This window comes from Bradyrhizobium sp. WSM4874, from assembly GCF_055811835.1.
The window spans coordinates 57,066-113,365 of the sequence record NZ_JBVVPR010000003.1 but is presented as its reverse complement, the minus strand read 5'-3'; the positions used below and the strand labels follow the sequence as shown (position 1 = coordinate 113,365).

General features: G+C 65.3%; 38 protein-coding genes and 1 riboswitch (1 of these 39 only partly in view). Of the genes, 27 read left to right on the top strand and 11 right to left on the bottom strand.

Annotation, left to right across the window (positions count from 1 at the left end):
* The first annotated feature begins 145 nt into the window (after positions 1 to 145).
* The 11 genes from AC0L3P_RS04335 to AC0L3P_RS04285 all read left to right on the top strand — a co-directional run bounded on the left by AC0L3P_RS04335 (position 146) and on the right by AC0L3P_RS04285 (position 12,468).
* Positions 146 to 958, top strand: coding sequence for a CbbQ/NirQ/NorQ/GpvN family protein (locus tag AC0L3P_RS04335; RefSeq protein WP_354206625.1), 813 nt, complete (start codon positions 146 to 148; stop codon positions 956 to 958).
* Between the two features lie 10 nt (positions 959 to 968).
* On the top strand, positions 969 to 2,885 hold the full coding sequence (locus AC0L3P_RS04330) for a nitric oxide reductase activation protein NorD (RefSeq protein WP_354206623.1): 1,917 nt from the start codon (positions 969 to 971) through the stop codon (positions 2,883 to 2,885).
* 74 nt (positions 2,886 to 2,959) lie between these two features.
* Positions 2,960 to 3,625: an HAD family hydrolase gene (locus tag AC0L3P_RS04325; RefSeq protein WP_354206621.1), complete on the top strand. Its 666-nt coding sequence runs from the start codon at positions 2,960 to 2,962 to the stop codon at positions 3,623 to 3,625.
* 8 nt (positions 3,626 to 3,633) lie between these two features.
* Positions 3,634 to 4,584, top strand: a complete 951-nt coding sequence (locus tag AC0L3P_RS04320) for a sugar-binding transcriptional regulator (protein WP_275167643.1) — start codon at positions 3,634 to 3,636, stop codon at positions 4,582 to 4,584.
* Between the two features lie 309 nt (positions 4,585 to 4,893).
* Positions 4,894 to 6,207 (top strand): ABC transporter substrate-binding protein, encoded by a 1,314-nt coding sequence (locus tag AC0L3P_RS04315; RefSeq protein ID WP_275167642.1) that lies wholly within the window; start codon positions 4,894 to 4,896, stop codon positions 6,205 to 6,207.
* Between the two features lie 90 nt (positions 6,208 to 6,297).
* Entirely contained in the window at positions 6,298 to 7,170 is an 873-nt protein-coding gene (locus AC0L3P_RS04310; protein WP_354056006.1) for a carbohydrate ABC transporter permease, read from the top strand.
* Between the two features lie 3 nt (positions 7,171 to 7,173).
* A complete protein-coding gene (locus AC0L3P_RS04305) occupies positions 7,174 to 8,004 on the top strand; it encodes a carbohydrate ABC transporter permease (RefSeq protein ID WP_473301083.1) in 831 nt (276 codons plus the stop codon).
* Positions 8,005 to 8,020: 16 nt separating this feature from the next.
* Positions 8,021 to 9,028 carry an ABC transporter ATP-binding protein gene (locus tag AC0L3P_RS04300; RefSeq protein ID WP_473301082.1) on the top strand — a complete coding sequence of 336 codons (1,008 nt, stop codon included), beginning with the start codon at positions 8,021 to 8,023 and terminating at the stop codon, positions 9,026 to 9,028.
* Between the two features lie 40 nt (positions 9,029 to 9,068).
* Entirely contained in the window at positions 9,069 to 9,842 is a 774-nt protein-coding gene (locus tag AC0L3P_RS04295) for an SDR family NAD(P)-dependent oxidoreductase (protein WP_354056000.1), read from the top strand.
* A 38-nt stretch (positions 9,843 to 9,880) separates the two neighbouring features.
* The gene (locus tag AC0L3P_RS04290) at positions 9,881 to 11,527 is read left to right on the top strand and encodes an FGGY-family carbohydrate kinase (protein ID WP_473301081.1); all 1,647 of its coding nucleotides are present in this window, start codon (positions 9,881 to 9,883) and stop codon (positions 11,525 to 11,527) included.
* A gap of 5 nt (positions 11,528 to 11,532) precedes the next feature.
* Complete coding sequence (locus AC0L3P_RS04285) at positions 11,533 to 12,468, top strand: carbohydrate kinase family protein (RefSeq protein ID WP_473301080.1); 936 nt, start codon at positions 11,533 to 11,535, stop codon at positions 12,466 to 12,468.
* A gap of 6 nt (positions 12,469 to 12,474) precedes the next feature.
* Here the strand turns inward: AC0L3P_RS04285 and AC0L3P_RS04280 are convergent, their stop codons facing one another.
* A complete protein-coding gene (locus AC0L3P_RS04280) occupies positions 12,475 to 13,362 on the bottom strand; it encodes a LysR family transcriptional regulator (RefSeq protein ID WP_473301175.1) in 888 nt (295 codons plus the stop codon).
* Between the two features lie 120 nt (positions 13,363 to 13,482).
* On the opposite strand from AC0L3P_RS04280, the gene AC0L3P_RS04275 reads away from it, so the two are divergent.
* The 7 genes from AC0L3P_RS04275 to AC0L3P_RS04245 all read left to right on the top strand — a co-directional run bounded on the left by AC0L3P_RS04275 (position 13,483) and on the right by AC0L3P_RS04245 (position 21,912).
* Positions 13,483 to 14,904 (top strand): amidase, encoded by a 1,422-nt coding sequence (locus AC0L3P_RS04275; protein ID WP_473301078.1) that lies wholly within the window; start codon positions 13,483 to 13,485, stop codon positions 14,902 to 14,904.
* A gap of 272 nt (positions 14,905 to 15,176) precedes the next feature.
* Positions 15,177 to 16,127, top strand: coding sequence for an ABC transporter permease (locus AC0L3P_RS04270; protein WP_275167633.1), 951 nt, complete (start codon positions 15,177 to 15,179; stop codon positions 16,125 to 16,127).
* On the top strand, positions 16,124 to 17,017 hold the full coding sequence (locus AC0L3P_RS04265; RefSeq protein WP_473301077.1) for an ABC transporter permease: 894 nt from the start codon (positions 16,124 to 16,126) through the stop codon (positions 17,015 to 17,017). The genes AC0L3P_RS04270 and AC0L3P_RS04265 overlap by 4 nt, the downstream gene beginning before the upstream one ends.
* A gap of 2 nt (positions 17,018 to 17,019) precedes the next feature.
* Positions 17,020 to 18,033 carry an ABC transporter ATP-binding protein gene (locus tag AC0L3P_RS04260; RefSeq protein ID WP_354055986.1) on the top strand — a complete coding sequence of 338 codons (1,014 nt, stop codon included), beginning with the start codon at positions 17,020 to 17,022 and terminating at the stop codon, positions 18,031 to 18,033.
* The gene (locus tag AC0L3P_RS04255; protein ID WP_354055984.1) at positions 18,030 to 19,034 is read left to right on the top strand and encodes an ABC transporter ATP-binding protein; all 1,005 of its coding nucleotides are present in this window, start codon (positions 18,030 to 18,032) and stop codon (positions 19,032 to 19,034) included. Before AC0L3P_RS04260 ends, AC0L3P_RS04255 begins: the two co-directional genes overlap by 4 nt.
* Before the next feature lie 54 nt (positions 19,035 to 19,088).
* Complete coding sequence (locus tag AC0L3P_RS04250; RefSeq protein ID WP_473301076.1) at positions 19,089 to 20,585, top strand: ABC transporter substrate-binding protein; 1,497 nt, start codon at positions 19,089 to 19,091, stop codon at positions 20,583 to 20,585.
* A 352-nt stretch (positions 20,586 to 20,937) separates the two neighbouring features.
* Complete coding sequence (locus AC0L3P_RS04245; protein ID WP_275167628.1) at positions 20,938 to 21,912, top strand: magnesium transporter CorA family protein; 975 nt, start codon at positions 20,938 to 20,940, stop codon at positions 21,910 to 21,912.
* A 43-nt stretch (positions 21,913 to 21,955) separates the two neighbouring features.
* Here the strand turns inward: AC0L3P_RS04245 and AC0L3P_RS04240 are convergent, their stop codons facing one another.
* Both AC0L3P_RS04240 and AC0L3P_RS04235 read right to left on the bottom strand, forming a co-directional pair.
* Positions 21,956 to 22,582, bottom strand: coding sequence for an alpha/beta hydrolase (locus tag AC0L3P_RS04240; protein ID WP_275167627.1), 627 nt, complete (start codon positions 22,580 to 22,582; stop codon positions 21,956 to 21,958).
* Positions 22,579 to 23,517, bottom strand: a complete 939-nt coding sequence (locus AC0L3P_RS04235) for a ring-cleaving dioxygenase (protein WP_473301075.1) — start codon at positions 23,515 to 23,517, stop codon at positions 22,579 to 22,581. Before AC0L3P_RS04235 ends, AC0L3P_RS04240 begins: the two co-directional genes overlap by 4 nt.
* 129 nt (positions 23,518 to 23,646) lie before the next feature.
* On the opposite strand from AC0L3P_RS04235, the gene AC0L3P_RS04230 reads away from it, so the two are divergent.
* On the top strand, positions 23,647 to 24,558 hold the full coding sequence (locus AC0L3P_RS04230; RefSeq protein ID WP_473301074.1) for a LysR family transcriptional regulator: 912 nt from the start codon (positions 23,647 to 23,649) through the stop codon (positions 24,556 to 24,558).
* 51 nt (positions 24,559 to 24,609) lie between these two features.
* Here the strand turns inward: AC0L3P_RS04230 and AC0L3P_RS04225 are convergent, their stop codons facing one another.
* From AC0L3P_RS04225 to AC0L3P_RS04215, 3 genes are read right to left on the bottom strand one after another with little or no spacing between them, the layout of a single operon-like run.
* A complete protein-coding gene (locus tag AC0L3P_RS04225) occupies positions 24,610 to 25,521 on the bottom strand; it encodes an alpha/beta fold hydrolase (protein ID WP_473301073.1) in 912 nt (303 codons plus the stop codon).
* 45 nt (positions 25,522 to 25,566) lie between these two features.
* Entirely contained in the window at positions 25,567 to 28,242 is a 2,676-nt protein-coding gene (locus AC0L3P_RS04220) for a hybrid sensor histidine kinase/response regulator (RefSeq protein ID WP_473301072.1), read from the bottom strand.
* The gene (locus AC0L3P_RS04215; protein ID WP_473301071.1) at positions 28,239 to 29,270 is read right to left on the bottom strand and encodes an ABC transporter substrate-binding protein; all 1,032 of its coding nucleotides are present in this window, start codon (positions 29,268 to 29,270) and stop codon (positions 28,239 to 28,241) included. The genes AC0L3P_RS04220 and AC0L3P_RS04215 overlap by 4 nt, the downstream gene beginning before the upstream one ends.
* Positions 29,271 to 29,564: 294 nt before the next feature.
* On the opposite strand from AC0L3P_RS04215, the gene AC0L3P_RS04210 reads away from it, so the two are divergent.
* The 3 genes from AC0L3P_RS04210 to AC0L3P_RS04200 all read left to right on the top strand — a co-directional run bounded on the left by AC0L3P_RS04210 (position 29,565) and on the right by AC0L3P_RS04200 (position 48,436).
* Positions 29,565 to 30,335, top strand: a complete 771-nt coding sequence (locus tag AC0L3P_RS04210) for a hypothetical protein (RefSeq protein ID WP_473301070.1) — start codon at positions 29,565 to 29,567, stop codon at positions 30,333 to 30,335.
* A 69-nt stretch (positions 30,336 to 30,404) separates the two neighbouring features.
* Positions 30,405 to 46,730, top strand: a complete 16,326-nt coding sequence (locus tag AC0L3P_RS04205) for a leukotoxin LktA family filamentous adhesin (RefSeq protein WP_473301069.1) — start codon at positions 30,405 to 30,407, stop codon at positions 46,728 to 46,730.
* Positions 46,731 to 46,741: 11 nt separating this feature from the next.
* Complete coding sequence (locus tag AC0L3P_RS04200; RefSeq protein WP_354055964.1) at positions 46,742 to 48,436, top strand: ShlB/FhaC/HecB family hemolysin secretion/activation protein; 1,695 nt, start codon at positions 46,742 to 46,744, stop codon at positions 48,434 to 48,436.
* An 18-nt stretch (positions 48,437 to 48,454) separates the two neighbouring features.
* Here the strand turns inward: AC0L3P_RS04200 and bluB are convergent, their stop codons facing one another.
* Genes bluB through cobU form a run of 3 tightly spaced genes read right to left on the bottom strand, consistent with a single transcriptional unit; the run spans position 48,455 to position 50,374 of the window.
* Positions 48,455 to 49,087: a 5,6-dimethylbenzimidazole synthase gene (gene bluB / locus AC0L3P_RS04195; protein ID WP_473301068.1), complete on the bottom strand. Its 633-nt coding sequence runs from the start codon at positions 49,085 to 49,087 to the stop codon at positions 48,455 to 48,457.
* Between the two features lie 4 nt (positions 49,088 to 49,091).
* Entirely contained in the window at positions 49,092 to 49,874 is a 783-nt protein-coding gene (cobS, locus tag AC0L3P_RS04190; RefSeq protein WP_354055960.1) for an adenosylcobinamide-GDP ribazoletransferase, read from the bottom strand.
* A complete protein-coding gene (cobU, locus tag AC0L3P_RS04185) occupies positions 49,871 to 50,374 on the bottom strand; it encodes a bifunctional adenosylcobinamide kinase/adenosylcobinamide-phosphate guanylyltransferase (protein ID WP_354055958.1) in 504 nt (167 codons plus the stop codon). The genes cobS and cobU overlap by 4 nt, the downstream gene beginning before the upstream one ends.
* Positions 50,375 to 50,495: 121 nt before the next feature.
* Between cobU and cbiB the strand changes: the two genes are divergently transcribed.
* Together cbiB and cobD are read left to right on the top strand one after the other, a co-directional pair.
* Positions 50,496 to 51,437, top strand: a complete 942-nt coding sequence (gene cbiB / locus AC0L3P_RS04180) for an adenosylcobinamide-phosphate synthase CbiB (RefSeq protein WP_354055956.1) — start codon at positions 50,496 to 50,498, stop codon at positions 51,435 to 51,437.
* Positions 51,438 to 51,448: 11 nt separating this feature from the next.
* On the top strand, positions 51,449 to 52,411 hold the full coding sequence (gene cobD, locus AC0L3P_RS04175; protein WP_473301067.1) for a threonine-phosphate decarboxylase CobD: 963 nt from the start codon (positions 51,449 to 51,451) through the stop codon (positions 52,409 to 52,411).
* Here the strand turns inward: cobD and AC0L3P_RS04170 are convergent.
* On the bottom strand, positions 52,400 to 53,848 hold the full coding sequence (locus AC0L3P_RS04170) for a cobyric acid synthase (RefSeq protein ID WP_473301066.1): 1,449 nt from the start codon (positions 53,846 to 53,848) through the stop codon (positions 52,400 to 52,402). The genes cobD and AC0L3P_RS04170 overlap by 12 nt on opposite strands.
* Positions 53,849 to 53,858: 10 nt before the next feature.
* Positions 53,859 to 54,494 carry a cob(I)yrinic acid a,c-diamide adenosyltransferase gene (gene cobO / locus AC0L3P_RS04165; RefSeq protein ID WP_473301065.1) on the bottom strand — a complete coding sequence of 212 codons (636 nt, stop codon included), beginning with the start codon at positions 54,492 to 54,494 and terminating at the stop codon, positions 53,859 to 53,861.
* 40 nt (positions 54,495 to 54,534) lie between these two features.
* Positions 54,535 to 54,752: riboswitch (cobalamin riboswitch) on the top strand.
* Positions 54,753 to 54,847: 95 nt separating this feature from the next.
* Here cobO and AC0L3P_RS04160 point away from each other — a divergent pair.
* The 3 genes in view from AC0L3P_RS04160 to cobN are tightly spaced (each overlapping or abutting the next) and all read left to right on the top strand, a layout consistent with a single transcriptional unit that may run on beyond the window.
* Complete coding sequence (locus tag AC0L3P_RS04160) at positions 54,848 to 55,231, top strand: DUF1636 family protein (RefSeq protein ID WP_473301064.1); 384 nt, start codon at positions 54,848 to 54,850, stop codon at positions 55,229 to 55,231.
* Positions 55,228 to 56,292 carry a cobalamin biosynthesis protein CobW gene (gene cobW / locus AC0L3P_RS04155; protein WP_473301063.1) on the top strand — a complete coding sequence of 355 codons (1,065 nt, stop codon included), beginning with the start codon at positions 55,228 to 55,230 and terminating at the stop codon, positions 56,290 to 56,292. Before AC0L3P_RS04160 ends, cobW begins: the two co-directional genes overlap by 4 nt.
* A protein-coding gene (cobN, locus tag AC0L3P_RS04150) for a cobaltochelatase subunit CobN (protein ID WP_473301062.1) crosses the window boundary here: on the top strand, positions 56,292 to 56,300 show its 5' portion. The gene runs 3,240 nt beyond the window's last position; 9 of the gene's 3,249 nt are visible here — the first part of the coding sequence; its start codon is at positions 56,292 to 56,294; its stop codon lies beyond the right edge, outside the window. The genes cobW and cobN overlap by 1 nt, the downstream gene beginning before the upstream one ends.

Below are 56,300 nucleotides of genomic sequence, written 5' to 3'. Positions count from 1 at the left end.
GGGGGGTTTTTTTGGTGGGGGGGGGGGGGGGGCCGGGCGGCTAAACGCTGGCGCCATTCCCCCCCGCGCTGCCGCGGGCGTTTTACGGGTCCGGGGGGCGGGTTTAAAGCGGGGCCGCCGCTTCAGACATTTTCGGAGAGAGATCATGAAAGTAGCTCTTCACGCCTTGGCCGCGCCGGCACCCGCGCTACCAGCCTATGTCGCAAGCGGCAACGAATGCGCGCTGTTCGAGCATGCCTGTCGGCACCGGCTTCCGGTCCTGCTGAAAGGACCGACCGGTTGCGGCAAGACGCGTTTCGTCGCGCATATGGCGGCACGGCTGGGCTTGCCGCTCCACACCGTCGCCTGCCACGACGATCTCACCGCCGCCGATCTCACGGGGCGCCATCTGCTGAGAGGCGGCGACACCGTGTGGACCGACGGTCCGTTGACGCGCGCGGTCCGCGAGGGCGGCATCTGCTATCTCGACGAGGTGGTGGAAGCCCGCAAGGACGTCACCGTCGTGCTGCATCCGCTCACTGACGACCGCCGTATCCTGCCGCTGGAGCGAACCGGCGAGGAGCTCGTTGCTCCCGCGAGCTTCATGCTCGTTGTCTCCTACAATCCCGGTTACCAGACCCTGCTCAAGGCGCTGAAGCCGTCGACGCGGCAGCGCTTCGTCGCCATCGAGTTCGGCTTCCTGCCGGCCGAGCAGGAGATTGCGGTGGTGTCGGCCGAGAGTGGGCTGCCGCCGGATCGCGTACGGCCGCTGGTCGCGCTTGCCGGACGTCTGCGGGCGCTGAAGGGGCATGATCTGGAGGAGGGCGTCTCGACCCGGCTCGTGGTGTATTGCGCGACCTTGATTGCGGCGGGAGTCTCGATCGCCGATGCGGTGCTCGCCGGCATGATCGAGCCGCTGACCGACGATTCCGAGGTCAAGGCGGCGCTGCTGGACGTCGCGCGCGCCGTGATTGCCTGAGCCAGATCCCATGCTTGACTTCCTCGAACTGGAGGAGACGGTCGGCCGCGCCTGGCACCGGATGGTCGGCGGCACCGCGAGCTATCCGGTTCACGATGATCACGCGGTCGCGCTTGCGGAGGTGAGAGGCCGGCTCGCGGTGATGTTCCGTGCGCTTGGCGGTGAGACGGGCGTTCAGATCGCGAGCGCAGGCGCACGCAGGGCGGGCCATCGGCTCGGCTGGCGGCAACGCATCGGCCTTGGAGACGAACGTCTCGAACAGCCGGGCCGCGGCGCTACGACCATCTTCCTCCCCGACCGCATTGCGATATTTTCCGACCGCGATCTCAACGCATGCCTCTATCGCTGGCTTGCGGCGTGGTTCGCGGTCGCGCCGATCGAGACGATCACGGAGCATGATCCGCTGCGGCGGGACCTTCTGGTCTTGCGCCGGGCGAGCGAGACGGCGGTCTTCGTGCTCACGCAGTTTCCCGGGCTCGCTGCTGATTACGCGCGGCTCGCCGCCGCAACTGCCGAAGCCCGGCCGCGACGTCCGTTGCCGCGTCTTGAGCAGGAGATCGAGCGGATCGTGCTGGCCTTGCTCGGGACCGGAAAGGCGCCCGCAGGTCAGCTGTGGCCGGCGATGATGGGGACAGGTCCGCTGCCGGACAAGGCGCCGCCGGGCTATCGCTCGGTCCTGCCGTGTCCGCTCTGGGGCGATTGCTGGACGCGCGAACTCTCGCCGGTGCATGCGGGCGACGACGCGTGCGCACCGGGCGCGGGGGCCGCCGCCGAGGACAGTCGCAAGCGCTTTGCCGTGCGCGAGCGCGAGGACAACGCCAACCGCCGCGATCCCTTCGTGCTCAACCGCTTCGAAAAGATTCTCGCAATGGCCGAGATGGTCAATGTCGACCGTCCGGCTGACGACAGCGAGGACGAGGATGCGCAGAAGGCCGCCGACGATCTCGAGGAGATGACGCTGAGCCGGCGCAGCGGCAAGCCGGCGAGCCGGCTCAAATTCGATCTCGACCTGCCGCCGGAAGCCCTCGATGCGTCGCCGCTGAACGCAGACCTCACCTATCCCGAATGGGACTACCGCAGCAGCTCCTACCTGCCCGATCACTGCCGCGTGCTCGCGGGCGCCGCATCCGAGACCGGCGAGACCTGGTCGCCCGACGAGTCCATGCGCCGGCATATCCGTCAGGTGCGGCGGCGCTTCGAGATCTTGCGGCCGCGCCACGAATTGATGCGCGCCCAGGCCGACGGGCACGACCTCGACCTCGACGCGCTCGTGCGCGCCCGCTGCGATCTTCGCGCCGGCAGCGGCGGCGGTCTCGATCGCATCCATGTCGCGATGCGCCCGCAGGGGCACGATCTCGCCGTCACGTTGCTTGTCGACGTCTCGCTCTCGACGGACGCCTGGGTCGACGGCCATCGCGTGCTCGACGTCGAGAAGGAGGCGCTGCTGGTACTCGCGCATGGCCTGTCGGCCTGCGGCGACCATCACAGCATCCTGACCTTCACCTCGCGCCGGCGGTCCTGGGTGCGGCTCGAAACCGTCAAGGCCTTCGGCGAGCCGATGAGCGGGGCAGTGGAGCGTCGTATCGGAGCGCTGAGGCCCGGCTATTACACGCGGATCGGCGCGGCGGTGCGCCACGCCTCGGCCGCACTCGCCCGTCAGCCGCAGCGCAAGAAGCTGCTTCTCGTCCTCACCGACGGCAAGCCGAACGATGTCGATCATTACGAAGGCCGCTTTGCGGTCGAGGACACCCGCAAATCGGTGCAGGAGGCGCGCCGGCTCGGCATTGCCGCCTTCGGCGTGACGGTGGACGCAACCGCGCAATCCTATTTCCCGACGCTGTTCGGGCGTGGCGGCTACGCCATCGTCGGCAATATCCGCCGACTGCCTGCGGCGCTGCCGGCGATTTACCGGCAGGTGGCGCATTGAATCAGGAAAAGGTGCGGCGTCCCGTTCTCGGGTGAGCTATTGCCCATGGGGTGGGTATATGATCGAATGGCGGGATGGACCAGGGCCGGCTGAAACCCGATCTGATCATCTTCGACTGCGACGGCGTGCTGGTGGACAGTGAGCTGTTGAGCTGTCGGTGCCTGTCCGACGCGCTGGCCGAATGTGGCATCTCGCTGAGCCCGGAGCAGGCGCTCGAACTCTTTCTCGGACGCAGCACCAAAGCGGTCGAGCAGCATTATCGGGATCTCGGACAGGTCGTGCCGGACGGCTTTCTGCCGCGCTTGAAGTCGCATGTGTTGAGCACGTTCGCAGGCACGCTTCAGCCAATTTCCGGCGTCGCCGATGTGATCTCCGAATTACGCGTGCCGTTTTGCGTGGCTTCGTCCAGCGACATCGACCGTGTCGCGCTCTCCCTTGACGTCACCGGCCTCGCGCCACATTTCGGGGACCGGATCTACACCGCGCAGATGGTCAGGCACGGCAAGCCGGCGCCGGATCTCTTTCTCCATGCGGCCGAGCAGATGGGCGCGCAACCCGCGCGCACGCTGGTGATCGAGGACAGTGCGAGCGGCGTGCAGGCGGGGAAGGCGGCCGGCATGACGGTCTGGGGATTTGCCGGCGGCAGCCATTATCGCGGACGCGACGGGCAGGCTATATTGTCGGGCGCGGGGGCCGACCGGGTCTTCGCGCGCATGATCGATTTCTGGAAGGACGCCTGACGCCCCTCATGGCTGCTGAGAACGAAAAGTCCAGGCTCGATGACGCCGCGCGCGCCGGCTGGCTCTATTTCATTGCCGGTCACACCCAGGATGAGATCGCGAAGATGCTCCAGGTGTCGCGCGCGTCGGCGCAGCGGCTGGTGTCGCTGTGTCTCGCCGAACGGCTCATCACCTTCCGGCTCGAACATCCCATCGCCGCATGCATGGAATTGGCGGCGCGTCTGAAGGAGCGTTTCGAGCTTACCCATTGCGAGGTGGTGCCGGCGGATTCCGCCGCGCCGCAGGCCACAGCGGGCATTGCCGAACGCTGCGCCAATCTGCTCGATTCCACCCTGCGTTCAGAAACGCCCGTCATCGTCGCGCTCGGCACGGGACGGGCGGTGCGTGCCGCGGTCGAGCGCGTCACGCCGATCGACCGGCCCAACCACCAGATCGTCTCGCTGGTCGGCAATATCTCCGCCGACGGTTCGGCGAGCTTCTACGACACCGTCGGCCGGCTCGCCGACCGCACCGGTGCGCGGCACTATCCGATGCCGCTGCCGTTCCTGATGTCGTCCGAGGACGAGCGCAACAAGATGGTCCGGATCGAGCCGATCGCAAAGGTGAAGGCGGTCGCGGCCAAGGCGGATTTGCGCCTCGTCGGCATCGGCCAGATGGATCAGAAGGCGCAGGTCCATGTCGACGGCTTCGTCACCCGCGACGAACTGTTCGAGATGATGCGGCAAGGGGCGATTGGCGAGATCACCGGCTGGGCCTACGATTCCAAGGGCCGTCTGCTGAAGGCCGGAACCAACAGGCGCCTGACCAGCATCCCGCCGGAGGTCCCGGCGAAGACCACGACGATCGGCGCAGCGGTCGGTGCGGCCAAGGTGCCGGCGATCGCGGCGGCTTTGAATGGACGGTTGATCAACGGGCTGATCACGGACGAGGCGACCGCGAGGGCGATTCTGGAGCGCTGAGGCGGTTTGTCGTTTCTGCGCGGGTGCGAGGCAGGGATTTCGCCGGCCCCGCCGCAGTCATCGTCCGCGAAGGCGGACGATCCAGTACGCCGCAGCGCCGCTTGAGGCAAACCCACAGACGGCACGGAGTACTGGATGCCCCGCCTTCGCGGGGGCATGACGGGGAGGGCGATGCACCAGCTCCCCGCATCGCAGCACTCACAAGTTGCCGAAACGCCCGCGCGCCTGCTTGACAATGGCCCGCCCTCAGTCGAACATACGCCCAACGCGTGGGCATATGCTCAAAAGCGCGATCCTAGGGAGGTCATCGTGAAACACGTCCTCGGCGCCGTCTGCGGCGCGTCTTGCCTGTTGCTGGCCGTCCCCGCGATGGCCGAAACGACCCTGACGATCGCCACCGTGAACAACGGCGACATGATCCGCATGCAGGGGCTGACGGCCGAATTCACCAAGAAGAACCCCGATATATCGGTCAAATGGGTGACGCTTGAGGAGAATGTGCTGCGCCAGCGCGTCACCACCGACATCGCTACCAAGGGCGGCCAGTTCGACGTCCTCACCATCGGCACCTATGAGGTGCCGATCTGGGCCAAGAAGGGCTGGCTGGTGCCGCTCGCCAATCTCGGCGCCGACTACGACGTCGCCGACCTCCTGCCCAAGATCAAGGATGCGGTCTCCGTTGACGGCAAGCTCTACGCCGCGCCGTTCTACGGCGAGAGCTCCATGGTGATGTACCGCACCGACCTGTTCGACAAGGCCGGCCTCAAGATGCCGGAAAAGCCGACCTGGGATTTCGTCGTCGACGCCGCCAAGAAGCTCACCGACAAGAGCGCCGGCGTCTACGGCATCTGCCTGCGCGGCAAGGCCGGCTGGGGCGAGAACATGGCGTTCCTCTCCGCCATGGCCAACTCCTATGGCGCACGCTGGTTCGACGAGAAGTGGCAGCCGCAGTTCAACACGCCGGAATGGAAGGCGACGCTCACGACCTATGTCGACCTGATGAAGCAGGCCGGACCTCCGGGTGCGAGCTCGAACGGCTTCAACGAGAACCTCGCACTGTTCAATGCCGGCAAGTGCGCGATGTGGATCGATGCCACCGTCGCGGCGTCCTTCGTCACCAATCCGAAGGACTCCAAGGTCGCCGACAAGGTCGGCTTCGCGCTGGCGCCCAACACCGGGCTCGGCAAAAACGCCAACTGGCTGTGGGCCTGGAATCTCGCGATCCCCGCCGGCTCCAAGAAGACGGAGGCGGCCGAGAAGTTCATCGCATGGGCAACGAGCAAGGACTACACCAAGACCGTCGCCGCGAAGGAGGGTTGGGCCAACGTGCCGCCGGGCACCCGAACCTCGCTCTACCAGAACCCTGAATATCTGAAGGTCGCCCCGTTTGCGAAGCTGACGCTGGCCTCGATCGATGCCGCCGATCCGAACAAGCCGACGGTGAAGCCGGTGCCCTACGTCGGCGTGCAATATGCGGCGATCCCCGAATTCCAGGGCATCGGCACGCAGGTGGGCCAGCAGTTCTCGGCCGCGCTTGCGGGATCGATGACGGTCGATGCCGCGCTCACCGCGGCGCAATCTTCAACCGAGCGCGAGATGAAGCGCGCGGGTTACATCAAGTGAACGCGAGCTCCCCCTCCTGAGTTCGGACTTGCGGCCATCCACCGCTCCAGATGGATGGCCGCCTTCTTCCCGCAAGCGGACAAGTCAAGAATGGCAACCCGGCAGACGCAGCTTCTCGCACGGACGCTCCTGACGCCGGCCGTCGGACTGCTGTTCATCTGGATGATCGTCCCGCTCGCGCTGACGCTCTATTTCTCGACGCTGCATTACAGTCTGCTGGATCCCGGCTCGGAAGCGTTCGTTGGGCTGGAAAATTTCCGCTACTTCCTCACCGATCCCGCGTTCCTCGCGTCGCTCCAGAATACGCTGGTGCTGGTCGGCTCGGTGCTGGCCCTGACCGTCCTGCTCGGAATTCCGCTGGCGCTGTTGCTCGACCAGCCCGTGATCGGCCTCAACATCGTGCGGCTGATGGTGATCGCGCCGTTCTTCGTCATGCCGACAGTGAGCGCGCTGGTCTGGAAGAACCTGTTGATGCATCCGGTGTCCGGGCTGTTTGCCTGGATCGCGTCGGTGTTCGGGTTGACGCCGATCGACTGGTTCACCGACGCGCCGCTGCTCGCCGTGATCCTGATCGTGTCCTGGCAATGGCTGCCGTTTGCGACGTTGATTTTGCTCACTGCGATGCAGTCGCTCGATGAGGAGCAAAAGGAAGCCGCCGAAATGGACGGCGCCAGCGCGGTCTCGACCTTTATCTACATCACGCTGCCGCACCTCGCGCGCCCCATCACGGTGGTGATCCTGATCGAGACGATCTTTCTGCTCACCGTCTTCGCCGAAATCTACGTTACCACGGGCGGCGGCCCGGGACTGTCGACCACCAACATCGCCTTCCTGATCTATTCGCAGGCACTGATCCAGTACGATGTCGGCACCGCCTCGGCCGGCGGCCTCGTCGCTGTCGTGATCGCCAACATCGTAGCCTTCTTCCTGGTCCGCATCGTCGGCCGCAACCTGGAGGCATGAGACATGGCGCGGATGGCGACGAGGCAGCGGGTAGTGGTCTCGACGATCGGGGCGTGGTTCTTCGGCTTCCTGATCTTCTTCCCGATCCTCTGGATGGTGCTGGCGAGTTTCAAGACCGAACTTGAGGCCTTCGCGATTCCACCGTCCCTCCTGTTCTTCCACTGGACCACCGAGAACTACGCAACGGTGCAGGAGCGTAGTGACTATTTCCACCACGCGCTGAACTCGATCATCATCGCCGGCGGTTCGACGCTCATTGCGCTTTTGATCGCCATTCCCGCAGCCTGGTCGATGGCGTTCTCGCCGACCAAGCGCACCAAGGACATTCTGCTCTGGATGCTCTCGACCAAGATGATGCCGCCGGTCGGCGTGCTGGTGCCGATCTACTTGATCTACAAGTCCTTCGGCCTGCTCGATTCCCGCATCGGCCTCGTCTTCATCCTGTGCCTCGGCAATTTGCCGATCGTGATCTGGATGCTCTTCACCTATTTCAAGGAGATCCCGCGCGACATCCTGGAAGCCGCGCGCATGGACGGCGCCACCATCGGCCGCGAGCTGGTCTATGTGCTGACGCCGATGGCGATCCCGGGCCTAGCGTCGACCATGCTGCTGAACCTGATCCTGGCCTGGAACGAGGCGTTCTGGACGCTCAATCTGTCGACCTCGAACGCTGCGCCGCTCACGACGTTCATCGCATCCTATTCGAGCCCGGAAGGGCTGTTCTGGGCAAAGCTGTCGGCGGCTTCCACGTTGGCGATCGCGCCTATTCTCGTCCTCGGTTGGTTCAGCCAGAAGCAGCTCGTCCGCGGGCTCACCTTTGGCGCGGTAAAGTAGGAAGGGCTGCCGGATCATGGGTCAGATCACACTTCAGGACGTGCAGAAATCCTTCGGCCCCGTGCACATCATCAAGGGCGCGGACCTGGAGATTTCCGACGGGTCGTTCGTGGTGTTCGTGGGGCCATCGGGCTGCGGCAAGACCACGCTGTTGCGGCTGATCGCGGGGCTCGAGGACGTCTCCGGCGGCAAGATCCTGATCGACGGCAGGAACGTTATCGACACGCCGCCGGCCAAGCGCGGGCTCTCGATGGTGTTCCAGTCCTACGCGCTCTATCCGCATATGAGCGTGCGCGGCAACATCGGTTTCGGCCTGAAGATGGCGGGACTGGCCAAGGACGAGATCAACCGCAAGGTCGAGGCGGCCGCTGCGACGCTGAACCTCACGCCCTATCTCGACCGCAAGCCGCGCGAATTGTCCGGCGGCCAGCGCCAGCGCGTCGCGATCGGCCGTGCCATCGTCCGCGAGCCCAAGGCGTTTCTGTTCGACGAGCCACTCTCCAACCTCGACGCGGCGCTGCGCGTGCAGATGCGGATCGAGGTGACGCGGCTCCAGAAGCAGCTCGGCACCACCGCGATCTATGTCACCCACGACCAGGTGGAGGCTATGACCATGGCCGACAAGATCGTGGTGCTCAACGGCGGCAAGATCGAGCAATACGGCTCGCCGCTGGATCTCTACGAGAAGCCGGCCAACCTGTTCGTCGCCGGCTTCATCGGCTCGCCCAAGATGAATTTCGTGACCGGCGAGCACGCCTTGCAGAAGGGCGCGGCAACGATTGGCGTACGGCCGGAGCATCTCAAGATCGAACGCGACGGCTCCGGCGGTTGGCAGGGAACGATCGCAGTGGCCGAGCATCTCGGCAGCGACACCTTCCTCTATGTCGATGCCGGTCCGCTCGGCATGCTGACGGCGCGCTACATCGGTGAATTGAGCCTGCACGCCGGCGACCATGTATCGCTGGTGCCGGAGCCCGCGCGCATCCATCGCTTCGACGCAAGCGGCAACGCCATTAAGGCCTGACAAGAAACGGCAAGAAACGACAAGAATCGGAAACAGCAACATGTACCTGGAAAAATTCAAACTGAACGGCAAGACCGCGTTCATAACCGGCGGCGGGCAAGGCATCGGGCTCGCCTGCGCCGAAGCGCTGGCTGAAGCCGGCGCCAGGGTCGTCATCGGCGATCGCGACAGCAAGGTCGCCGACAGTGCGAAAGCCAGCCTGAAGGCGAAGGGCTTCGACGCCGAGACGGCGATCATGGACGTCACCGACACCAAGCGCGTGGCGGAGGTCGCGAACGACCTCGTCGCGCGCCACGGCAAGGTCGACATCCTCGTCAACAACGCCGGCATTGCGCGCAGCGAGACGCCGGCGGAGACCGTGACCGACGAGCACTGGCTCAACGTCATCGACGTCAATCTCAACGGCACATTCTGGTGCTGCCGCGAGTTCGGCAAGCACATGCTGAAAGCGAAGAGCGGCGCCATCGTCAATGTCGGCTCGATGTCCGGCTTCATCGTCAACAAGCCGCAGGAGCAGTGCTTCTACAATGCCTCCAAGGCCGGCGTGCACCATCTCACGAAATCGCTCGCCGCCGAATGGGGCGCGCGCGGCGTCCGCGTCAACGCGGTGGCGCCGACCTATATCGAGACGCCGCTCAACGCCTTCGTGAAGAGCAATCCGAGAATGTACGACGCCTGGATCGGTGGAACCCCGATGGCGCGGATGGGGCAGGTCGAGGAGATCGCCTCCGTGGTGTTGTTCCTCTCGTCCGAGGCCGCGAGCCTGATGACCGGCAGTATCGTGGTGGTGGATGGCGGCTACACTTGCTGGTAGGCTTGCGTCAAAACTGACGAGAGCTTCCGGGGGCGACAATGCCGCGAGCGTATATCGGCGTCGATGTAGGGACCACGAGCACGCGGGCCGGGGTGTTCGACGAAGCCGGCACCTTGCTGGCGATCGCACGGCATCCGATCAGGATGTGGCATGAGGCCGGTGACATCGTCGAGCAGTCGTCCCAGGATATCTGGGACGCTTGCACGGCGTCGGTGCGGGCCGCGATGGCGGAAGCTGCAATCGCGCCCGATAGCGTCGGCGGTATCGGTTTCGACGCCACTTGCTCTCTCGTGGTGCTCGACCGGCAAGGCGAGCCGCTCACCGTCAGCGCTTCCGGCGACCGGCAGCGCAACGTCATCGTCTGGATGGATCACCGCGCCACGGCCGAGGCGCGGCTGATCAACGAGACCGGTGACGCCGTGCTGCGTTATGTTGGCGGCTCGATCTCGCCCGAGATGGAGATGCCGAAACTGCTGTGGTTGAAGCGGCATCTGCGCGCGAGCTTCGACGCTGCAGGACACTTCTTCGATCTCGCGGATTATCTGACCTGGCGAGCCACCCGCTCGTTGCAGCGCTCGACCTGCACGGTCACCTGCAAATGGAACTACCTCGCGCATGACGGCGGTGGGTGGAGCGCGCCATTCTTCAAGCGCATCGGCCTGTCGGACTTCGTCAACGAGAAATACGCCCGCATCGGCACCGAGATCGTCGCGCCCGGCACGCGGCTCGGCGCCGGTCTTACCAGTGCGGCCGCTGCCGATCTTGGCTTGTCGCCGGGCACGCCGGTCGGAGCGTCCCTCATCGATGCCCATGCCGGCGGCATCGGCGCAATCGGCGGCCGCGATGAATCGGACGGCGCGACAGATGTTTCCGACCGCCTTGCCTACATCATGGGAACGTCGGCCTGCATCATGGCGACGACGAAACAACCGTGCTTTGTGCCGGGCGTGTGGGGTCCGTACTACTCCGGCATGGTGCCAAATTTCTGGCTCAACGAGGGCGGGCAGTCGGCTGCGGGCGCTGCGATCGACCATCTTCTCAAGTCGCATCCCGGCCACGCCGAAGCGAGCGCGGCCGCGCGCAACGAGGGCCTCGACCTTATCGAGTTTCTCGAGCGCCGCATCCTCGCACGCGCAGGCGGCGCCAGCCGTGTCGCGCTGCTGGCCCGCGACGTCCATGTGCTGCCCGAGTTCATTGGCAACCGCTCGCCCTACGCCGATCCTGACACGCGCGCGGTGATCGCGGGCCTCGATCTCGACACCGACATCGCCTCGATGGAACGGCTGTTCGTCGCCGGTCTGTGCGGGCTCGCCTATGGGCTTGCCGAGGTGATCGAGGCCTTTGCCGCGCATGGCGTCCACTCCAGCATCATGATCATGGGCGGCGGCGCCAGCCGCAGTCCGCTGGTGCGGCAGATCATGGCGGACACCACCGGCCTCACGGTCGCGCTGCCGCAGACGAAAGAACCTGTGCTGCTGGGCGCCGCGATGCTCGGCGCAGTCGCCGGCGGCGCCTATGCCTCGATCGGCGAAACCATGGCAAAGATGTCGGCGCTGGGACGGAAGAGCGAGCCGACCATGCCCGACATAGCCGCCTTTCACGCCCGCAAGCGCGAGGTCTACAAGTTGCTGCGCGAGGTCGATCGCGGCAGCCGTGCCGCGATGCGCGACGTCGCGAGAGGTTGAGACGGATGTTGATTTCCTGCGGCGATGCGCTGATCGATTTCGTCCCGACGCGAAACACCGACGGACGCGAAGCCGTCATGCCGGTGGTCGGGGGCTCCTGCCTGAACGTTGCAATCGGCATGGCGCGGCTCGGCGCGCCGACCGGCTTTGTCGGCGGCATCTCGACGGACATGTTCGGGCGCATGATCGCCGACCACGCCGCTGCATCCAATGTCGAGCTCGCCCTCGCCACAAACAGCGATCACCAGACCACGCTTGCCTTCGTTCGCATCGTCGCCGGCGAGTCGCATTATGCTTTCTACGATGCCGAGACCGCCACGCGGAACTGGACCTACCGGCGCGGCTCCATTGCGTTCGATACGGTTGAAGCCCTCCATGTCGGCTCGACCACACTCGTTAACGACCAAGGCGCGACCGAGACCAAGGCCCTGATCGCGGACGCACGGGCGTCCTCGACAATCTCCTTTGATCCGAACTGCCGGCCCAACCTCGTGAAGGACAAGCCGGCTTATCGCGCGCGCATGACGGAGTTTGCCGGCTGTGCCGATCTCATCAAGATGTCGGACGTCGATTTTGCCTATCTGTTCGGCGACGAGCCGTATCGCCAGCGAGCGAGCACGCTGCTCGCACGGGGCGCGAGCCTCGTCGTCATCTCCCGTGGCAACAACGGCGCGATCGCGTGGCATGCGGGGGCAGGGCAGATCGAGGTCGCCGCCCCCAAGGTCGTGGTCGCCGACACCATCGGCGCGGGTGACAGTTTTCAGGCGGCGTTGTTGTTCGCCCTGCACAAGCAGGGACGGCTCGCCCGACAGCAACTGAAGGATATCGGCGCGGACGAGCTTCGCCGTGCACTGTCCTTTGCCGCCAATTGCGCCGGGCTAACCTGCACCCGTCCGGGCGCCGATCCGCCCTGGAGTCACGAGATCAGTTGGAGCTCGTAGGCCGCCTCACAGCCGCGCGACCGCCTTCTCGGCGCATTTCAGGAAGGTTCGGATCAGCGGACTCTGGGCGTCCCGCCGCCAACAGACCGCGATATCGATGGAGTCGGTGGCGTCCCGCAGCGGCCGGAACACGACCCCGCGCGGCGCCCCGAGCTGCGCGCAGGCGGGCAGGATGGCGAGGCCTTCACCGGCGAGAACCAGGCTCATCGCCGAATGCACCGTCTCCACCCGGCTCGCAATCGGCATTACGATCTGGTGCCGCCGCAGCAGGGCCGCGACCGCGGAGGAGGAGGGGTCCCGCTCCGGCGGCGGCAGCGCGATCAGCGGACGGCCCTGGAGTCGTATCATTGGCACCGCGCTCAGGCGCGCAAGCGGCGAACGGTTTGGCACCGCCAGCATGAACGGCTGCGCGCCGATCCGGGTCACCTGGATCTCGGGATGGTGGATCGCCGGCATGCACAACGCGACCGTGACGCTGCGATCGAGCAGCCGGGCCTCGCGCGTCGAGGCACTGAGCTCGGCGAAATCGAGATCGACGCCGGGAATGGATCGCCGCAGTTCGGGGATGAGGCGCGGCAGCATCGCGTTCGCCAGCACGAACATGTAACCGACGGACAGCCGACCACGGCTGCCGGCCGCGACCGCGCGTGCGGCTTCGATGCCGTCCGCCGCCAGCGCCAGCGCCTCGCCGGCGCGCGCCAGCAGTGCCTGGCCCGCGTCGGTCAAATCCATGCCGCGCGTGCCGCGGCGGAACAGCGGTGCACCGACCTCGGCCTCCAGCTTGCGGATCTGGACCGAGAGCGGCGGCTGCGCCATCCGCAGCCGCTCGGCAGCCTTGCCGACACTGCGCGCCTCGGCGACGGCGACGAAATAGCGGAGCCGGCGAAGATCCATTGGCATACCGAAAACGTATGGGTTGGTGTTCAAAATCGTATTGGCGGCGAGTTAACAAAACTGTCATCCTGGCTGTCAATGCTATCGGCCACCGGCGGCCGGCTTCGGAGCGATGTGACGATGAACGGCGATCCTTGCCAGCTATCCGCAACCGTGCTGCGCGGCCTCATCGCGACAAAGCAGATATCGCCCGTCGAGCTCACCCGCGCGGTGCTCGCCCGTGCCGAGGCGCTCCAGCCCGAGCTGAACTGCTTCATCACGATCTGCGGCGACGAGGCGCTTGCGGCTGCGCGCGAGGCCGAGCGCAAGGTGATGGCCGGCGAGCCGCTCGGCCTGCTGCACGGCATTCCCGTCACCGTCAAGGACATCGTCAACACCAAGGGCGTCAAGACCACCTTCGGTGCCGTTCCCTACAAGGACAACGTGCCGGCCGAGGACGCCGTCGCGGTCGCGCGGCTCCGCGCGCAAGGCGCGATCCTGATCGGCAAGACCACGACGCCCGAATTCGGCAGCAAGTGCCTGACCGACTCGCCGCTGTTCGGCCGCACCCGCAATGCGTGGAGCGCCGAGCGCTCCTCCGGCGGCTCCAGCGGCGGCGCAGCGGTGGCGGTGGCGAGCGGCATCGCGCCGCTTGCGATCGCGACCGATGGCGGCGGCTCGACGCGGATTCCCGCCGCCTGCAACGGCGTGGTCGGGCTGAAGCAGAGCAACGGCGTCATCCCACACAGCCAGGCGCTGGACGCGTTCGGCAACCAGACCTATGTCACGCCGATGACTCGGACCGTCGCCGACACCGCGCTGATGATGCAGGCGATGGCCGGCGAGGATTCCTGCGATCCCTGGTCGATCGGCATTCCCGTGACCGACTTCGTCGGCACGGCCACTCCGCGCGGCGATCTGCGCGGGCAGAAAATCCTGTACTGCCTCTCGCCGCCCGGACGCCCCGTCTCTGCCGATGTCGAGGCCGGCTTCAAGGCGAGCCTCGATCGGCTCGCGGGCCTGGGTGCCGAGCTCGAGGAGTTTTCGGGCGAGGGGTTCGACATCGAGCCGATCTGGCGCGCCATCAATCACACGGTCTGGCGGACGCGCTTTGCAAAACTCGCAGCCGAGCATGGGGACGCGCTGAGCGAGGCCTTCCTCAAGCAGCTTGCGCTTGCCACCGACGTCAGCGGCGTCGCCTATCAAGAGGCGATGTTCGCGCGCACGGCGCTGTTCCGCCGGGTGCAATCCCTGCTTGCGCGCGGGCATCTGCTGGCGATGCCGACCATCACCCGCACCGCGCTGCACATCGATCAGGACCTGTTCGGCACCATCGAGATCGACGGCAAGCACTTTGACAGCGTCCGGCCGCACTGGTTCCCCTGGACCATGCCGTTCAACATGACCGGACACCCCGCGATCAGTCTGCCCTGCGGCTTCGGCCGCGATGGCCTGCCGATCGGATTGCAACTCGTGGGCCGCTTCCGCGCCGATGCGGACTTGCTGCGCGTGAGCGCGCTGTTCGAGGCGTCGCAAGGCCTTCTGTCCCGTTGGCCGAATTGATGGGCATGCAGCAAAGCACTTGCCTCCGGCCCTCGGACATGTTGATCGTGCCGCGGATGCCCCCTGAATCCGAACGCCCATGAGCGTATTTGTCCCCATGCGGCATGACGCCCGCATCCCCCTCGGTGTCGTCCTGGCGAAAGCCAGGACCCATACCGCGGAATTGATCGGTGACGGGCAGTGCCAGTACCGAAGGACGAGTCTTCGCCAAACTGCTGCTTGGGGTTATGGGTCCTGGCCTTCGCCAGGACGACGTCGGAGCTCGTGAACGCATGAGCGTATTTGTCCTCCGACGTGTGCTGACCTTGCTAGCGACGCTGGTCGGCGCATCCGTGATCATCTTCCTGGTACTGGATGCTCTTCCGGGTAACGCCGCGCAGATGCTGATGGGCGCTGACGCGTCGCCGGACGCGGTGCGTGCGCTCACCGTCAAGCTCGGGCTCGATCAGCCGCTGGCGGTTCGCTATTTGCAATGGATCAAGGGGCTGCTCGTCGGCGATCTCGGCAACTCCTATGTCTACGGCACCCCGGTTGCCGCCTTGATCGCGGAGCGGCTGGTGCTGACCATTCCGCTCGCGATGATGTCCATGTTGATCACGGTGACGCTGGCGCTGTCGGCCGGCATCTACACCGCCGCCAACCACAACAAGCTCGGCGACGTCGGCGTGATGTCGCTGACGCAGGTGGGCATCGCGCTGCCGAATTTCTGGTTCGCGATCCTGCTGGTGCTGTTGTTCTCGGTGCGGCTGCAATGGCTGTCCGCGGGCGGCTTTCCCGGTTGGGAGGACGGCATCTGGCCCGGCATCAAGTCGCTGCTGCTGCCGGCGATCTCGCTCGCGGTGGTGCAGGCCGCGATCCTCGCGCGCGTCACGCGTTCCGCGGTGCTGGAAGTGCTGCGTGAAGACTTCGTCCGCACGGCGCGCGCAAAAGGCCTCGGCAAGCGCGAGGTGCTGTGGAGCCACGTGCTGCGCAACGCCATGATCCCCGTGATGACCGTGATGGGCCTGCAATTCGCCAATCTGCTGGCCGGCACCATCGTGATCGAGAACGTGTTCTATCTGCCCGGCCTAGGCCGGCTAATCTTCCAGTCGATCGCCAACCGCGACCTCATCGTGGTGCGCAATTGCGTGATGCTGCTCGCGACCATGGTGGTCATCGTCAATTTCGTGGTCGACGTGCTCTATGCCTTCGTCGATCCCCGCATCAAGGTCCACGATCTGTGAGTGATCCGCTCGTCACCCTCGTCGATGCGCCGGCATTAGCGCGCCCTCTGCCGGCCCGGACCTTCTGGCGCCGCGCACTGCGTCATCGCAGCTTTGTGCTCGGCGGCGCGCTGAGCCTGCTGGTGCTCGCCTCTGCGCTGCTGTCGCTGGTGTGGACGCCCTGGTCGCCCTATGAGATCGACATCGCCTCAAAGCTCCGGCCGCCCTCGGCCGCGCACTGGCTCGGCACCGACGTCTTCGGCCGCGACATCGTCTCGCTGCTGCTCGCCGGCGCCCGCTCCACCATCATGGTCGGCATCATCGCGGTCAGCATCGGCCTCACCTTCGGCGTCTGTCTCGGCCTGATCGCGTCGGCCAGGCGCGGTTGGACCGAAGAGATCATCATGCGCTTCTCCGATTTCACCTTCGCCTTTCCGGCCGTGCTCTCCGCCATCATGCTCGCCGCAGTCGTGGGGCCGGGCATGGTGACCTCGATCGTCGCCATCGGCATCTTCCAGATCCCGACGCTGATCCGGCTGACGCGCGGCTCGGCCAACGCGATCTGGGCGCGCGAATTCGTGCTGGCCGCGCGCGCGGCGGGGAAGGGCAAGTCTCGCATCACCATCGAGCACGTGCTGCCCAACATCCTCTCGATCCTGATCGTGCAGGCGACCATCCAGTTCGCGCTTGCGATTCTAGCCGAAGCCGCCTTGTCCTATCTCGGTCTCGGCACGCAGCCGCCGCAGCCGTCCTGGGGGCGGATGCTGAACGACGCGCAGACACTGCTGTTCCAGTCGCCGATGCTTGCGGTCTATCCGGGTGCTGCGATTGCAATCGCGGTGCTCGGCCTCAATCTGCTCGGCGACGGACTACGCGATCTGCTCGACCCTCGACTTGCGCGGGAGCGATGAGGATGGGCGAGCGCTCGACCATGCCGCTGATCGAGGTCGACAATCTCGGCGTGCGCCTCAATACCAGCCGCGGGCCTGCACAGGCGGTGCGCGGCGTCAGCTTTGCCCTGAAGCGCGGCGAGACGCTCGGGCTCGTCGGCGAATCCGGCTGCGGCAAGTCGGTGACGGCGTTGTCGCTGATGGGACTGCTGCCGGACAGCGCGGTCGTCACCGGCAGCATCAAGCTGGACGGCGGCGAACTCGCTGGTTTGTCGGACGCGGAATATTGTCGGTTGCGCGGCAATCGCATCAGCATGATCTTCCAGGAGCCGATGACCGCGCTCAACCCGATGCACACGATCGGCCACCAGGTCGCCGAGCCGCTGCGGCGTCACAGGAAATACTCGGCATCGCAGGCGCGGCGAGAAGCGATCGCCTTGCTCGACCGCGTCGGGCTGCCTGATCCGGCGCGCCGCGTCGATGCCTATCCGCACCAGTTTTCCGGCGGCCAGCGTCAGCGCGTCACGATCGCGATGGCGCTCGCCTGCGAGCCCGACCTGCTGATCGCGGACGAGCCGACCACGGCGCTCGACGTCACCATTCAGGGCCAGATCCTAGACCTCATCGCCGATCTCGTCGAAGAGCGCGGCATGTCGATGATCCTGATCTCGCACGATCTCGGCGTCATCGCCGAGAACGTGCAACGCATGATGGTGATGTACGGCGGCACGATCATCGAGAGCGGGCCGACCGACGAAGTGTTCCGCCGGATGGGACATCCCTACACGCAGGGCCTGTTCCGCGCCCGGCCGAAGCTCGGCGCGCGCAAGGGGACGCGGCTGACGACGATATCGGGCACGGTCCCGGAGCTCGCCGATCTGCCTTTCGGTTGCACCTTCGCCGACCGGTGTCCGCTCGTGATCGAGCATTGCCGGGCCGCGCTTCCACCGATGGTGGACGTTGGACCCGGCCACTTGGTGCGCTGCATCCGGACCGACGTCTCCATGGCCGAACGCGTCGGAGCGCTGACCGTATGACCACGGCGCCTCTTCTCGACGTGAAGGATCTCGAGCAGCGCTACACGCTGCCGCGTGAAAGCGTGTTCCGCCCGCCGGGGCAGGTGCGCGCGCTCAATGGTGTCAGCGTGCGGGTCGACGCCGGCAAGAGCCTCGGCATCGTCGGCGAGTCCGGCTCGGGCAAATCGACTTTCGCGCGGGTGGTGATGGCGCTGGAGCGGCCGACATCGGGGCAGGTCGCGCTGCTCGGCCGCGACCTCAACCGCATCTCTGCGGACGAGCTGCGCCGCGCGCGCCGCGATTTCCAGATGGTGTTCCAGGATCCCTACGGATCGCTCGACCCGCGCCAGACCATCGCGCGCATCGTCGCTGAGCCGCTGACCGTGTTGGAGGGGATTGATCGCACGACGCTTCGTGCCCGCGTCTCCGCGGTGCTGCAGCAGGTGGGCCTGCGTAGTGCCGACATGGAGAAATATCCGCACGAGTTCTCTGGCGGCCAGCGCCAGCGCATCGCCATCGCACGCGCGCTGATCACCCAGCCGAAGCTGATCGTCGCCGACGAGCCGGTCTCCGCGCTCGACGTCTCCGTGCAGGCGCAGGTGCTCAACCTGATGCAAGACCTCCAGGAGCAGTTCGGCCTCAGCTACGTCCTGATCAGCCACGACCTCGCCGTCGTCGACTATCTCTGCGACGAGGTCGCGGTGATGTATCTCGGCCGCATCGTCGAGCAGGGCCGTCCCGAGGATTTGTTCGAGCGCTGCGCCCATCCCTACACGCGAGCGCTGCTGGATGCCGTGCCGCGGGTGCGCGCCGCCGGCGGCCGGCGCCGGCGCGGGGCCCAGGCAATCGCCTCGCAATCGGCGGCCGCGACCGGGTGTCCCTATGTCTCGCGGTGCGCGCTCGCCGACCAGCATTGCCGCGAGGTTCTGCCTGAGCTACGCAAGCTGGGCGAGACGCATCTGGCCGCCTGCCACAAGGCGGAAGCCGTGATGGCGTTGCCGCAATTGCCCGTGGAAGGTTAGCGTCCTAGGCGGGATTGGCGTAGGCTGGGATGAGAGAAGGCCGGGGAGTTAAGCATGTTCAGGAAACTATCGATCGTCGCATTCGCCGCCGCGCTTGCCGTGGCTCCGTTGCCGGTGCTGGCGCAGTCCAAGAAGGACAGCGTCGTCATGGCGATGGCGCTGGAGCCGCCGGGGCTCGATCCCACAAACGCCGCCGCCGCCGCGATCGCCGAGGTCACGCTCTACAACATCTATGAGACCCTGACCAAGATCAACGAGGACGGCACCACTTCGCCGCTGCTCGCCGAGAGCTGGACGGCCTCGCCCGATCTGAAGACCTATACGTTCAAGCTGCGCAAGGGCGTCAAATTCCACAATGGCGAGCCGTTCGACTCCGCCGCCGTGAAGTTCTCGTTCGAGCGCAATGCTGTCGCCACCAGCACCAACAAAGACAAGAGCCTGTTCCAGAGTTTCGAGAAGGTCGACGCGCCCGATGCCGACACGGTCGTGATCAGCCTGAAACATTCGGAGCCGAACTTACCGTTCCTGCTGGGGCAGGCCAGCGGCTCGATCGTCGAGCCGAAGAGCGCGCCGACGAACATCACGCAGCCGGTTGGGACCGGGCCCTATCAGCTGGGCGCCTGGGCCAAGGGCTCCTCGATGACCCTGACCAAATGGGCCGACTACCGCAACGCAGCCGCGATCAAGCTCTCGAAGGTGACGATCCGCTTCATCTCCGATCCGTCCGCGCAGACAGCGGCGCTGCTGTCGGGCGATGTCGACGCGTTTCCCCGCGTCTCGGCCCAGCGCACCATCGCTCAGTTCAAGGCCGATCCGCGCTTCAACGTTATGGTCGGCGGCTCCAGGGCGAAGACCATCGTCGGCATCAACCATCGCAAGAAGCCGCTCGACGATGTTCGCGTGCGCCGTGCGATCCTCGCTGCGATCGATCGCAAGGCGATGATCGACGGCGCGGTCGATGGTTTCGGCACGCCGATCGGCAGCTTCTACGTGCCGAGCGCGTTCGGTTATGTCGACACGACCGGCATCAACCCGTTCGACCCCGAGAAGGCAAAGAAACTGCTCGCCGAGGCCGGCATCACCACGCCGCTCGAACTCTCGCTGAAGCTGCCGCCGCCGTCCTATGCGCGGCAGGGCGGCGAGATTCTCGCAGCCCAACTCGCCAAGGTCGGCATCATCGCCAAGATCGAGAACGTCGAATGGGCGCAATGGCTGTCGCAGGTATTCGCCGGCAATGGTCCACACAATTTCGACCTCACCATCGTCAGCCATGTCGAGCCGTTCGATCTCGTCAAGATCACCGAGCCGGACTACTATCTTGGCTACAACAACGAAGCGTTCAACGCGCTCTACAAGCAGATCGTGTCGACGCCGGATGAAGCTGCCCGTGCCAAGCTTCTCGGCGACGCCCAGCGCATGCTGGCAACCGATGCGGTCTCGGGCTATTTGTACCAGCCGCAGCTGATCACCATCACCAACAAGAAGCTGAAGGGCGTCTGGAAGGACGTGCCCCAGTACGAGAACGACTTCTCGACGTGGGCGTGGGAGTAGGGTCGCGGAGGTCGATTGAGTGATTTCGGTGACGATCTCTCCCAACGGAAGAGATCGTCACGAGACCGGTCCAAACAAAAACCTGAAAAACAACCCCATGCACAGTAGCCGGGGATAGTCATTTCAATGACTTGCGCGTCACGCAATTGAATGGTTTGCGTTGCGCGATGCCGTTGACCCGTCGGGCAAAACACTGGCATGATGGCCTCATCGAAGGAGGCGCGCCCGCTTGGTTTGATTGCGCCGGCCCGATGCTCCCCGACTTTGAACGTTCGGAACCCTGATGCGTTAGTTCGGCGCAGGATGGCCGCAGGCCGTGCGATCCGGCGCGAGGGTATGCGGAGTTCGGTTCTTGCTTAAACTGTACAGGTGGCCATCCGACGACTGGCAAAAGATCGGCGCGGAAATGCCGTCCGAGATCATCTGGGCGGATCTTTTGGACGCGACCGCAGAAGAAAAGCAGTTCGTCGAACGATTGCTCGGGATCCGCGTTCCGTCCGAGGATTCGCTCAGCGAGATCGAAGCGTCGAGCCGCCTGATCGTCGACAACGGCACGCTCTATCTCAGCTCGCCGGCGGTCCGGCTCAACGAGGACGACGAGGCCGAGATCACGCCGGTGGGATTCGTCATCGGCCCGCGCGTGCTGGTGACGGTACGCTTCGCGCAGCTGCCGATCTTCGACGACATCGGCAAGCGTATCGGTTCCGATGACAGCCTGGAGAACGGCATGTGCGTGTTCACCAGTCTGGTCGAGGCCATGGTCGACCGTGGGGCCGATGTTCTTGAGCATCTCGGCGCGAAGGTCGACAGGCTCTCGCGGGGCGTCTTCAAAGGCGGGCTCGTCCGCACCCAGCGGCCGGTCCGCTCCAGCCGGCGGATGCGCGAGGCGCTGGAGAACATCGGAGAGTTGGCTGATCGGCTCGCCAAGGCGCGCGATGTCCTGCTTGGTGTCGGCCGCGTCGCCTCGTTTGCCGGCGATGTCGGGAGTGAATGGATCACGGCCGCGTCGAAGAAGCGCCTCGAGGCCGTCTCGAAGGATGTCGCTTCGCTCGGCGACTACGAGACGCGATTGTCGGACAAGATCCAGCTTTTGCTCGATGCCGTGCTCGGCTTCATCAACATCCAGCAGAACGAGCTGTTCAAGATCCTGACAATCGTTTCGGTCGTCGGCGTACCGCCCACGATCATGGTCGGCATCTGGGGCATGAACTTCAAGCACATGCCGGAGCTGGACTGGACGTTCGGCTATCCGCTGGCGTGGCTCGCCATCATTGCCAGCGGCGTGCTGCCGCTGATCTGGTTCAAGCGCCGCGGCTGGTTCGAGTAAAGCCGCGGCGCACCGCTCGAAGACGATGCGCCGCTTTTCGGGATCAGGCGACTTCGGCGGCGAATTTGCCGACCCAGTCGCGGGCGAGCGTCAAATCGGCTTGCGACAATTGATGGCCCGCCGGCAAAACCTTGTGTTCGACCCGGGCTCCGGCTTCCGACAACAGCGAGGCAAGCTTCCCCGAATTGCTCGCCGGAACGATCGGATCAGCCTGCCCTGACAGAAGCAGGACGGGCTTGCCGCCGAGCTCAACCTTCGGCGGATCCGACAGCGGCACCATGGCGCGGAGCAGGATCGCGCCTGCCAACACGTCCGGCTCCAGCAGCAACAGCGCGGCCGCGATGTTGGCGCCGTTGGAGAAGCCGACCGCGACCGGTGCGGCGAGGCCGTAGCGCTGCCGTGCCTCGCTGACGAAGTCGCCGAGCTCGCGCGCGCGCCGCCGCACATCGTCCTCGTCGAACACGCCCTCGGCAAGGCGGCGGAAGAAACGCGGCATGCCATGCTCGAGCACGCGGCCGCGCGGCGAGAGCAGGGCCGAGCCAGGCGAGATCATCTTGCCAAGCCCGAGCAGATCGTTCTCGTCGCCACCAGTGCCGTGCAGCAGCAGCACCGGAGGAGAGCCCGTGCTGGTCGCGGGCTCGAAACGATGGACGAATGAACTCTCGGTCATGACACGCTCTCTGCCAAATTCGGCAACACAGCCTCGATCTGCTTGCGCTGCGCTTCGAGGAAGCTCGGGAGCTTGAGGTCGCGTCCCAGCGTCGCCACGGGCTCGTCGACGGCGAAGCCGGGGATATCGGTCGCGATCTCGAACAGCACCCCCCCGGGCTCGCGGAAGTAGATCGAGCGGAAGTAGTTGCGGTCCCTTTGTTCGGTCGGGTGCAGGCCGTGATTGCTCACGAGCCTCTGCGCCATCCTGCCTTGCTCGGCGTCGTCGGCTGCGCGGAAGGCGATGTGATGCACGGAGCCGCCACCCTGGTGCCCGCGCAGGAAGCCCTTGGCCTCGTAGATGTCGACGACGCTGCCTTCGACATCGCCCGGTGCCTTGAAGCGGATCACCGAGCCTTCACGCGCCATCTCCTTGAAGCCGAACACGTCGGTGAGGACGGCAGCCGTCTTTGCCGCGCTGTCGAGCAGCAAGGTCACGCCGTGGAAGCCGCGGATCGCATGCTCGGCCGGCACGTCGCCGTTGCTCCAGCCGGGCTCGCTCTCGGCACCGGGAATGCCGACGAGCGCGAGCGCCATGCCATCAGGGTCTGTGAACGGCAGCACGGACTCGCCAAAGCGCTTCTCCAGCGCCTCGTAGGCGATGCCCTTCTCGACGAAGCGCTGCGTCCAATAGCCGAGCGAGCGCTGCGGCACGCGGAAGGCGGTCTGGTGGGTCTCGCCGACGCCGCGGCGCCCGGCCGGCACGCCGGCCCACGGAAAGAAGGTCAGGATGGTGCCGGGGCGGCCGGTCTCGTCGCCATAGTAGAAGTGATAGGTGCCGGGATCGTCGAAATTGACCGTCTTCTTGACGAAGCGCAGGCCGAGATCTCGGGTGTAGAAGCCGAAGTTCCTGATCGGGTCGCCGGCGATCGCGGTCACATGGTGCAGTCCAGACATTGTCGTCCTCCAACGCTAGGGGAGCGGTCTTGCTCTGGCCGGAAATATCGCTCCGCTTTGAATTGGAGACAATCCATGCAAATATGACGTCTATGTCTACGATTTGGAAACAATCCACGGGGCCGACGCTTGGATAAGGTCGCCAGCCTCCGGGCCTTCGTAAAAGTGGTCGAAAGCGGCAGTTTTGCCGAGGCGGGCCGGCAGTTGCGGCTGTCACGCTCGGCGATCAGCAAATACATCGCCGACCTCGAGGAGAGCCTCGGCGTGCAGCTCCTGAACCGCACCACGCGCCATGCGAGCCCGACCGAGAACGGCCAGCGCTATTTCGAGCGCGCGGTCGTGATCCTGTCGGAGATCGAGGCGGCCGACCAGGCCGTGACGCAGGCGCAATCGGCGCCTCGCGGCCTGTTGCGCGTCAACGCGCCGATGTCGTTCGGCACCCTGCGGCTCGGGCCGGTGCTTGCCGATTTCATGGCGCGATATCCGGAGCTGCAGCTCCAGCTCGTGCTCAGCGACGACCTGCTCGATCCCGTCCAGGACGGTTTTGACGTGACCTTGCGCATCGCGGAATTGGAATCGTCGAGTTTGATCGCGCGAAAAATCATGCCGGTGGCGCGCATGATCTGCGCTTCACCCGATTATCTCGCACGTCACGGCACACCAAAACACCCGCAGGATCTCCGCGGGCACACCTCGCTGACCTACGGCTTCCTGCTTACGGGCAATCAGTGGAAGCTCACCGGCACCGACGGCGATCACTGGATCCAGCCGGCCTGGTCGCTCTGCGTCAACAATGCCGAAGTGCTGCGTGATGTCGCGATCAAGAGCAGGGGGCTCGCGCTGCTCCCGGAGTTCATCGCCGCCGACGCCTTGAGGAAAGGCGAGCTGCGGACTGTGCTGGACGAGTATTCGGCGCCGCCGCTCGCGCTCTATGCGGTCTATCCGCCGACCCGGCATCTGTCGGTGAAGGTGCGGCTGTTCATCGATTTTCTGGTGGAGCGGTTCGGGCGGGAGGATGAAGCGTCGGGCCGATTAAAATGACCCGCGCGGAGGGACCGAGCGAGATATGTCGGCTCCGCGCGGCTCGCTGCTCTAGTTTTTGGTGTCGAGGAATTGGCGTATCGCCTTCACGGTCGCCGCCGGTTGCTCTTCCATCAGCCAATGACCGGCGTCCGGAATGACTAATTCGGTGACGTCAGTCGCGGCGTTTCGCATCACGACGGCCTCTGTCGCACCGAAGGATTTTTCGCCCCCGACAGCCAGCACGGGAATGGTCAACTTGGTCGCGATCGCCTTCTTGTTGTCCTCGGCGTCGGTTCGGATCGACCTGAACTGGGCGAACGCAGCACGCATGGCGCCCGGCCGCGCATAGAGCGCTGCGTAATGACGGCGTGTCGCTTCCGCGATCCTGGAAGGCGTGCCCGCGAAGTCATTCCAGAAGCGGTCGAGGTAGATGCGCTCGCGACCCTTGACCAGCCGCTCCATGTCCAGGCCTCCGAGATCAAAATGCCAAAGCTGCGGGCTGCGAACGACCTCGTCCCACGGCGGCACCCCGGGCACCGGGGCATCCATGACGATCAGCTTCTCGGTCAGGTCGCGATACCGGGCCGCGTAGGCATAGGCCACCATGGTTCCGATGTCGTGGCCGACGACGGCGGTCTTTTCGATGCCGAGCGCTGCGAGAACGGCCCGCATGTCGGCCGCCTGGGTCCATTTGTCGTAGCCATTGTCGGGCTTGCTCGAGAGGCCCATACCACGCAGATCGGGCACGACAACGGTGTGGTCGCGCACGAGGTCAGCGGCGAGCTTGACCCACATGTCGCCGGTATCACCGAAACCGTGGATCAGGATCACGGCAGGCCCCTGACCGCCGACGCGAACATGAATCTGCGTGCCGTTGGCCGCGATGGTTCTGGTCTTGAAGCCGGACGGGAACTGTTCGACCTCGGCGCGCGCGGCAGGGGCGAGCAGCGTGAGAACAATGGCGAGATATCTTGCGCGCACCGGCGCCTCCGATCATCTTGTATTTCAGTCAGTGACCGAAGGCTCTTAGGCCGGCCGAAGCAGATCGTCCAGCGCGCTCATCGAGGCCTTCCGAAGCGCGGCGAGCTCGCGGGCGGCGCTGTGGGATTCGGGCGGGGACATCGTGACTGCCGCCAGCTCGACCTCATGGCAGAATTCGAACAGGCGGACGAGGCCGAGTGCACTCGCGGCGCTCCCGAGTTGATGCGCGCAGCGTGCGAGCTGCGTGGGATCGCCAATCACTGCTGCCTTGGCGATGTCCTCGACCAGCTTTTTGCTCGTCTGTTCCAGTAGGCGGTGGAGTTTTGCGATCTGCGCCGCGCCCAGCAGCTCCTTCTGGTCATCGAGGAAATGCCGGTCGATCAATGCGCCTGCGGCGAGTTGCGCCGCGGCCGGCTGGTTCTGGGCATCATCCTCGATCGCCTCGCGCAGCGCATTGATCAGGATCGGCTTGCTGACGATCCTGGCAATGCCTGCGTCCGCGAGCCGTTCGCGGGCGCGGCGCGACATGTCGGCGGTCACCGCGATGATGCGCGGCATCGTCGGCAGACCGAGCTTGCGGATCCGCGATGCCGCCTCGACCCCGTCCATGTCGGGCATGTGCAGATCCATCAGGATGATATCGAACGCCTGATCGCGGGCGAGTGCGATAGCCGACGCGCCGTTCGTGGCGATGGTGGCGTGGTGGCCAAGCCTCTTCAACATCGCTTCGCCGACCTCGCAATTGACGGGGTCGTCGTCGACCAGCAGCACGCGAAGCTGCCGCGATGGCGGCTGGACCGCGCCTTGCGCGATGTCGCTCGCGGCAAGGCCAAGCGGTACCTCAAGCATGAACGAGCTGCCCGTACCCGGCGTGCTCGCCACCGTCAACTCGCCGCGCATCAGGCGGGTGAGGCGCCGCGCGATCGCCAGTCCAAGGCCGGTGCCGCCGAATCGCCGGGCGATGCTGTCGTCGGCCTGGACGAAATCCTCGAAAATCCGCTCGTGCATGTCGGGCGCGATGCCGATGCCGGTATCGCGAACGGTGATGCGCAGCAGGACATGATCGTCATGTCCCTCGGCGGCCGCGCTCAAGCCGATGCCCCCGCGCGGGGTGAACTTGATCGCGTTGCCGATCAGATTGAGCAGAATGCGATTGAGCCGCACCGGATCGCCGTGCACGGAGATATTGACCGTCGCATCGCAGGCGAGATCGAAGGTCAGGCCCTTGCCAACGGCCTGCGGACGCATCAGATCGGCGGCCGTTTCGATGAGCTGGTCGAGGCGGAAATCGCGGGTCTCCAGAGTCTCGGCGCTGGCCTCCAGGCGCGCATATTCGAGGATGCCGTCGACCAGCGCGATCAGCGTTTCGCCCGACGCGGCGGCGGTCGTGAGGTGGCGCCGCTGCGCTTCGCCGAGGCTGCCGTCGTCGAGCAGTTGCAGCACGCCCATGACGCCGTTCAGCGGCGTGCGCAGCTCGTGGCTGACGACCGCGAGAAAGCGCGATTTGGTCTCATTGGCCGCCACCGCCGCGCTGCGCGCGCGCTCGGCGGCATCGTGCTCGGCAAGGGCCTGGTCGCGGGTCCTTTCAAGCTCGGAGGTGCGTTCGATTACCTTGCGCTCGAGCGTCGCATAGGATTCGCGCAAATGAGCGGCCATCCGGTTGAACTGGTCGCCGAGCGCCTCCAGCTCGTCACCGGTCTTGATTGCGAGCCGCAGGCCGAGGTCGCCGCTGCCGATCCGCCGGGCGCCCTGCGTCAGGATCTGGATCGGCACGGTCATGCGCCGGCTTAGAAACAGAGAGACCAGCACCGCACATGCGAGCAGGATGACCAGGAGAAAAGTCGAGCGTCCGATCGACGCGTAGATCGGCGCATAGGCCTCGGTGAGCGGCAGCTCGACGAACACCAACCAGCCCAGCGAGGGGACCGTCGCATAGGTCGACAGCACGCGTTGACCGGAGAGATCCTCCTTGACCAGGCCGCCGGAGGGCGGCCCGACGCCATCGAGCGCGGCGCGGACGTCGGCATGGCCGGAGAGATCGCTGCGACGCAACGCCGGCCACAAATCGGGATGCGCGATCAACAACCCCATCCGATCGACCACATAGGCCTTGCCGGTGTTGCCCACCCTGATCCCGGCGACGAGGTCCCAGATGAAGCGAAGATTGACCTCGGCGACAATCACATCGGGCGTCAGGCCGGTTCCGCGCGTGGCGAGCGTCATGAACGGCTCGGTGTCGCCGAGGAAGTAGACCGGCCCGTAATAGGCGCGGCTTTCATTGGCGCCGCGGAAGGCCTGCGAGGTGGAGAGGTCGGCCTTGCTGCCGATCCTGTCCGCGACACGGCGCGACACGCGCACCTGCTCGCGACCCTGCGCGTCGAGCTCGGCGATTTCGGCGATCGCAGGCGAGAGGCGCAGGAGGCGGATGGCGTTCAGACGCTGGTCCTCGTTCGTGGACAGCTCCGGGGGCAGGCGCGAGAGCCATCTGATCTGGCTTTCGATCTGGCCAATGAACTGGCCGATCTGGATGGCGGCGCTTGCTGCCTGCTCGCGCTGGGTCGCCGCCAGTAGCTGTTTCTGCTCGCGATAGGAGAACCAGACGTCGAAGCTGGTGTTGATGGCTAGCGCGGCAAAAGCGAGCGCGACGATCGAGTAGAGGTATTTGCGGAACAGCCGGCCGGGAGGTGGCCGCAAATCTCCCTGGTCGATCGTCTCGTTCACTCGCGGATCTCGTCGGCGCGCGCGAGCAGCGTGAATGGTATCGTCAAATCCAGCGTGCGGGCGACCGTGCGGTTGATCAGGAGTTCGTATTTGCGCGGCGATTGCACCGGCAGATCGCCGGCCTTGGTGCCGCGCAGGATGAGATCGACATAGTCAGCCGAGCGCACTTCGAGCGTCGGCCCGTAGCTCATCAGCCCGCCCGCATCCATGAAATAATGGAAGGGGTAAATCGTGGGCACGCGATATTTGGCGGTCGCCGCGATGATCGCCTGCCGGTTGACCACCAGAAAGCTGTCGACGAGCGCGATCATCGCCGCCTTGGGCGGTTCGGTAAAGCGCCTGACGGCTTCGTCGATGTCCGTTGGCGCGCTGACCGGGGCGGGGACCACGGACACGCCGGACAGTGCTGCCTCTTGCTCGATGGAATCGAGGAAGAAGCGGCCGCCGCGAGGTGTGGTCGCCGGGTTGAACAGGATGCCGACACGCGCAAGATCCGGCACGGCCTCCCGGATGAGCTGAAGCCATTTGCCGCCCATCTCGGCGGTGCTGTTGGTGAAGCCGGTCACATTGCCGCCGGGATGGGCAAGGCTTTCGACGAAGCCGTTGCCGACGGGATCGTTGGCGGTCGCGAACACGATCGGGATGGTTTTGGTGGCTTCCAGGACTGCCGCGGTTTCGACCGTCGAGCCGGTCAGGATCACGTCCGGCTTGAGCGCCAGCAATTCCTGAACCGCGGTTTTCAGTCTATCCGGCGCGCCGAAGGTCGAACGGAGCTCGAAGCGGAAATTGACGCCTTCGACCCAACCTCGCTGCCTCAAGCCCGCGATGAGACCACCCAGGCGGGAGGTCGGGCTGTCGATCATGCTTCTTCTGGTCAATTCGTCGTCGAGCCGCAATGCGGTCAGCGATGCGACGACGCGCATGCGATCAGATGTTGCGCCAAGCGCCAGCCATCCCGCAGCGGTCGTGCCCGCAAGGCGAATGAACCCGCGGCGATCGACCGCGAGAGCGGAAGGCCGATCGGTCATGGATGTCTTTGCATGATGGTTTGCCCCAGCCCGATGCTTAGCGCGAACAGCCGGCATCCACAATTGATGAAAAAATGCGTTTGTGACTGCTCATTCGCAGCGTTTGGCAGCCCGATACCGTATTCCTACGCCGCCAAAGAGTCGCTGTTTCGAACCTTGCCTCCTCCGTGACGCCTTGTAACGCACTGCGGCGTTGCAACATTTTCCGTCTCGGTCGTGATGACGGTTCGGGGAGACCGATTTCGTAGCTGCCGATTTTTGAAGCGTTGTTTCAAATTTTTTCGAAGGTTTTCGATGCGCAAAATCTATCTCGTTCCGGCCCTCGTTGGCCTGCTCACCACCGTTGCAGCGGGGCCCCTTGCGGCCCAGGGCGCCGTGCCAAAGCAGAAAGCTGCGCCGGCACCGAGAGCCGCCGGTGCTGCCCCCGCAGCAGCCGGTACGCCGGTCGCCGCCGGCGCGACGTCGGCAGCCGCCGCCGAGACAGCGGCCCCGGACGACAAGTCCAAAGCGATCGACTCCAAGGCGATCGACGGCTTCCGCTCGGCCAAATTCGGGATGAACGAGGCCGACGTGCGCGCGGCGATAGCCAAGGATTTCAGCGCAAAGCCCGACGCCGTCAGGGCGCAGGACAATGCCTCCGAGCTGACGCACAGCCTGCTCTATTCGGCGCCCGAGCTGCTGCCGAACGGCGGCACCGCCGAGCTCTCCTACGTGTTCGGCTACAAGTCGAAGTCGCTGATCCAGATCGGCGCGGTCTGGTCGAAGGGCACCGACGCGGCGATCACGCCGGAGAAGCTGTTCTCCAACGCCAACATCCTGCGCGCCCATTTCCTCAGCGAGGGCTTCAAGCCCGACTCCATCGCGGTCAACATGCCCGTCAACGGCGGCATCGTGATGTTCCGCGGCAGCGACGCCAAGGATCGCTCGGTCATCCTGCTGCTCCAGGGCACGTTCGAGAACAAAGACAACAATCAGCGAGTGCTGACGCCGACCAGCCTGCTGCTGTTCTACGTGGCCGACGCCAAGAGCCCCGACATCTTCAAGCTGCCGCCCGGCCAGTTCTGATGCCGCGCTTCGACGACATTCTCCCACCCGGTTGTGGATCGGCCCCAGTGCCGATGAAGAGGATCTGAAATGCGCCGACCATCTGCAAGGCGAGAGAATGACGAGCTGACGCTGCGGGGGCTTGCGCGTTTCCGTTCGATGTCACTGCTCTGCGCGATGCAGATGGTCTTCCTGCCGGTGTTCAGCGTCCGTCTGCAGGCGCAGACGGCGAACGTGATCACGCCGGACGGCCGCACCGGGACCAGCCTTCAGACGTCCGGCAGCGTGACCAACGTCACGACGTCGACCGTCTCCGGCAACAGTGCCTTCAACTCGTTCTCGCGATTCAGCGTCGGGCAGGGCAACACCGTCAATTTGCAATTGCCGACCGGCACGCAAAATCTCGTCAACATCGTTCGCGACGCACCAGTGTACGTCAACGGCACGCTGAACTCCTACATGAATGGCGCGATCGGCGGTAACGTCTATTTCGCCGATCCCAAGGGCTTCGTGGTCGGCCGCAGCGGCACGGTCAATGTCGGCAGCCTCAACGTTTCGACGCCGACGCGCGAGTTCACCGACAGCCTGATCGGCGCGCAGGGGCAGATCAACGGTTCGGCCGTCGCCAATCTGATGGCGGGCTCGTTCCCGGTCTCGCCGGACGGCAACATCCGGATCTACGGCCGGGTCAATGCCATCGACGGCGTGCGCCTGACCGGGCAGAACGTTCTTGTCGGCGGTGCCAGCCAGCGAGACATCGCCAATCTCGATCACGCCGCGAAGTTCGCAGCCTCGGTGAATTCCAAGGGGCTGCGCAGCGCCGCCGCGATCTCCGTGCGCAACGGCTCCATCCACATTGGCGCCGTCAACAACGCCAGTGTCAACGGACGGCTGAGCGTGCGAAGCAAGACCACGACGCCGAGCAACATCACGGTCGTGGCCGGCAACCAGGCCGAACTCGGCAAGAATGCGCGGTTGAGCACGGCGAGCCGGACTGCGGATGCCGGCGGCGTCCTCGTCAAGGCCGGCAACGACGTGACCGTGAAGACCGGCGCGAAGATCAATGCCAGCTCGAAGACTGCCAATGCGGGCCTGGTCGAGCTGAGCGGAAACGGCGTCATCGACGTGGGCAGCGGCGTTACGATCAACCTTGCCGCCCCCAGCGGCCGGGCCGGCACGCTGCTGATCGACCCGACCGATGTGGTGATCGGCGACACCAGCCAGGGCGACGTCGGCGTAACCCTCGGCAACACGTCCGTCGCCAACGCCATCGCGGCGCTGAGCGCTGGTGGCACCTATGTGGTTCAGGCCGACAACTCGATCACGCTGGCCGCGCATGCGGTGATCGATGCCCGCAACCTCGACGCCACCAAGACTCATTCCGTCGGCAACGCCATCAATGTCGAGATCGACGCGCCGACCATCAGCATGGTCAACGGGGCGAAGATTCTCGCCCAGGCGATCAATGTTGGTGGAACGAACTACGCCAGCGGCAGTGTCACGCTGACCGCGACGGCGAGCGACACCAAGCTGTCGGGCCAGGCCACCGCCACCACGGGGATCACGATCGATGGCCAGATCACGGGCGGCGACATCTCGATCGGTGCGACCTCGACGGCGACATCGAGCTTCACGAGCTCGGTCCCCGGCCTCTTCACGCTGGTCGGCACCACGCTTGCGGCCTCGCTGCTCGGCCTGAACGGCGGCTATGTGGCCGCGAGCGCCACGGCGACGGTCAACATCAACGGCCACGCTAACATCAACGGCCTCGGCAACGTCGACATCAAGTCGCACGGCTCGGAAACGGCGCAGGATCCGGCGCTGGCGAGCACCTTGCTCGGTGGCTCGCCGATCGGCGCCGCCGCCGTCGTCGGCAAGCTCGACGGCAACGTCACCACCAACGTGGCCTCCGGCGCCACGATCAGCGCGGGCGGCAACCTCAACATCCACGCCACCAATGACGCCACGTTGAACGTGACTGCGGTCGCGGCGACGTCCAGCGCGCAATTCGTCGCGACCGTTGCCTATTCCACCGGCTCGGTCTCGACCACGGCCAATGTCGCGACCGGCGCGAACCTCTCCGTCGGCAACGTGATTGCATCCGGCAATTCGCTGACGGTGCGTGCGATCAACAACAATTCGTTCTCGACCAGTGCCACCGCGGTCGCGCTGAGCACACCGAACGCGAGCGGCAGCATCGGCGGGGCGCTCGCCATCAGCGACGTCACCACGTCGGCCACCGCAAAGCTCGGCGCGTCACTGGGCACCAGCACGTCGTCCCGGATGAACGGCTCCGTGATGGTCGAGGCGACGTCGAACACCACGAGCAACTCGACCATGGCTTCGACCATCGTCGGTACGCCGGCCGTGATCGGCGCGATCCAGGATTTCATGGTCTCCACGGCCAGCCCGGGTTCGATCATCGCCCAGCATATGATCCCGCTGATGCCGGTGAATTTCAATCTGAAGGCCGCCGCCGCGGTGTCGCTGGCCAACAGCACCGAAAACGCCACCGCGTCGATCGGCCAGAATCCGAATGGCGGCGCACCGAACCTCTATGTCAGTGGCAATGTCGCCGTCGTCAGCACCCTCGTCGACCGGGGCGTGCGCAGCAACGCCACAGCGTCTGCGATCGCCTCGGACCCGACGAGCGGCGAGGGAGTCGCAATCAGCGCCGCGGTCGCATGGGGCAATTTCAATCACAATTCGAACGCCTATGTCGGCGGCGGCACGGTGATCAATGCGGCCAACATCGCCGTCGACGCCAGCACGTGGATGCCGATCACCAATACCTGGCTGAAGTGGGACGGATTGACCGAGGTTCTCAGCCACCTCAACGGCAATCTCGGCGTCGGCGGCAACATCCTGACCAGCTATGCCAACGCCACCGCCGACGCGGGCGATATCGCCGCCGTGGCCGGCTCGGTGAACCATTTCGTCGTGAACAACGATACGACGGCGTGGGTGGCCAGCAGCGCCAGCCTGACCGCGACATGCACGGCGGCTTGCGGCAGCAGCTGGTCGGCGACGGTGAACAACGGCGACGTCCACACTTACGACGCCAGCATCCAGATCGCGGCGACGACGACGACGGCGTCGATCGACGCCGCCGGCAATGTCGGTACACTCGGCTTCCTTCCCGGCAACACGTCCGGCGGCTCCTCGGTGGGCGGCTCGCTCAATTTCGTCCAGTTCAACACCAGCACGATCGCCGGCGTTTCGGAGAGTGCATCGCTGCGGGCGGCGGACGATATCGCTGTCAACGCGATCACCTCGGACCAGTTCGTCGCGGTCGCGCCGTCGTCCGGAAAGGCCGGTGGCTCGCTGGCGCTGAACGGCATCACCTCGCTCGGCTTCCTCAACAACACGACGCACGCCTCGATCTCCAGCCAGGCCAGCGTCTTTTCTCCGACGCTCGGCGTCCTGGCGCAGCAGGATCTGTCGGTCGTGACGATCGCCGGTGCGGTCAATGTCGGCGGTGGTTCGGCGGTTGGATTGTCCGTTGCCTATCTGGGCGCGAATATGGATACCTCCGCCTATATCGGCGACAACCATTCCGACATCCGGCCGGGGCCGTTCAGCAGCAACGATCCGTTTGCCGGTAACGGCGGCGGAAGTGGCTTCGTCAACGCCGACAACCTCACGATCAGCGCCACCACCTCTGGCCGGATCACGTCTGCGGCCGTCGCGGCTTCGATTAGCGAGCCGTCATTGTCCAGCTTCGCCGACAAGGCGAACGCCGCCGGTGCCGCCGCGACCGGCGGGCCGGCCGGGATCGCGCTGGCTGCAAACAAGATCAGCTCGGGCTCGGGATCGAGCACGAGCGGTTTCACCATGGACCTTGCGGGCAGCTCGTCCGTGAGCGACGTCTCGCTCGGGACCAGCGCTTATATAAAGAATACGTCGGTCAACAAATTCACCACGGCGACCGCGGTGAACACGAATACGATCGTGCAGGCGCTCAACGACACGATCCTCAGCAACGGCTCCGGCTCCGCCGCGGCCAATATGTCCGGCGGGTGGTCTCAGGGAGCAGCGATCGGCGCCGCCATCGCGGCGGCGATATCCAACAATGCCACGCTCGCCTATATCTCCGGCACCACGATGCAGAACCAGATGTCTGTGACGGTGCAGGCGCTCAATGGCGGGTCGGAGACCGTCGTCGCACTCGGCGTGGCCGGCGGAACGTCGGCCAATGCGCTCGCTCTGTCGGGATCTGTCGGCATCGTCACCGACAGTGCCAATGCATATATCGAGAACTCGACGATCACGGGCGTCGCGACGGGGACCAATCGCGCGATCGAGGTGGATGCCTATCAGACCACGAACATCGCAATCGGCGGCGGTTCGCTCTATCTGTCGGGCGGCAAGGCCGGTGTCGGCATCGCGCTGACCTATGCGTCGATTGCCGATCCCTCGGGCGGCAACGCCACCGACGCGCATATCCGCAACACGTCGATCTCGAACTATGACAGCCTGCTGGTGCTGGCCGACAGCGCCAGCGTGATTGCGGCCGGTGCGGCCTCGGGCGGGGCAGGGAGCAACGCCAACGGACTTGCCGGGGCGATCGTCGTCGACGAGATTACGCCCACGACCACGGCCTATATCAGCAGCAGCGCGACGGTGAACATCAACGTCGGGCGCGTGACAGTGCTTGCTGACAGCGGCGCCGTGTCGGACCTCGATACGGCGCTCGGCAATCTCGTCAGGAAGTCGAACAACAATCATCTCGCGTCCGACACGTGCACTGCCGCCGCCGGCAATGGCACGCAGAACTGCATCGATTTCAGCGCGGCGGCGCTCAACGGTGGCACGGGTAACGGTCCGGGTGCCAGCATCATCTCCGTTGCGGGCACCATCCAGGCCGGCAAGAACAATGTCGGCGCCTCGATGGTGTACGATACCATCGCAACGACGCATTCGGCCTATATCGCCAACGTCCGGATGTCGGCCCTCGGCAGTGTCAGTGTGAATGCGGTCGACATCACGAAGATCCAATCGGTCACGATCGGGTTCGGCCTGGCGAGCGGCCAGTTTGCCGGCGTCGGCGGCATGACGATCAGCTCGATCGCCAATACCGTTTCGGCGGCGATCGGCAATAACCAGTCCGACACGACACAATCAACCGTCACGGCTTCCAACATCTCCGTCACCGCGAGCGACAATTCGAGCATCACCGGAGCCGCCGCAGTCGCTGGCGCCTCGACGCAAGGCAGCGCCGCGGGCCTGGCACTCGTCTACAGCAGCATTGGCAACAATGTCAGTGCCGGTGTCACCGGCTCCAAGCTGACCGCCTCGGGCAACGTCGCCGTCAACGCGAACTCGAACGCTGGCATCTCGACGGTTGCCGTCGGTATTGCGATTTCTTCGCAGATCGGCCTTGCGGGTTCGGTCGCCACCAATCTGATGGGAACCAACGTCACCGCCAGCATCACCGGCGGGGCCGACGTCACCGCGAACAACAACGTTGCCGTGATTGCCGGCAATAATGACAAAGCGGGCGTTTTCGCCGGCGCCGTGTCGATCAGCAAGGGCGCGGCCGGCGGTGCGGGCTCGATGGTCACGAACAAGATCACCGGCACCACCGCGGCCTATATCAGCGGGACGACGACGAAGGTGGATGCGCTCGGAACCAGCACGAGCGACGTGCTTTCGGTCAACAGCGGCACGCTCGCGCATGCGATCGATCTCGGCGGCTTCAGCGCGCCCACCGACACCACGCCCGATCTCAGCGAGACCCAGGAGAGCGTACGCGGCCTCGCCGTCGTCGCCAGTTCGCACCAGGCTGTCGTCACCAACGTCGCGACGCTGTCTGCAGGCTCGGGCATCTCCATCATGATCAATCCGATCACCAATGTGATGAGCGGATCCACCAAGGCCTATATCGACGGCGCGGCGATCGACACGCGGCTGGCAAGTTCGACGCTCGACCCGCAGATCGACGTGGCCGCCAGCAGCTTCTCCTATTCCGGCGCGTTCGGCGCCGGCGTGGTACCGCCAACCGGGAGCGGGGGCGGCGGTGCGACCATTCTCAGCACGACGATGTCGCGTGACACCGAGGCCTACATCACCAATGCGACCGTGGGCGGTGTGCAGTCGGCGAGCGCAACAGTGGGCGCCGTCACCGTGAAAGCCAATGCCGAGCAGGACGCGTCATCGATCGCGGTCGGTTTCGGCACCGGCTCGGTCGGGCTGAACGTCTTCGTCGCAACCACCGAGGCCTATGTCGACGGCGGCTCCCTCACGGCGTCCTCGCTCACGGTCAATGCCTACGACGCTACCGGTATCGCGTCGGCGAACGGCTCGGGCGCCTATGGCAGCCAGGCCGCGATCGGCGCGGCCTTCCTGGTTCAGGTCTCGGCGAACCGGACCGAGGCCTACGTCGGAGACGAGTTCCACTACCAGGGCAACGGCGCGGCGCACACGACCGCGGTCAATCTGAGCGGCGCGCTCGACGTCACGGCAACGACGAAAAACCGCTTCCAGGCCTATTCGATCGGCGGCGCGCTTTCGACCGGCACGGCGGCGATCGCCGGCATGGCCAACATCGAGATCGCCAACAACACCACCATCGCGGGCGTTTACGACACCACGCTGCAGTCCCCCACGGGCGGTGCTGCCGGAGCCGTCACCATCAACGCCACCGAGGACGTGGCGATCAAGGAGATCGCCGGCGCACTTTCGATTGCAGCCAGCGGGTCCGGCGTCGGTGTCGGCGCGGCGGCGAACGTCATCGTCTTCAAGAGCCAGACCATTGCGGAAAGCCGCAACAGCAACCTCAATTCGTCCGGTGCGATCAATGTCGGCGCGCTCAGCACCAAGGAAGTGCTGTCCTACGCCGTCACCGCCGGCATCGGCGGCAGCGTTGGCATCGGCGCGACCGTCGGCGTCATCATCATCGGCACCAACACCGCCGATCCGGATACGCAGGGCGAGCAGACCGGCCAGCTCAACCAGGGCAACAACGGCACCATCGCGTCGGTGAACGCCGGCACCAATTCCTCGCACGGCAGCGACGCGGTCGCGAGTGGCACATCGGGCAATCCAAGCAACGCCAACGCAACCTCGACCTACGACGTCAGCACCGTGCTGACCGGCGGCAATGACGGTGTCACCGCCCAGATCGCGGGTGGCAATGTCACCGGCACGCAGGTCAACGTCGGCGCCACCAGCGCCAACGCGACCAAGATGTTCCTGCTCGGCGCCGGCTTTGGCAAGAATATCGGGATCGGTGCCGGCATCGGCTACACCAGTGTCAACAGCAGCGTGCTCGCCAATCTGAGTGCAATCGTTGCGGCGCCTTCCGTGACCGTCGCCGCGCGGGTCAAGGACGCCGACACCGGACCTTATGCGGGCAAGACCGTTGACAGCGAGGCGATCGCCGGCGGTGCAGCGCTCTACTTCGGCGCGGATGCGGCCGTGGCAGTCGGCAACGTCGCCAACACCGTCACGGCGCAGCTCGGCGGCTCCGTGACCGGCATGGGCGGCACCGGCGTCGCGGTCATGGCGATGGACAGCTCGACCCAGAGCGTGACCGCGGGTGGCGGCACCGGCGGCCTTGCGGCCATCGGGGTGTCGATCGCGACCACGGGACGATCCAGTTCGGTCGCGGCAAAGGTGCTGCCGAACGCGACGGTGAACAGCTCAACCCTTGCGGTTGGCGCAGGCGAGGCCGGCGCAATGTCGGCCTCCGCGACCGCGGTCGCCGGCGGCATCGTCGCCGGTGACGGGGCAGTCGCGACCGCAAAGGAAAATTCGACTGTTCTGGCCGAGATCGGTTCCAGCGCCTCGATCACCACCTCCGCGGGCGGCGTCGGCACGCTGGTGTCGGCATCGCTCACCCCCAATCTTTCGAGCGAAGCGATCGGCGTCGCGGTCGGCGGCGGCGCCATCGGCGTGTCCGTCGCGGAATCCATGGTGACGGCCACCGTCACGGCCGATGTCGGCGACAACACCAGCTTCTCGGGCGGTGCGCTCGCCGTAACCGCGATGGCGCTGGTTCCGACGAACGGCACGACGACCTACGCCTGGTCGCTCGCGGGCGGCGGCGGTTCGCTGATCGGTGCACAAGGCAGCTACGCCAGGGCGTCCGAGAACGCGACGGTGAGTGCGTATGGCGGCACCGGGATTACGCTTCCCAACGCCGACGTGGTCATTACGGCCCAGAACGACAGCAGCCAATACGCCCAGGCCACCGGACTTTCGACCGGCTTCCTGGCAGTGGGTGCGACGGTCGCCCAGACGTCCTCGAGCGCGCACACCTACGCTTATCTGGGTGCCCCCGACGATATGGACGCGACCCATCTGAATCACACCGGCTACACCGGCATCCTCCAGATCACCGCAAACGGCAAGGACATCAACGTCTCCAACGCGACGGTCGGCGCGGGCGGCACTTATGCCGGCGCCGCCGCGGTCGCAACGACCAGCTCGACCGCCGTGACCAATGCGCGGTTCGACGGCGGCACGACGGATGACACGCTGTTCTTTGGCGGCCTCAACATCCAGGCCAAGCACACCACGAACTATGCCGCCAGCGGCGACGCCTACCAGGCGTCCACGGCCGGCGTCTCCGGTGGCAGCGCGCAGAACGACGTCAACGCGACCACGACCGTCGACATTGGACCTCATCTGATCATCAACTCGGCCGGCGGCGACATGGTCGTCATCGCCAACGACATCGTCAACCAGGCTGGTGGCGGCGCGCGGTCGGGCTCCGGTGGCGTGTTCGCTGGTGCAGCGGCACTGAGCAACACGCATGTCACCCAGACCGTCACCACCAACATCGGCGCCGGGACGGTGCTGAGCCTCAACGGCGATCCGCGGACATCGGCGGCGGTGATCAACATCGAGGCCTACAACACGCTGAATACCAACGACACGGCGAGCCTGGCCACAGCCGCCTTCTTCGCCGGCGGCGGCGCCGAATCCAACATGACGGCGAACGCCACGCTCGCGGTCCACATCAATGCCCGCGAACTCTTCAGCGCCGGCAAGATCTATATCGGCACGGCTGCGAAGATGGCGGCGGCCAACAATGCCAACGCCAGTCTCTACGGCGCGATCGCCGGCGTCGGCGCCAGCACCAACAGCTGGGTTCACGCCAACCAGGCCGTCACCGTCGGCAACAACGCCAAGGTCGAGGCCTGGGGCCAGATCAACATCTATGCCGGCATGTCGGGCGACACCATCATCTTCAGCAGCGTACAGGCAAGCGCGACGACGGTCGTCTACAACAACACCGCCATTCCGATCTCCACGCTCTACCGCGGCACGGCCAATGCCGATGACACGACGAGCCTGACGCTCGCCAATACCTCGAGCGTGCTCGGCGTCCAGAACATTTCCCTGGGAGCGACCCAGGGTCAGGTCACGGCCTCCGGCAACGGCAGCAACTACAATCCGTATCTGGACATCTTCAGCGCCAAGAACAGCGACAATCACAGCCACACCAGCGGAACCGGCGATGTCGCGCTCAATGGCCTGGTGGTCGCGGGCATCAACAACGATATCACCATTACGATCGACATCGGTGCGGGCGCGCCGACCGCGAGCACGACGAGTCCTTACTCGTCACTGCTGTCCGGCGGTTCGTCGACCCCCACGCTCGAATATGTCGCCGACGTCGATCACTTCAACACGATGATGAGCTGGAACCACCAGGTGGTCCAGTACACCATCGTCGGCGGCTTCAATCCCTATCAGAGCGTCGTCAACCAGCTCGCCGCGCTGACCGGCCTGACCGCGACGCAGATCCGCACACAGCTCGCGGCGGCGACGCCCGCGGCCCCCACCACGATGTCGCCATCCGGCACCGATCCGACCGGCGACTTCCAGCGCCAGATCAACGCGCTGATCCAGCAGGCGCCGTATACCTCCGACGCCGCCGGCAATGCCTTCGCATTCGGCGATATGCTGGTGTCCGCCGGCAACGTGTCGATCCTGGCGCAGAAGCTGACCGGAAACAGCGGCACGAATCCGATTGCGCCGGCGGTCATCGCGCGCAGCTCGCCGATGATCAAGATCGAGAACAGGGGTCTCGACTTCATGGACCTGGCCAACCTCACGGTCACCAATATCACCGGAGGAAACATCACCTATCGCCAGATCGACCATGTCGATCCGGATTCGCACTCCAATGTGACCTTCACCGCCACGCCGAGCGCGACGCCGATCATCGACATTTCGGCCACCTACAACCGCCTGGATCCCTCCAGCGGACTCGGCGTCGACCAGAACGGCAACCAGCTGACCCGCACGCCCGACATCTATTTCGATGGCGTCGTCAACAACGAGAACGGCCTGCTCAAGATCACCAACAATCTCGGCAGCATCGTCGCGTCGCAGTCGCTCAACGCCGCGACCGTCCAGATGGTGGCGCCCAACGGCTCGTTCGTCTTCCTCGGCGGCATCGGCAGCTTCTACACCTCCAACCACGATGTTCTCTCGCAATGGTCGGGTGTCGAGTTCAAGCCGGGTGACGACGACACGCTGACGGCGGTGATGGCGGCGGCGACCTATCTCGGCGCCTATGGCGATTACGCGAACAGCCCGCACATCGGCGCGGGCGGCGGCCACCCGTATTCGTACTATTGCTGCGTCGACGGCAATAACGGCGTTCAGCAGACGGCGAGCAACAGCACCATCTTCACCGCGCGCATGCTGGATCTATATTACGACGGCCTGTCGCTCTATTCGGCGATCTTCCTGCCGATGGGCCAGGGTGCGCCCGGCAACGGTAACCCGAACGTCGGCAGCGTGCCGAACGCTGCTACGCTCGCGATCATGGAGGGGCCGACGGCTCAGACCATCTCCACCGCGCCGTGGGAGCGAAATACCTATACCGGCCAAGGCGTCTACAGCAACTCGACCTACGACTACACCACGACCTCGACAGATGCACAGGGCAACACCACCACCACCAACCACACGGCTACGTATTACTCGCCATTCAATTGCGCGGGGTGCTCTGCCTACTTCCAAGTCGTCAATATCCAGCCGGACGTGATCACGCCGAAGACTGCGTCTTCGAACTCAGCCGCGAACTCGAGCACGGGGACCAACCCGCCGGCTAACGCGCCCTTCATCTTCGGCAAGGCGATCATCATCTCGGCGGGGGTCATCAACATCAACGGCACCATCCAGAGCGGCACGAGCAGCGATTACTCGGTCGACATCGGCGGCTCCACGTTGACCGCCATCAACGACCTCAAGAGCCGCAATGCGGGCGCGGACTTTGCCCAGGCCCAGGTCAACGCACGGAACGGCAGCTATTACGACATCACGGCGTCTGCGACGACGGAGGCCGCCGGCGACATCAAGATCGGGGTGAAGTACAACGCTCTCACCGACCAGATCCTCGTGAACGGCGTGGTGCAGGGCTCGGGCGGCTACGTCTATCTGAACGGCAGGATCATCTCGACCTCGACCCAGGACGGTGTCTCCCAAGGCACTATCGCGGTCAAAGGTGGCGCCGGCTCGATCACGGTCAACAACACAACCGGCCTGCAGCTCGTCACCAACACCATCAATACCGGCGTCAGCGCGCCGAGCGTGATCGAGATCGTCGATCAGCTCAAGCAGCAGACGACGTGGTACGTCTACAATCCGTCCGCTGCGGGCGGCCAGCAGGTGTCGACGTATCAGACGAGCGGCGTCAATGCGAGCCAGTACACAGACACGATGCTGACGAGCCTCAGCGGCACGGCAGGTATCCAGTACGCGACCAAGGCAAACATGTTCTACCAGTGGGTCGATACGGCTACGCTGGATCGTCCGACGAGCTCGACGCAGTTCGACTACGGATGGCACTATACGCCCAACTCGGCCACCGGGCAGAACTGGACCCGCACCATCAGCCTGGTTTCGGACGTGCAACAGGCCCAGGGCGGCGGCGGCAGCACTGGCCCACAGACATCGAACTTCCAGGAAGTCGTCACCGCGACCGGTTCCTATCACACCGGTGGCGGCAACACCCATCCCGAGAAGTGCTGCGGCACGGACAACCAATACAACTGGTACCAGAATATCTATGATCACCTGACCCTGACGCTGACCAATACGGTGAAGGCGTCGAACCCGATCAACATCTCGTTCAGCGGCGGCGGCAACAGCACGGTTCTGGTCACGTCCAACTCCGGCATCGTCGTCAACGGTCCGATCAACAACCTCTCGGGTACGACGACGGTCAGCGCCACGGGGGCCAATTCGGCTATCACCAGCGGCACGAACGCGAACAACCCGGTGATATCGGGACGGAGCGTCATTCTCTCGGCGGATGGCGGCATCGGCACGATCGGCGCGAACGGTGTTCCCGTCCAGGTGCAGGTCTATGGCGGCAGCCTGACGGCCAGTTCAATCGACCACGACATCGCGATCGCGGCCGTCGGCTCGCTTTCGATCAATCAGGTGAAGGTGAATTCGGCGGGCAGCACGCCGCAGGGCAGCGTCTTTATCTCGGCGACCGGCGACATCAACTCGGCCTCGCCCTACGACGTCGCCAACCCCGTCGTGATCGGCAAGAACGTTGAGATCAACTCCACAGCAGGCGCGATCGGCGCGACGAGCGCCGTCATCAACGGCGCGAGCACGCTGACCAATATCAATCCGCTGGTGATCCAGGCGACGGGCACCCCGCAGGCCGGCGGCACCGTCGACGGCGGGGTTCTCGACAGCGCATCGGCGACCGGCACCTACATTGTGCAGTCCAAGGGCGATCTGCGCCTCGGCACGGTCCAGTCGAGCGGCGGCCCGGTGTTCCTCGAGGCGGCCGGCTCGGACGGCAACCAGGCCAGCATCCTGAACGGAAGGGCGGCGGTTGGTCTCACCCAGGCGCAGAGCCAGCATCTCCAGGACGTCTGGACCAGCCTCGACCTGCTCAGCGGCAACGCCGCGACCAATGCCGTCAACAGCTACCAGTCGATGGTGACGTCGGCCTATAACGACTACTTCCAGCTCAAGAACATCGCCTTCGCGAACGGCAGCACCTACAACCCGACTTCGGTGGGATTGACCGTGCTGCGGGCGCAGGTGGCGGCCACGCTCGGCATCGATCCCGCGAACGTCTCGACGACGGACATGAAGGTCGAGGCCACGACGCGGTTCCTGAGGGACCAGTTCCTGCTCGGCAAGATCACGACCGATGAGCTCAAGACCTCACTGACGACATTGCTCGGCACCGCACCGGCAGATCCGCTGGGGACCGTGTTCGGCAGCTCGCTGTCGTCGACCCTGTTCACGAAGCTGTTCGACGGCGTCACGACAGCCAATCAGCGCCTGCCGAGCAATACGGCGCTGCAAACGGCACTGAACACTTACAATGCGAACTACGCCTATACGCTCGCGTCGACCGAGCGGGTCTACGGCATCATCACCGCGGGCGCGCAGTGGACGCAGAGCCAGCTCGCCTACACCGTCTCGTCGTCGGCCGTCGGCGCGGCACCGCCGCCGATCGACGAGAACGTCGTGGCCAATGTCAGCGCCAACCAGATCATGCTCTATGCGCCGCACGGCTCGGTCGGCAATTCGGCAGCGCCTCAGACGTTCACATTCACCAGCGTCGATTCCTCGTCGCTGACGCCGGCGCAGAGGGGATTGCTCGCGACGGCCGGTCCGGGTCAGCTCACCGTCGGCGCGGTCACGGATCCGACCACCCACGTCGTGACGTATACGGTCAGCCTGTCGCAGCAGAACCTCGTCGTTGTCGACAACCCGATCGCGATCTCGGCCAAGGCGCTGACCAACATCTATCTCGGCAGCAAGAACAGCCTCACGCTCGGCGGCATCACCGCGGATTACGGCCCGATCGCGGCCGCGCAGGCCAACGGCATCGAGGTGACCGGCCGCGGCGACGTCAAGCTCGACGCCGTGACCAGCATCACCGCCGCCGCCGGCGTGACCGGTACGCCCGTGATCTCCGGCGATATCGGCAATCTGACTCTGATCGCCGAGCACGGCAATGTCGGCGCCCCCGGGGCTGCCGGAAGCAATCCCGCGACCAACGCAAACGCGATCCAGATCGCCTTCGCCGACCCGGCCAATGACCAGCTCGACCAGGTCTCGTCGGCGCAGGGCATCTATGTGAAGCAGACCACTGGCGATCTCATCCTCGGCAACATTGCCGCCGGCAATGCAATCCAGCTCGCGGCGACGGGCAGCATCTATGCCGAGTCCGGCTTCACGGATCGTAGCGCGATCCATATTCTGGGCACCGACCTCGATCTGCGCGCCGGCGGCAGCGTCGGCTTCAACGGCTCGACCTTCCAGCCGATGCAGGTGAATATCTCCGGCGCCGTGACCGGCTCGGCGGTCGGCGATCTCAGCATCCTCGCGGTCACCGGCGATCTCATGGTCGGCACCAACGGCGCCTATGGGACGCTGACATCCGGCGGCGCACTGACGCTGAACGTTGCGCGCGGCGCGCTCACCATCAATGCCGACCTCGCCAGCGGCGGCTTGATGCAGCTCCTCGCCAACCGTGGCATGACCTTCGCGGCCGGCACCGGCACGGCCCCCGTGACGGCGACCAGCAGCGCCGGCGGGGTGACGCTGGTGGCCGCGACACTGTCGATGGAAGCTTACTCCGCCATCAACGCGGCCGGCGTGATCTCCGTGACCACCACCGGCGACGCGGCCATCGGCCGGCTGAATTCATCGCTGTCCTATGCGGCGGCCTCGAATGCAGCTTCGATCATCGTCACCGCCGGCGGCGTCGCCTCGCTCGGAGCGATCATCGACAACGGCGACGGCCAGACCAAATTCGTCGCGTCCGGCTCCGGCGCCGAAGTTTCGCTGAGCGCATCCAACGGCATCGGCAACGCGACGAGCCGGTTCATCCTCAGCGCCGCGCGGTTGTCGGCAAGCACGAGTGCCGGCGACATCTATCTGAAGTCTCTGACCGACACCGAGGCGAGCCTGCTCTCGGCGGTCAAGGGCAGCGTGGACATCCTCGGCAACGGGGGCCTGACGCTCGACCAGGTGCTGGCGGGTACTGATGCAGGCGCAAGCGGCTCCTTCAGCGCCGTCGCGAACAATGGCAGCATCGTCATCGGCACCGCCGACAGCAGCGGGTCGCAGACGGTCCACGCCACCCAGAACGTGACGTTCAAGTCGCTCGGGGCCACCGGCTACAGCGGCGACGTCGGCAACATCAATGTCACCGCCGACAACGGCTTCATCCTGGCGCAGACGGTGATGTCGGGCGGCGTGCCGACGCTCGGCTCGGTCTCCGCCAACGGCTCGGCAAGGCTGATCGCGGCAGGCAGCAACACAGGTCATAACCTCACGGCCACGACCGGCACCGCGGCCTTGAGCGGCACTGTGGTTCATTGGGATAATCTCACGGCCGGCGGCACGCTCGGCATCACCGCGACTGCCGGAGGGATCACCGTTGGCACCGCGATCAGCGGCGGCACACAGACCCTGCATGCCGTCAACGACATCGTCTTCAGCCAGCTCACCACGACAGGCATCCCGGGCGATGCCGGCGACCTCAACGTCAAGTCCGACACCGGCTCGCTCCGCGGCGGATCGATCTCGGCCAGCGGCGATACGCATTTCGATGTGGCCGGATCGGTCTCGCTCGACCGGGTCAGCGGCAATGTGATCAAGCTGACTTCATCGGGCGACCTGACCATCGATTGGGTCAGCGTAGTCAAGGAGCTCGACCTCGCCGCCGATACCATCAACGTCAAGGGCGAGCAGGTTCGCTCGAGCCCGTCGGTTCCGCTGATCATGAACATCACCGGCTACAACGGCGGCACCGCAACCTCGGCCAACGTCTCGATCGATCCGGACAGCATCGTCATCAACCAGTTCAGGGTGGTGGACGCCAACTTCTGGACCGATGCGCATGCGGTCGCGATCCTGAACGGCTATGTGCCGGGCCAGTTGATGCTGACCACGGCAACCCAGCAGGTGCTGCTCAACAACCGTACGCCGGCCCCGTCCAACTGGCCGTCGCTCCAGCTCTACCAGCCGGGTGGCGTGTTCACGATGAGCCAGGTCGGGAATGCCAATGTCAGCAACGCCTATGTGGTGTTCTACACCGGCAACGTCTCCGCGACGGTCACCAATTATGGGCCGACCCACACCTGCTGCAACGACTTCACCGGCGCGAGCATGGTGCGCAACATCTCCGTCGACGGCGAGGGCACCGAGAGCATCGAGACCTGGCTCGCGAAGAAGGACGGGGGGACGTTCTACCTGCTCGGTCTCTCCGGCAAGGCGCGGCTCGATGCACTGCTGATGCCGCGGCCGGTCGAGACCATCGGTTCTGGTCCCGCCGTCAACGTCGAGGGGCTGAGCGACATGCGCAAGCTGCGCCCGCAGGGCCAGCGCGTGGGACGCGCCGGCTGGAAGGACGCGGCGATCGAGGCGGCGAAGCCGGCCATCGGCCGTCTCGCACAGGCATGGTAACGGGACCAGGGATGCGGATTCTGGGGGCGGCGATAGGAGTTGGGCTCGCAGCGTCGTGCATCGCCTCCGCGCGGGCGCAGATTCCGTCGATCAATCCCGGCGTGATCCAGAACGACGTCGACCGGCAACGAAGGCAGCTCGAACAGCAGAGCGCGCCGCCGAAGCTCAACGGCCCGGCGGTGATTGGCGGCGAGCGGGAGAAGTCCCAGCTCCTGAAGCCGGGCGGTCCCAAGTTCCGCCTGCGCAACGTCGAGTTCGACGCCTCCAAGTTCATCACGCCGGCCGAGCTCGCCGAGATCGCGAAGAAGTACATCGGCAAGAACGTCGACATCGCCTCGCTGCTGCAGCTCGTCGCCGACATCAACGCCATCTATACCGAGCGCGGCATCGTCACGGGCATCGCGACGCTGCCCGAGCAGGATGCCAAGGGCGGCATCGTCCGCGTCAAGCTGACCGAAGGCCGGCTCCAGAAGACGACCATCGAGGGCAACAAGCAGACCCGCACCGAATACATCCTTCAGCGCGTGAAGGAGCCCGAAGGCGAGGTCCTCGACGTTCCAAAACTCAATCGCGACGTGATCTGGTTCAATCGAACCAACGACGTGCAGATCAAGGCGCTGCTGCAGCCCGGAACGAGCTTCGGCCTGACCGATCTCCAGTTCGCCGTGATCGAGCCGCCGGTCGACACCCTGCAGCTCTTCACCGACAACCAGGGCGCGGAAAACACCGGGCGTTGGGAGGGTGGGGCCTTCTACAAGCGCCACGGCCTGTTCGGTGTCGACGACCGCCTGACCTTCTACGGCGTCCGTTCCGACGGTAATCTCAACGGCAACGTCGCCTACAGCATTCCGGTCAATCCTTGGGGCGGCCGCGCCGGCGTCAGCTATACCGAAGGCAAGATCAAGATCATCCAGGGGCCGTTCGTCGCGCTCGACGTCACCGGACGCTCGAGCCAGGCCGCGGTCAATTTCAGCCAGCCGATCTGGGTCACGCAGAACTGGCTAGTGCTGCTCAACGCCGCGGAGACCGAGGGCAAGACGGTCAGCCGCTTCGCCACGGTCGCCGTGACCCATGATCATTACGACAAGGCCACGGCGGGCCTCTCGGTGACCAATTCCGGCAACACCTATTCGATCACGGTTTCGCCGGCGGTGAACTACATCACATGGCAAGACCACGTGCTCGGCAATAATCGCACGTTCAACACCTATACCGGCTCGATGTTCGCGACCAGCGCGGCGGGACCTGCAAATTTCAGTACCAATGTGCTGGCGAGCTGGCAGTACACGCAGGAAAAGCTGCTACCGGGCGACCAGATCTTCTCGATCGGCGGTCCCACTACCGTGCGCGGTTATCCCTCCAACTCGGCGTCCGGTGACAGCGGCTACTACTTCAACGCCGAGCTGCACTACAATTGGTCGCAATGGCTCAGGGGTTTCGACACCTACATCTTCACCGACTGGGGCGCGGTGTATTCGACGTTCCCCGGGATCACCGAGCTGGGCTCGGTGGGCGTCGGCTTCTCCTGGACTTATGCCTCGTTCATGACGTTCGAGGCGAATTACGCGACGCCGCTGAAGATGGCGGTCTCGACCCAGCACCACTACGAGGCCTACGGCCGGGTCATTTTCCGGCCGTTGTTGATGTTCCAGAAGCAGGAAACTCCTGCGCCTGTGGCGGCGGTTGCCGGCAGGAGTAGGTCGTAGGACGTAGGGGGGACGCGCTTAACGCCGCAGCGTGAACTCATCCGGGCCGCGGCGCTGCTCCCACTTCGCCTGTTCCAGCTCGGGCCGGTCGCATTCGATTTCCGGATAGCCGATGCAGAGATAGGCGATGAATTTCCAGGTGTCCGGCACGTCGAGAATGGCGTGAATGCGATCCGGATGGAGGATCGATACCCAGCCAAGCCCGATGCCCTCGGCGCGCGCGGCCAGCCACATCGCGGTGATCGCCGCGACCACGGAATATTCCGTCGTCTCTGGCATCGTCGCGCGGCCGAGGCCGTGACCGACATCGCTGGCCTTGTCGGCGAAAACGGCGAGGTGGCCGGGGGCCTGTTCGAGACCCGACAGTTTCAGAGTGGCATAGCGCGCCGCGCGCTCATCGGCATAGGCATTCAGTGCGTCGGCGTTGCACGCTTTGAAGTCGTCGATCACGGCGCGACGCCGCGCGGCGTCATCGACGATGACGAAGCGCCAGGGCTGGCTGAGGCCGACCGAGGGTGAGAGACAGGCTGTCTCGATCAGGCGATCGATGGCGCCGTCCGGCAACGGGTCGGTGCGAAAGCGGCGCACGTCACGGCGCCACACGAACAGCTCGCGCAAGTGTTGGCGGAAGGTCTCGTCGAACTCGACCACGACGTCAGTGTCCGATCTGGAAGGCTGCGGCAACCAGCAGGATCAGGATCTCGCCGGTCTGCTCGAACGCGCCGAGAATGTCGCCGGTCTGCCCGCCGATCTGGCGGATGGCAAGTCGCGCCAGCATCAGGCCGGCAAGCGAGAGCAGGATCAGGCCCACCAGCGCCTTGCCCGGTCCAAGCGCCAGCGCGAGCGCGAGGATCCCAACGGCGAAGGCGATCGCAATGCTGCGGCCCGGCGGTGATCCCGCACTCGCCGACAAGCCGTCAGGTCGCGCAGGTGGAACCTGCGACATGAAGGCCGGCAAGCCCGCGCGGGCAGCAGTATGCGCAGCGCACAGCGCGAGCGCGACGGCCCACGGATTGGCGATCGCCGCGAGCGCGCTCCAGCGCAGGCCGAACGACAGGATCAGCGCGCAGACGCCATAAGTGCCGATCCGGCTGTCGCGCATGATCTCGAGCTTGCGCTCGCGCGTGCGGCCGCCACCGAGCCCGTCGGCAGTATCGGCAAGGCCGTCCTCGTGCAGCGCGCCGGTCATGAGGGCGGTCGCGGCCAGCGCGAGCAGGGCGGCAAGATTCGGTGCCAGACCGAACCGGCTGGCGAGCTTGTAGACCAAGGCGCCGGCAAGGCCGACCGCCAGCCCTGCAACGGGAAGCGCCCATGCCGCGCGCGCGATGGCCCCGTCGCCAGCTGGCTTCGACGAGGCGACGGGAAGTATCGTCACGAACGATACCGCCATCCTGAGATCGGCGATGACATTCCGCAAGAATTCGTCGCGCGGCATCATTTCAGCTTCATCGGCAGGCCGGCGACGACGAACTCGGCCTCGTCGGCAACGGCCGCGATGGCCTGGTTCATGAATCCGGCCGCGTCGCGGAAGCTCCGCGCCAGCGCATTGTCGGGGACGATGCCGAGGCCGACTTCGTTGGTGACGAAGACGACGGGGCTCTTCTGGGCGCGCAGGAAGACGGCGAGCTTCATGACTTCGTGATCCCAGTTGCGCTGCGCATGCATCATGTTGGAGAGCCACAGGGTCAGGCAGTCCACCAGTCTAGGCCCGCCGCCATCGGTTTCCATCAGCGCCTGCAGAAGATCGAGCGGTACCTCTCGCTCGATCCAATCGGTTGAGCGTCGTCTGCGATGCTTTTCGATGCGTGCTTCCATTTCCGCGTCGAGCGCCTCGGCCGTCGCGATGTAGACGGGACGGCCCGGAAAGCTGCGTGCGCGTTTTTCCGCATGGGCGCTCTTGCCCGATCGCGCTCCGCCCGTGATCAAGATGACGGCCATAAAGGTCTCCTGTGGGCCTGACTAATCACCAAACGCGGCCAAAGACAAAGCCGAAATCAGGCAGTCGGGGGCTTGCGTTCGGCCTTCGCTTTGCGCAACAGGGGCAAGACAGGAGGCGGGTGTGGGTTTTGCGGGTGCGATGGCGGTTGCGATGGTGGTGGATGCCCTGTTGGGCTGGCCGTCGTGGTTGTTCGCGCGGATCGGCCATCCCGTCACCTGGTTGGGCGGGCTGATCTCTGCCATCGACACCGCCTGGAATCGACCGTCCGATCCGCAGGCATTTCGCCGCGCCGCTGGTCTCGCCGGAGCACTCGTCGTGATCGCGCTCTCCGTCGCGCTCGGCTGGGCGCTGCAGTCCCTGCTTCCCTTGGGCTGGACTCAGATCGTACTGGTCGGCGTCCTGGGCTGGCCGCTGGTCGCCTTGCGTTCGCTGCACGACCACGTTGCTGCCGTCGCAAATCCCATGCGGGCCGGTGACATCGCGGCCGCACGCGACGCGGTCTCGCGCATCGTCGGCCGCGATCCCCTGGCGCTCGAGGAGGCCGGGATCGCTCGCGCGGCGATCGAGAGCCTCGCCGAGAATGCATCCGACGGCATCGTCGCACCGGTGTTCTGGGGCGCGCTGTTCGGTCTTCCGGGGATCCTCGGCTACAAGGCGATCAACACGCTGGACTCCATGATCGGCCATCGCTCCGAACGCCACGAAGCCTTCGGCTGGGCTGCGGCGCGAATCGACGATGTCGCCAATTTCATTCCGGCGCGGCTGACCGGATTTCTGTTCGTGCTGCTGGCGCCACGGCGATCGGAGGCGCTGTCTTGCATGATGCGGGATGCACGCCGACATCGATCGCCCAATGCCGGCTGGCCGGAAGCCGCCATGGCGGGTGCGCTTGGTGTGCGGCTCAGCGGTCCGCGAATCTATCACGGCAGCACCACCAACGAGCCATGGTTGAATGAAGGTGCGCGCGATCCGCTTGCTGCCGACATCGATCGGGGATTGACGGTCTACCGCCGCGCTATGCTGCTGCTCGCCGGTGTCCTTGCGATCCTGGCCTTCGCGTGAAAGAACAGCGCATGCGCGAGCACGGTGGAAATCTCGATCTGGCCCAGCAGCGTTTCGGCGGCCCCGCGGAGCACTGGATCGATCTGTCGACCGGGATCAACCGCCTGCCTTATCCCGTGGGCGAGGTGAGCTCGCGCGCATGGAGCGCGTTGCCGTCGCACGGCGACATCGAGGCGCTGCATCAGGCGGCGCGGCAGGCTTATCGCACGAGCGCGGCGGTTGTCGCGCTTGGCGGCGCACAGGCCGCGATTCAACTGCTGCCGCAACTCGCGCCAACCGGCCACGCGCGCATCCTCGCGCCGACCTACAATGAATATGCCGGGGTCCTCTCGGCCGCGGGCTGGGAGGTCCAGGAGGTCGGGGAGCTCGACGCGCTGGCGGGCGCCGACCTCGCCATTGTCGTCAATCCCAACAATCCTGACGGCCGATGCCACACACCAAGGGATTTGCTGGCGCTTCTGCCTCGCGTCGGCCGTCTCGTCATCGACGAGAGTTTTGCCGATGTGGCCCCGCAGCTATCGCTTGCATCCGAGGACCGGCCGGGGCTGCTGATTCTGCGCTCCTTCGGAAAGTTTTACGGCCTTGCCGGCCTGCGGCTCGGTTTCGCGCTCGGCAATTCGTCCGACATCGCCAGGATCGCCTCGATGTCGGGGCCTTGGCCGGTCTCGGGAGCGGCGATCGCGATCGGTTGCCGTGCTTTGGGTGACGATGCTTGGGCTGAGGCCGCCTCCGCGCGGCTCGCGCGAGACTGTGGTCGCCTCGACGGCATGGTGCAGTCGCAAGGCTGGACGCTCGTTGGCGGGACGCCGCTGTTTCGTCTCTACGCGACGCCTGACGCGCTTGCCGCGCAGGAGAAGCTGGCGCGTCGCCATATCTGGTCGCGCGTGTTCGGGCGGGAGCCGACATGGCTGCGCCTCGGGCTTCCGGGCGGCGAATCCGAATGGACGCGCCTGGCCGAGGCGCTAGCGCGCTAGCGCGAGCAGGCCTTCGACGTCGAGATGAGCTTCCATGTGATCGGCGAGCGCATCGAGCGCGCTCTCGACCCTGGCGTGATAGGGCTCGTCGCCGGCGGCAATGTCGAGCTTTGCCAAGAACGCCTTGCGGAAATCATCCGACGTGAAGAGGCCGTGCAGATAGCTGCCTTGCACGCGCCCGTCGCGCGAGATTGCGCCTTCCGGTTCGCCGTTCAGCCTTGCGAATGGCCGCGCGCGATCCGGCCCATCGGTGCGGCCGATGTGGATTTCATAGGCCTCGATCGGCTGTTCTGTTGCGGCATGCACGGCCGCGACACGCGTCAGCGTCTTCTGCGGGCTCATCACCGTCTCGACATCCAGAAGCCCGAGACCCGCTGTGTCGCCCGCGGGGCCCTCGATCCCCTCGGGATCCGTGACGCTGCGTCCGAGCATCTGATACCCGCCGCAGAGGCCGAGCACATGGCCGCCTCTGCGGTGATGCGCCAGGAGATCGATGTCCCAGCCTTGCGCGCGCAGAAAGGCAAGATCGCCGCGGGTGGATTTCGAGCCGGGGATGATGACGAGGCGCACGTCGCCGGGAATGGCTTCGCCCGGCCGCACCATCACGAGATCGATGCCGGGCTCGAGCTTGAGTGGATCGAGATCGTCGAAATTGGCGATCCGCGACAGCGCGAGACAGGCGATCTTGCATTGGCCGGGCTTGCGCGCATCGCTCAGGCCCAGCGCATCCTCAGCCGGCAGCTCGCCGGCGCGCCCGAACCAGGGCAGCACGCCAAAGCCGCGCCATTCGGTCTTTTCTTCGATCAGTCTGTAGCCGTCGTCGAACAGCGTGGGATCGCCACGGAACTTGTTGATGACAAATCCCTGGATCATCGCGGCATCATCGGGGTCGATCACCGTCTTGATGCCGACGAGTTGCGCGATGACCCCGCCGCGGTCGATGTCGCCGACCAGCACGACCGGCACATCGGCTTTGCGCGCAAACCCCATATTGGCGATGTCGGCCTTGCGCAGGTTCACCTCGGCCGGGCTGCCGGCGCCTTCCACCAGCACGAGATCGGCACGCGCCTTCAGCCGTTCGAAGCTCTCCAGCACCGCAGCCATCAATGACGGCTTCATCGCCGCATATTCACGCGCACGCGCGGTCGCAATGCGCTTTCCGTGCACGATCACCTGCGCGCCGACATCCGTCTCCGGCTTCAGCAGCACCGGGTTCATGTCGGTATGCGGCTCGACGCGCGCGGCGAGCGCCTGGAGCGCCTGGGCGCGGCCGATCTCGCCGCCGTCGACGGTGACGGCCGCGTTGTTCGACATATTCTGCGGCTTGAACGGGAGCACGCGCGAGCCGCGACGCACAAAGGCGCGCGCGAGGCCGGCGACGATGAGCGATTTGCCCACGTCCGAGCCGGCCCCCTGGATCATCAATGCGCGCGCCATCGCGAGTTTCTTAGAACTCGACGCCGGCTTGCGCCTTGATGCCGGAGCGGAAGGGATGCTTGACCAGCGTCATCTCGGTGACGAGATCAGCGACCTCGATCAGCTCGTCCTTGGCGTTGCGGCCGGTGAGCACGACATGCGTCATCGGCGGCTTCGAGGTCGCCAGGAATTCGACGACCTCCGCGATGTCGAGATAGTCGTAGCGCAGCGCGATGTTGATCTCGTCGAGCACGACCATGCGGAGATTCTGGTCGAGGATCAGCTCCTTGGCCTTCTGCCAGCCGGCGCGCGCGGCGGCGATATCGCGGGCGCGGTCCTGCGTCTCCCAGGTAAAGCCTTCGCCCATGGCGTGGAACTGGCAGAGGTCGCCGAAATGGCCGGTCAGCATGCGGCGCTCGCCGGTATCCCAAGCACCCTTGATGAACTGCACGACGGCGCAGGGGAAGCCATGGGCGACGCAGCGGACGATCATGCCGAAAGCCGAGGAGGACTTGCCCTTGCCGGCGCCGGTGTGGACGATGATGAGGCCCTTTTCGCCGCTCTTGGTCGCCATGATCTTGTCGCGGGCGACCTTCTTCTTCGCCATTTTCGAGGCGTGGCGGGCGTCGGTTTCGTCGGCCGTCTGGGTATCCGGTTCTGACGTCATCGGACGGGGTCCTTCGGCTTGACAAGAGGCGGTCGGGGGCAAATGGTGGCCCGGCGTTGGTTCCTGTCCTACGACAGGCGAAGAGGGAATGCGATAGGGTCCGAATCGGCAAGATTTGGTTCCAAAATGCAGCCGCCCCCGCGACCGTGACCGGAGAGATGCCCGAAGCCACTGATCCCCTTGGGATCGGGAAGGCGGGGATCGAAGGGGAAACCCTGCTCCGCAAGCCGGGAGACCTGCCAGCGCGGACGATTTTGGACCGGCGGACGGGGTGTTCCGCGACGGGGAAACGGGCCTTCGCAAGAACGGTTCGTGGGCCTCTTCGCTTCCCGCTGTTTATTCTGGAAGAAGCGATGACCGTCACACTTCATGTCTGCATCACCTGCCGCGCCGGCGAGACGCTTGGCGAGGGCGAGACGACGCCCGGCAAGCGCCTGCATGGTGCGATCCTCGAGGCCGGCGTGCCCGACGGCGTCAGCGTGGTTCCCGTCGAATGCCTGTCTGCATGCAACCAGGGTTGCTCGGTCGCGCTCAGCGCGCCCGGCCGCTGGTCCTATGTCTATGGCCGTCTGTCGGATGCGAATGCGAGCGACGTGGTCGCGGGCGCCGCGGCCTATGCAGCCGCGTCCGACGGCCTCGTGCCCTGGCGCAGCCGCCCGGAGATCTTCCGCAAGCAGTCGCTTGCCCGCATTCCCCCCATTCTCCCCTTGGCCGTCGTGCCGGAGGCCGCCGAATGAATTCGCTCGCAAAAGTCCCGGTCACGGTCGTCACCGGCTTTCTCGGCTCAGGCAAGACCACGCTGATCCAGCATCTGCTTGCCAATGCCAACGGCAAGAAGCTCGCGGTGCTCGTCAACGAGTTCGGCAGCGAGGGCGTCGATGGCGAGATTCTGAAATCCTGCGCCGATGCGAATTGCCCAGAAGAGAACATCATCGAGCTCGCCAATGGCTGCATCTGCTGCACCGTCGCCGACGATTTCATTCCGACCATGGAGAAGCTGCTGTCGCGGCCGGTGCGGCCCGATCATATCCTGATCGAGACCTCGGGCCTGGCGCTGCCCAAGCCGCTGCTGAAGGCGTTCGACTGGCCGGAGATCCGTTCGCGCATCACGGTCGATGGCGTGATCGCGCTGGCCGACGCCGAAGCTGTCGCTGCCGGCCGTTTCGCGCCGGATCCTGACGACGTCGAAGCGCAGCGTGCGGCCGATGAAAATCTCGATCACGAGACCCCGCTATCGGAAGTGTTCGAGGACCAGATTGCCTGCGCGGATATCGTGCTGCTGACGAAGGCGGATCTTGCGGGCGCGGCAGGCCTCGAAGCGGCCAAGGCGGCGATCACCGCCGAGATGTCGCGCCGCGTGCCGATGCTGGCGATCACCGACGGTGCGATCGACGCGCGCCTCATCCTCGGCCTCGGTGCTGCCGCCGAGAACGATCTCGCCGCGCGTCCATCGCATCATGACGGCGAGGAGGATCACGAGCACGACGATTTTGCCTCCGTCGTGATTGATCTTCCTGAGGTCACCGATATCGACACGCTGGTTGCATCCGTCCAGCGTCTGGCGCGGGAGCAGAATGTGCTGCGCGTCAAGGGTTACATCGCGGTGGAAGGCAAGCCGATGCGCCTCTTGCTGCAAGCGGTCGGCGAGCGCGTGCGCCACCAGTTCGACAAGCCCTGGGGCGCAGGTGCGAGGCAATCAAAGCTCGTCGTGATCGGCGAGCATGGCGATATCGACAAGGCCGCGATCAGGGCAGGACTTGGTATTTCAGGACTTGGTCTTTCAGGAACTGGAATCTGATGCACGTC

Coding starts and splice junctions, on each gene's coding strand:
- AC0L3P_RS04320 (WP_275167643.1), top strand. CDS start 3,634: ATGGCTGCTGAGAACGAAAAGTCCAGGCTCGATGACGCCGCGCGCGCC.
- AC0L3P_RS04330 (WP_354206623.1), top strand. CDS start 969: ATGCTTGACTTCCTCGAACTGGAGGAGACGGTCGGCCGCGCCTGGCAC.
- cobU (WP_354055958.1), bottom strand. CDS start 50,374: ATGGCCGTCATCTTGATCACGGGCGGAGCGCGATCGGGCAAGAGCGCC.
- AC0L3P_RS04240 (WP_275167627.1), bottom strand. CDS start 22,582: ATGACCGAGAGTTCATTCGTCCATCGTTTCGAGCCCGCGACCAGCACG.
- AC0L3P_RS04325 (WP_354206621.1), top strand. CDS start 2,960: ATGGACCAGGGCCGGCTGAAACCCGATCTGATCATCTTCGACTGCGAC.
- AC0L3P_RS04160 (WP_473301064.1), top strand. CDS start 54,848: ATGACCGTCACACTTCATGTCTGCATCACCTGCCGCGCCGGCGAGACG.
- AC0L3P_RS04285 (WP_473301080.1), top strand. CDS start 11,533: ATGTTGATTTCCTGCGGCGATGCGCTGATCGATTTCGTCCCGACGCGA.
- cobD (WP_473301067.1), top strand. CDS start 51,449: ATGCGCGAGCACGGTGGAAATCTCGATCTGGCCCAGCAGCGTTTCGGC.
- AC0L3P_RS04290 (WP_473301081.1), top strand. CDS start 9,881: ATGCCGCGAGCGTATATCGGCGTCGATGTAGGGACCACGAGCACGCGG.
- AC0L3P_RS04235 (WP_473301075.1), bottom strand. CDS start 23,517: ATGTCTGGACTGCACCATGTGACCGCGATCGCCGGCGACCCGATCAGG.
- AC0L3P_RS04250 (WP_473301076.1), top strand. CDS start 19,089: ATGTTCAGGAAACTATCGATCGTCGCATTCGCCGCCGCGCTTGCCGTG.
- AC0L3P_RS04270 (WP_275167633.1), top strand. CDS start 15,177: ATGAGCGTATTTGTCCTCCGACGTGTGCTGACCTTGCTAGCGACGCTG.
- AC0L3P_RS04215 (WP_473301071.1), bottom strand. CDS start 29,270: ATGACCGATCGGCCTTCCGCTCTCGCGGTCGATCGCCGCGGGTTCATT.
- AC0L3P_RS04255 (WP_354055984.1), top strand. CDS start 18,030: ATGACCACGGCGCCTCTTCTCGACGTGAAGGATCTCGAGCAGCGCTAC.
- AC0L3P_RS04305 (WP_473301083.1), top strand. CDS start 7,174: ATGGCGCGGATGGCGACGAGGCAGCGGGTAGTGGTCTCGACGATCGGG.
- AC0L3P_RS04300 (WP_473301082.1), top strand. CDS start 8,021: ATGGGTCAGATCACACTTCAGGACGTGCAGAAATCCTTCGGCCCCGTG.
- AC0L3P_RS04310 (WP_354056006.1), top strand. CDS start 6,298: ATGGCAACCCGGCAGACGCAGCTTCTCGCACGGACGCTCCTGACGCCG.
- AC0L3P_RS04210 (WP_473301070.1), top strand. CDS start 29,565: ATGCGCAAAATCTATCTCGTTCCGGCCCTCGTTGGCCTGCTCACCACC.
- AC0L3P_RS04200 (WP_354055964.1), top strand. CDS start 46,742: ATGCGGATTCTGGGGGCGGCGATAGGAGTTGGGCTCGCAGCGTCGTGC.
- cobS (WP_354055960.1), bottom strand. CDS start 49,874: ATGATGCCGCGCGACGAATTCTTGCGGAATGTCATCGCCGATCTCAGG.
- AC0L3P_RS04280 (WP_473301175.1), bottom strand. CDS start 13,362: ATGGATCTTCGCCGGCTCCGCTATTTCGTCGCCGTCGCCGAGGCGCGC.
- AC0L3P_RS04170 (WP_473301066.1), bottom strand. CDS start 53,848: ATGGCGCGCGCATTGATGATCCAGGGGGCCGGCTCGGACGTGGGCAAA.
- AC0L3P_RS04260 (WP_354055986.1), top strand. CDS start 17,020: ATGGGCGAGCGCTCGACCATGCCGCTGATCGAGGTCGACAATCTCGGC.
- AC0L3P_RS04205 (WP_473301069.1), top strand. CDS start 30,405: ATGCGCCGACCATCTGCAAGGCGAGAGAATGACGAGCTGACGCTGCGG.
- cobO (WP_473301065.1), bottom strand. CDS start 54,494: ATGACGTCAGAACCGGATACCCAGACGGCCGACGAAACCGACGCCCGC.
- AC0L3P_RS04335 (WP_354206625.1), top strand. CDS start 146: ATGAAAGTAGCTCTTCACGCCTTGGCCGCGCCGGCACCCGCGCTACCA.
- AC0L3P_RS04275 (WP_473301078.1), top strand. CDS start 13,483: ATGAACGGCGATCCTTGCCAGCTATCCGCAACCGTGCTGCGCGGCCTC.
- AC0L3P_RS04295 (WP_354056000.1), top strand. CDS start 9,069: ATGTACCTGGAAAAATTCAAACTGAACGGCAAGACCGCGTTCATAACC.
- cobW (WP_473301063.1), top strand. CDS start 55,228: ATGAATTCGCTCGCAAAAGTCCCGGTCACGGTCGTCACCGGCTTTCTC.